At 36.2% G+C, this 57,671-nt stretch carries 53 protein-coding genes, 1 pseudogene and 1 riboswitch (1 of these 55 running past the window's edge); of the genes and pseudogenes, 43 read left to right on the top strand and 11 right to left on the bottom strand.

Features of this window, described 5'->3' with window-relative positions; genetic code table 11:
* Both JOC76_RS22925 and JOC76_RS22920 read left to right on the top strand, forming a co-directional pair.
* Positions 1-1,036: the 3' portion of an efflux RND transporter periplasmic adaptor subunit gene (locus tag JOC76_RS22925; RefSeq protein WP_205181096.1), read on the top strand. It extends 233 nt beyond the left edge of the window; the window shows 1,036 of its 1,269 coding nt (coding positions 234-1,269); its start codon lies beyond the left edge, outside the window; the stop codon is at positions 1,034-1,036.
* Between the two features lie 154 nt (positions 1,037-1,190).
* Positions 1,191-2,207, top strand: a complete 1,017-nt coding sequence (locus tag JOC76_RS22920) for an SDR family oxidoreductase (protein ID WP_205181095.1) — start codon at positions 1,191-1,193, stop codon at positions 2,205-2,207.
* 325 nt (positions 2,208-2,532) lie between these two features.
* On the opposite strand, the gene JOC76_RS22915 is transcribed toward JOC76_RS22920, so the two are convergent.
* Positions 2,533-3,804: an FAD-binding protein gene (locus JOC76_RS22915; RefSeq protein WP_205181094.1), complete on the bottom strand. Its 1,272-nt coding sequence runs from the start codon at positions 3,802-3,804 to the stop codon at positions 2,533-2,535.
* 205 nt (positions 3,805-4,009) lie between these two features.
* On the opposite strand from JOC76_RS22915, the gene JOC76_RS22910 reads away from it, so the two are divergent.
* The 5 genes from JOC76_RS22910 to JOC76_RS22895 all read left to right on the top strand — a co-directional run bounded on the left by JOC76_RS22910 (position 4,010) and on the right by JOC76_RS22895 (position 9,243).
* Positions 4,010-4,639, top strand: coding sequence for a MarC family protein (locus JOC76_RS22910; RefSeq protein WP_205181093.1), 630 nt, complete (start codon positions 4,010-4,012; stop codon positions 4,637-4,639).
* A gap of 340 nt (positions 4,640-4,979) precedes the next feature.
* Positions 4,980-6,671 carry an alpha-glucosidase gene (locus JOC76_RS22905; protein WP_205181092.1) on the top strand — a complete coding sequence of 564 codons (1,692 nt, stop codon included), beginning with the start codon at positions 4,980-4,982 and terminating at the stop codon, positions 6,669-6,671.
* 200 nt (positions 6,672-6,871) lie between these two features.
* A complete protein-coding gene (locus JOC76_RS22900) occupies positions 6,872-7,069 on the top strand; it encodes a hypothetical protein (RefSeq protein WP_205181091.1) in 198 nt (65 codons plus the stop codon).
* Between the two features lie 89 nt (positions 7,070-7,158).
* Positions 7,159-7,290, top strand: a complete 132-nt coding sequence (locus JOC76_RS30590) for a hypothetical protein (protein ID WP_275591403.1) — start codon at positions 7,159-7,161, stop codon at positions 7,288-7,290.
* A gap of 174 nt (positions 7,291-7,464) precedes the next feature.
* Positions 7,465-9,243, top strand: coding sequence for a DNA/RNA non-specific endonuclease (locus JOC76_RS22895; protein WP_205181090.1), 1,779 nt, complete (start codon positions 7,465-7,467; stop codon positions 9,241-9,243).
* Between the two features lie 338 nt (positions 9,244-9,581).
* On the opposite strand, the gene JOC76_RS22890 is transcribed toward JOC76_RS22895, so the two are convergent.
* Positions 9,582-9,965 (bottom strand): MazG nucleotide pyrophosphohydrolase domain-containing protein, encoded by a 384-nt coding sequence (locus JOC76_RS22890; protein WP_205181089.1) that lies wholly within the window; start codon positions 9,963-9,965, stop codon positions 9,582-9,584.
* Positions 9,966-10,283: 318 nt separating this feature from the next.
* A riboswitch (cyclic di-GMP riboswitch) is annotated at positions 10,284-10,371 on the top strand.
* A 75-nt stretch (positions 10,372-10,446) separates the two neighbouring features.
* On the opposite strand from JOC76_RS22890, the gene JOC76_RS22885 reads away from it, so the two are divergent.
* From JOC76_RS22885 to JOC76_RS22870, 4 genes are all read left to right on the top strand, one after another.
* Positions 10,447-14,058 (top strand): EAL domain-containing protein, encoded by a 3,612-nt coding sequence (locus tag JOC76_RS22885; RefSeq protein WP_205181088.1) that lies wholly within the window; start codon positions 10,447-10,449, stop codon positions 14,056-14,058.
* Positions 14,059-14,689: 631 nt separating this feature from the next.
* The gene (locus JOC76_RS22880) at positions 14,690-15,709 is read left to right on the top strand and encodes a DUF4145 domain-containing protein (protein WP_205181087.1); all 1,020 of its coding nucleotides are present in this window, start codon (positions 14,690-14,692) and stop codon (positions 15,707-15,709) included.
* Between the two features lie 29 nt (positions 15,710-15,738).
* The gene (locus JOC76_RS22875; RefSeq protein ID WP_239557914.1) at positions 15,739-16,059 is read left to right on the top strand and encodes a ribonuclease E inhibitor RraB; all 321 of its coding nucleotides are present in this window, start codon (positions 15,739-15,741) and stop codon (positions 16,057-16,059) included.
* Positions 16,060-16,472: 413 nt separating this feature from the next.
* A complete protein-coding gene (locus JOC76_RS22870) occupies positions 16,473-17,216 on the top strand; it encodes a YybI family spore inner coat protein (protein WP_239557921.1) in 744 nt (247 codons plus the stop codon).
* A gap of 198 nt (positions 17,217-17,414) precedes the next feature.
* Here JOC76_RS22870 and JOC76_RS22865 read toward each other — a convergent pair whose 3' ends face one another.
* Positions 17,415-18,308 (bottom strand): DMT family transporter, encoded by an 894-nt coding sequence (locus tag JOC76_RS22865; RefSeq protein ID WP_205181084.1) that lies wholly within the window; start codon positions 18,306-18,308, stop codon positions 17,415-17,417.
* A 291-nt stretch (positions 18,309-18,599) separates the two neighbouring features.
* Here JOC76_RS22865 and JOC76_RS22860 point away from each other — a divergent pair, with 291 nt between their 5' ends.
* Positions 18,600-19,469 carry a LysR family transcriptional regulator gene (locus JOC76_RS22860; RefSeq protein WP_205181083.1) on the top strand — a complete coding sequence of 290 codons (870 nt, stop codon included), beginning with the start codon at positions 18,600-18,602 and terminating at the stop codon, positions 19,467-19,469.
* 108 nt (positions 19,470-19,577) lie between these two features.
* On the opposite strand, the gene JOC76_RS22855 is transcribed toward JOC76_RS22860, so the two are convergent.
* Positions 19,578-20,429 carry a hypothetical protein gene (locus tag JOC76_RS22855; RefSeq protein WP_239557913.1) on the bottom strand — a complete coding sequence of 284 codons (852 nt, stop codon included), beginning with the start codon at positions 20,427-20,429 and terminating at the stop codon, positions 19,578-19,580.
* A gap of 320 nt (positions 20,430-20,749) precedes the next feature.
* On the opposite strand from JOC76_RS22855, the gene JOC76_RS22850 reads away from it, so the two are divergent.
* The gene (locus JOC76_RS22850) at positions 20,750-21,379 is read left to right on the top strand and encodes a class I SAM-dependent methyltransferase (protein ID WP_205181082.1); all 630 of its coding nucleotides are present in this window, start codon (positions 20,750-20,752) and stop codon (positions 21,377-21,379) included.
* A gap of 542 nt (positions 21,380-21,921) precedes the next feature.
* Here JOC76_RS22850 and JOC76_RS22845 read toward each other — a convergent pair.
* Entirely contained in the window at positions 21,922-22,401 is a 480-nt protein-coding gene (locus JOC76_RS22845; RefSeq protein WP_205181081.1) for a hypothetical protein, read from the bottom strand.
* Between the two features lie 327 nt (positions 22,402-22,728).
* On the opposite strand from JOC76_RS22845, the gene JOC76_RS22840 reads away from it, so the two are divergent.
* The 4 genes from JOC76_RS22840 (at position 22,729) to JOC76_RS22825 (ending at position 26,318) form a co-directional block, all read left to right on the top strand.
* A complete protein-coding gene (locus tag JOC76_RS22840) occupies positions 22,729-23,565 on the top strand; it encodes a basic amino acid ABC transporter substrate-binding protein (RefSeq protein WP_205181080.1) in 837 nt (278 codons plus the stop codon).
* Positions 23,566-23,740: 175 nt separating this feature from the next.
* Positions 23,741-24,418, top strand: a complete 678-nt coding sequence (locus JOC76_RS22835; protein WP_239557912.1) for an amino acid ABC transporter permease — start codon at positions 23,741-23,743, stop codon at positions 24,416-24,418.
* Positions 24,405-25,130 (top strand): amino acid ABC transporter ATP-binding protein, encoded by a 726-nt coding sequence (locus JOC76_RS22830; protein WP_205181079.1) that lies wholly within the window; start codon positions 24,405-24,407, stop codon positions 25,128-25,130. Before JOC76_RS22835 ends, JOC76_RS22830 begins: the two co-directional genes overlap by 14 nt.
* Positions 25,131-25,577: 447 nt before the next feature.
* A complete protein-coding gene (locus JOC76_RS22825) occupies positions 25,578-26,318 on the top strand; it encodes a YybI family spore inner coat protein (RefSeq protein WP_372441995.1) in 741 nt (246 codons plus the stop codon).
* A gap of 181 nt (positions 26,319-26,499) precedes the next feature.
* Here JOC76_RS22825 and JOC76_RS22820 read toward each other — a convergent pair whose 3' ends face one another.
* Entirely contained in the window at positions 26,500-27,351 is an 852-nt protein-coding gene (locus JOC76_RS22820; protein WP_239557911.1) for a hypothetical protein, read from the bottom strand.
* A 686-nt stretch (positions 27,352-28,037) separates the two neighbouring features.
* On the opposite strand from JOC76_RS22820, the gene JOC76_RS22815 reads away from it, so the two are divergent.
* The gene (locus JOC76_RS22815; protein WP_275591402.1) at positions 28,038-28,640 is read left to right on the top strand and encodes a thermonuclease family protein; all 603 of its coding nucleotides are present in this window, start codon (positions 28,038-28,040) and stop codon (positions 28,638-28,640) included.
* 102 nt (positions 28,641-28,742) lie between these two features.
* The gene (locus JOC76_RS30585) at positions 28,743-29,903 is read left to right on the top strand and encodes an SEC-C metal-binding domain-containing protein (RefSeq protein ID WP_205181076.1); all 1,161 of its coding nucleotides are present in this window, start codon (positions 28,743-28,745) and stop codon (positions 29,901-29,903) included.
* 464 nt (positions 29,904-30,367) lie between these two features.
* Here JOC76_RS30585 and JOC76_RS22805 read toward each other — a convergent pair whose 3' ends face one another.
* Positions 30,368-31,150 carry an SGNH/GDSL hydrolase family protein gene (locus tag JOC76_RS22805; RefSeq protein ID WP_205181075.1) on the bottom strand — a complete coding sequence of 261 codons (783 nt, stop codon included), beginning with the start codon at positions 31,148-31,150 and terminating at the stop codon, positions 30,368-30,370.
* Between the two features lie 904 nt (positions 31,151-32,054).
* Here JOC76_RS22805 and JOC76_RS22800 point away from each other — a divergent pair.
* The 9 genes and pseudogenes from JOC76_RS22800 (at position 32,055) to JOC76_RS30195 (ending at position 41,319) form a co-directional block, all read left to right on the top strand.
* On the top strand, positions 32,055-32,504 hold the full coding sequence (locus JOC76_RS22800; RefSeq protein WP_205181074.1) for a ribonuclease H family protein: 450 nt from the start codon (positions 32,055-32,057) through the stop codon (positions 32,502-32,504).
* 27 nt (positions 32,505-32,531) lie between these two features.
* Positions 32,532-32,768: a hypothetical protein gene (locus JOC76_RS22795; protein ID WP_205181073.1), complete on the top strand. Its 237-nt coding sequence runs from the start codon at positions 32,532-32,534 to the stop codon at positions 32,766-32,768.
* Between the two features lie 139 nt (positions 32,769-32,907).
* The gene (locus JOC76_RS22790) at positions 32,908-33,429 is read left to right on the top strand and encodes a hypothetical protein (RefSeq protein ID WP_205181072.1); all 522 of its coding nucleotides are present in this window, start codon (positions 32,908-32,910) and stop codon (positions 33,427-33,429) included.
* 61 nt (positions 33,430-33,490) lie between these two features.
* Positions 33,491-33,816: pseudogene (locus tag JOC76_RS30205) on the top strand (nucleoside triphosphate pyrophosphohydrolase).
* Positions 33,817-34,116: 300 nt separating this feature from the next.
* A complete protein-coding gene (locus tag JOC76_RS22785; protein ID WP_205181071.1) occupies positions 34,117-36,699 on the top strand; it encodes an MrcB family domain-containing protein in 2,583 nt (860 codons plus the stop codon).
* Positions 36,671-39,148 (top strand): restriction endonuclease-like protein, encoded by a 2,478-nt coding sequence (locus JOC76_RS22780; protein WP_205181070.1) that lies wholly within the window; start codon positions 36,671-36,673, stop codon positions 39,146-39,148. The genes JOC76_RS22785 and JOC76_RS22780 overlap by 29 nt, the downstream gene beginning before the upstream one ends.
* 214 nt (positions 39,149-39,362) lie before the next feature.
* Positions 39,363-39,899 (top strand): sugar O-acetyltransferase, encoded by a 537-nt coding sequence (locus JOC76_RS22775; protein WP_205181069.1) that lies wholly within the window; start codon positions 39,363-39,365, stop codon positions 39,897-39,899.
* A gap of 541 nt (positions 39,900-40,440) precedes the next feature.
* Positions 40,441-40,911, top strand: coding sequence for an alpha/beta fold hydrolase (locus tag JOC76_RS30200; RefSeq protein WP_239557909.1), 471 nt, complete (start codon positions 40,441-40,443; stop codon positions 40,909-40,911).
* Entirely contained in the window at positions 40,912-41,319 is a 408-nt protein-coding gene (locus JOC76_RS30195) for an alpha/beta fold hydrolase (RefSeq protein WP_239557908.1), read from the top strand.
* Positions 41,320-41,557: 238 nt separating this feature from the next.
* Here the strand turns inward: JOC76_RS30195 and JOC76_RS22765 are convergent, their stop codons facing one another.
* Entirely contained in the window at positions 41,558-42,373 is an 816-nt protein-coding gene (locus tag JOC76_RS22765) for an alpha/beta fold hydrolase (protein WP_205181068.1), read from the bottom strand.
* A 225-nt stretch (positions 42,374-42,598) separates the two neighbouring features.
* Between JOC76_RS22765 and JOC76_RS22760 the strand changes: the two genes are divergently transcribed.
* The 3 genes from JOC76_RS22760 to JOC76_RS22750 all read left to right on the top strand — a co-directional run bounded on the left by JOC76_RS22760 (position 42,599) and on the right by JOC76_RS22750 (position 45,150).
* A complete protein-coding gene (locus JOC76_RS22760; RefSeq protein ID WP_205181067.1) occupies positions 42,599-43,786 on the top strand; it encodes an acyltransferase family protein in 1,188 nt (395 codons plus the stop codon).
* Positions 43,786-44,637, top strand: a complete 852-nt coding sequence (locus JOC76_RS22755; protein ID WP_205181066.1) for an MBL fold metallo-hydrolase — start codon at positions 43,786-43,788, stop codon at positions 44,635-44,637. The genes JOC76_RS22760 and JOC76_RS22755 overlap by 1 nt, the downstream gene beginning before the upstream one ends.
* Positions 44,638-44,718: 81 nt before the next feature.
* A complete protein-coding gene (locus JOC76_RS22750; protein ID WP_205181065.1) occupies positions 44,719-45,150 on the top strand; it encodes a VOC family protein in 432 nt (143 codons plus the stop codon).
* A 467-nt stretch (positions 45,151-45,617) separates the two neighbouring features.
* Here the strand turns inward: JOC76_RS22750 and JOC76_RS22745 are convergent, their stop codons facing one another.
* Positions 45,618-46,031 carry a VOC family protein gene (locus tag JOC76_RS22745; RefSeq protein ID WP_205181064.1) on the bottom strand — a complete coding sequence of 138 codons (414 nt, stop codon included), beginning with the start codon at positions 46,029-46,031 and terminating at the stop codon, positions 45,618-45,620.
* A gap of 256 nt (positions 46,032-46,287) precedes the next feature.
* On the opposite strand from JOC76_RS22745, the gene JOC76_RS22740 reads away from it, so the two are divergent.
* The 3 genes from JOC76_RS22740 to JOC76_RS22730 all read left to right on the top strand — a co-directional run bounded on the left by JOC76_RS22740 (position 46,288) and on the right by JOC76_RS22730 (position 48,678).
* Entirely contained in the window at positions 46,288-46,704 is a 417-nt protein-coding gene (locus JOC76_RS22740) for a VOC family protein (RefSeq protein WP_205181063.1), read from the top strand.
* Between the two features lie 251 nt (positions 46,705-46,955).
* Complete coding sequence (locus JOC76_RS22735) at positions 46,956-47,522, top strand: dihydrofolate reductase family protein (RefSeq protein ID WP_205181062.1); 567 nt, start codon at positions 46,956-46,958, stop codon at positions 47,520-47,522.
* 622 nt (positions 47,523-48,144) lie between these two features.
* Positions 48,145-48,678 carry a hypothetical protein gene (locus JOC76_RS22730; RefSeq protein WP_205181061.1) on the top strand — a complete coding sequence of 178 codons (534 nt, stop codon included), beginning with the start codon at positions 48,145-48,147 and terminating at the stop codon, positions 48,676-48,678.
* 380 nt (positions 48,679-49,058) lie between these two features.
* Here JOC76_RS22730 and JOC76_RS22725 read toward each other — a convergent pair whose 3' ends face one another.
* A complete protein-coding gene (locus tag JOC76_RS22725; RefSeq protein ID WP_205181060.1) occupies positions 49,059-49,433 on the bottom strand; it encodes a hypothetical protein in 375 nt (124 codons plus the stop codon).
* A gap of 590 nt (positions 49,434-50,023) precedes the next feature.
* On the opposite strand from JOC76_RS22725, the gene JOC76_RS22720 reads away from it, so the two are divergent.
* From JOC76_RS22720 to JOC76_RS22705, 4 genes are all read left to right on the top strand, one after another.
* Positions 50,024-50,341, top strand: a complete 318-nt coding sequence (locus tag JOC76_RS22720) for an ArsR/SmtB family transcription factor (protein ID WP_205181059.1) — start codon at positions 50,024-50,026, stop codon at positions 50,339-50,341.
* Positions 50,331-50,777 (top strand): SRPBCC family protein, encoded by a 447-nt coding sequence (locus JOC76_RS22715; protein WP_205181058.1) that lies wholly within the window; start codon positions 50,331-50,333, stop codon positions 50,775-50,777. The genes JOC76_RS22720 and JOC76_RS22715 overlap by 11 nt, the downstream gene beginning before the upstream one ends.
* Positions 50,778-50,809: 32 nt before the next feature.
* Entirely contained in the window at positions 50,810-51,199 is a 390-nt protein-coding gene (locus tag JOC76_RS22710; RefSeq protein ID WP_205181057.1) for an SRPBCC family protein, read from the top strand.
* 329 nt (positions 51,200-51,528) lie between these two features.
* Positions 51,529-51,819: a hypothetical protein gene (locus JOC76_RS22705; RefSeq protein WP_205181056.1), complete on the top strand. Its 291-nt coding sequence runs from the start codon at positions 51,529-51,531 to the stop codon at positions 51,817-51,819.
* 427 nt (positions 51,820-52,246) lie between these two features.
* On the opposite strand, the gene JOC76_RS22700 is transcribed toward JOC76_RS22705, so the two are convergent.
* Positions 52,247-52,636 carry a nuclear transport factor 2 family protein gene (locus JOC76_RS22700; protein ID WP_205181055.1) on the bottom strand — a complete coding sequence of 130 codons (390 nt, stop codon included), beginning with the start codon at positions 52,634-52,636 and terminating at the stop codon, positions 52,247-52,249.
* 165 nt (positions 52,637-52,801) lie between these two features.
* On the opposite strand from JOC76_RS22700, the gene JOC76_RS22695 reads away from it, so the two are divergent.
* The 5 genes from JOC76_RS22695 to JOC76_RS22675 all read left to right on the top strand — a co-directional run bounded on the left by JOC76_RS22695 (position 52,802) and on the right by JOC76_RS22675 (position 56,645).
* A complete protein-coding gene (locus JOC76_RS22695) occupies positions 52,802-53,662 on the top strand; it encodes a LysR family transcriptional regulator (protein WP_205181054.1) in 861 nt (286 codons plus the stop codon).
* Positions 53,663-53,863: 201 nt separating this feature from the next.
* Positions 53,864-54,166: an ArsR/SmtB family transcription factor gene (locus tag JOC76_RS22690; RefSeq protein ID WP_205181128.1), complete on the top strand. Its 303-nt coding sequence runs from the start codon at positions 53,864-53,866 to the stop codon at positions 54,164-54,166.
* Positions 54,167-54,356: 190 nt separating this feature from the next.
* Entirely contained in the window at positions 54,357-55,370 is a 1,014-nt protein-coding gene (locus tag JOC76_RS22685; protein WP_205181053.1) for a zinc-dependent alcohol dehydrogenase family protein, read from the top strand.
* Positions 55,371-55,924: 554 nt separating this feature from the next.
* Positions 55,925-56,089 (top strand): hypothetical protein, encoded by a 165-nt coding sequence (locus JOC76_RS22680; RefSeq protein ID WP_205181052.1) that lies wholly within the window; start codon positions 55,925-55,927, stop codon positions 56,087-56,089.
* Positions 56,090-56,261: 172 nt separating this feature from the next.
* Positions 56,262-56,645, top strand: coding sequence for a YkvA family protein (locus JOC76_RS22675; RefSeq protein ID WP_205181051.1), 384 nt, complete (start codon positions 56,262-56,264; stop codon positions 56,643-56,645).
* Positions 56,646-57,671: the final 1,026 nt, after the last annotated feature.

The raw sequence follows: 57,671 nt of genomic DNA, 5'->3' as shown, positions 1-57,671 counted from the left end.
AACGATTTATGTAAATGCCTCAAAAGGATCTATACAAGAGATTTTTGTAAAGGAAGGGGAAACGGTTTCTAAAGGACAACAGCTCTTTTCGTACGAAGGCTCAGCATTAAAGGCAGAACTAGGACAAGCAGAAATAAATAAACAATTAGCAGAAACGAGTGCTAAACAACTGCAAGAGCAAATCACTTCGTTAGAACAGGATTTACTGGAAGCTGAATCTACTACTACACCAGGTACAAGCGACGCCACCAATACCACCGTTACAACAAATCTAACTGGTGTGGGTGATTCGGATAGTATAGATGATAAATCAATTCTGTCACTTAAAGCTGAACTAAATACAGCAAAAGCTGACTCCCGTGCGGCAGAATTAAAGGTCGAAAAATATACGTTGGAGGCAGAAAAGCTTCAAGCCGAGCTCGATTCCTTAATTGTCTCTAGCAACACTGCAGGTGTGATAGTTAACCTGAATAAGAATTTAGGGCAAGGTTTCCAAGCAAAAGAAAATCAGCAATTAGCCATCATGGAAATCGTTTCTAATGATCCGTTTGAAATTGAAGGAAAGCTAACAGAAGCAGAAAAAGCTAAAATTACACCAGGCCAACCGATTACAGTAACTTCTAATGTAGTTGCCAATAAGATTTGGAACGGGAAAATAACGGAGGTAAGTGATTATCCTACCTATAAAGCACCAGTTAATAAGGATAAAGATTCACAACAAGAACCGGTTCCATCCTATTCTTTTAAAGCAAGTCTTGATTCCCAAAAAGGTCTATATCCTGGCTACTCTACCACACTAGACGTTGTTCTGCAGTCTAAACAATTGCAAGCAGTTCCTGAAACGAGCATCATTACGATTGGAAAATCGAGCTACGTATTTGTACAAAAGAAAGGTATTCTACATAAACAAAAGGTAGAGACGGGTCAAAAAAGAGGTCATTGGGTTGCGATTCTTAAAGGGTTAAAAGGTGAAGAAAAAGTAGGAGTAAATCCATCCTGGATTGTTCACCTTGGTACATTAATGAACCTAAATTAAGCAATAATTAGGAAAAGTCGGATGCGGGAAGACAATTGGGGTTCTAGATCATCAGGTAATCATATATAACTTTTCATTTTTAAAGGATTTTCGCTATTTTGCAAGAAATAGTTTAATTGTATGAAAGCGTTAGGAAAATAGCGGAGGTGGAACCATGAAAGCGTTATTTATCGGTGGGACAGGAACGATTAGTTCTGCTATCACGAAGCAATTGGTAACAATGGGATGTGAGCTTTACCTTCTTAATCGGGGGAATCGAAAGGATCGTTTGCCAGAAGGGGTAAACTTACTTCAAGCAGATATTAATGATGAAGAGCAAGTTTCCAGACTGATTGAAGATTTAACGTTTGATGTTGTGGCTGATTTCATCGCGTTTGTACCTGCACAACTAGAAAGAGATTATCGCTTATTTAAGGGGAAAACGAAACAATTTATCTTTATTAGCTCGGCTTCTGCCTACCAAACTCCTTTGTCCGACTATCGAATTACAGAAGGAACGCCCTTATCAAATCCATATTGGGAGTATTCGAGAAATAAGATTGCCTGTGAAGAGTATTTGCTGAAACTTTACCGAGAGGAAGGCTTTCCGATTACGATTGTAAGACCAAGTCATACCTATGATGAACGTTCGATTCCGCTTGGAGTACATGGAAGCAATGGTTCCTGGCAGGTAGCAAAACGCATGCTAGAGAATAAGCCGGTTATTATTCATGGTGATGGTACATCATTATGGACAATGACACACAATAGTGATTTTGCCAAAGGCTTTATTGGCTTAATGGGCAATATTCATGCAATCGGTGAGGCTGTTCAAATCACTTCAGATGAAAGTCTTACCTGGAATCAAATTTACCAGGCCATCGCGGACGCACTCGCAGTCAAACTCAATGCGATCCATGTGTCATCAGAATTTTTGGACGCTTGCAGTAAGGAAGATTACAGGGGTGGATTATTGGGGGATAAGGCCAATTCCGTCGTTTTCGACAATTCTAAACTAAAAAGACTTGTTCCCGATTTTGTTGCGACGACTCGATTTGACCAAGGAATTAAGCAAACGGTTGAATACATATTAGCTCATCCTGAACTACAAAAAACGGATGAGGAATTTGACCATTGGTGTGACAGGGTTATTGACGGATTAAATACGGCACTAAAGATGGTTAAGGAATAGCTCCGTGAACCGCCAAGAATTGGCTTTTCCAACTAAAATCACATTTGAACATGCGCATGGATTTAGCCTTCGGATGATGAAAGCCGTTTTGAACGGGCACGGCAACGAGCTCATTGACCTTGCCAAAACGAACTTTTTACGCTGATCGCCAAAATGATGGATCGTATAGATGAAGGCCTCTTGCATTCACTCGCAAGAGGCCTTCATATTCAAACGATTTTTTTCGATAATTTTCCTAACAGTATTTAGGGATAGTGGTTCATATTGGGTGACCGAAGTTGCTTTCTAAACGAAGCAAACTATCACTCTATTTTGCTTAGAGGCTTCACTCTGTCTCATTAAATATATAGTGATTCAAATAGGCATTCCGAAACTTGCCATTTGCATCATACTTCATAAGCAGCTGCTGAAAGGCAGGCATCTTCTCATAAAGTGACTGTATTTTGGCAGGGGAGGTAGTAAACAGTTTTCCCCAATGTGGCTTAGCCTGAAAAGGTTCTAGCTGGGCTTCAATGAGCGGAAGCACCTTCTGTACATCCGCCCATTTATCCTGCCACGTAAAGTGTATGGCAACGGAATCCTGCTTATAGGATGGGCTTAACCAAAGCTCGTCCTCGGCAATGGTCCGCACCTCGCATATTAATAAATGTGGCGCGATTTGTTCACGGATTTCACTAACCGCAGAAAGAGCGGCATAGGCATGCTCGCGGGCCATAATATATTCACTTTGCAGCTCTTGTCCTTTACTTGGGGTAAAATCCATTCGGAAGTGTGGCATGCGATCCAGCCAATCCCCTGGCACCCCTAGCTGGGCTGTACAATTTTCTGCTCCAACCCCAGGGACGGGATGGAGATTTTCTTTGGCGGCTTTTGCTCCATAAAAATCTTCTCCAAACGAAAACGTCTGATCATCCGGTACTTTGCTCTTCAGCCACACCTGGTTAAACCGCTCATCCTGCCAATCCGTAAACAAGCTAACGCTATACGCATTAGAAAAAATGGAATCAAAATCATGTTCTAGTTGTGCTAACGGAAGGTTCTCGTATACATCCTGCCTCATTTGATGACTTGGATGAACATCTAGTGTTAGCTTTGTGACGACACCTAATCCACCAAGTCCTACTACAGCACCATGTAATTCTTCATCGGATTTTTCTTTTGAAAAAGTGACAATACTTCCATCCGCAGTGACCACTTCCATCGCACGGACCGCTGCAGCTAAATTTTGATTACGATTTCCTGAACCATGTGTGGCCGTTGCAATAGCCCCAGCAACCGAAATGTGAGGAAGGGATGCAAGGTTATGTAAAGCTAAGCCATGTTGCTGAAGCACAGACCCCAGTTCACCATAGTTGATTCCTGCTTCCACGATCACCGTTTGTTTTTCTCGATCTATGGATATTACCCTGTTGAGCTTTTGCAAGGATACCATATTTTCCTCAGAATCTGCGATACTATTAAACGAGTGACGCGATCCGATCACACGCAGCTTTTTTAAACTTGAAACCAATTGTTGAACTTCTTCAACCGATTCAGGTTCATGCCAGTTAGTTGTACTATATTGATAATTACCTGCCCAATTTCTTTTCTTCTCCATGAGTCCCACTCCATTTTTACTTTTTTGCTTATCTCTTACTATACATGAAATGAAAGAGTTTTCAATTATTATAGTTTCTACGCTTTTCTTGCACTATGAAGTGAATTGTTTAGTGTTTTCCTTGTTCAATTGTTTCGTTTTCACAATGTAGGTTATATATAAGGATGAATTTAAAAATGCTTAAAGTGAGATAGGAGGGAACTTTTTGGTTAGTCTACTTCTTAAAATGACGGTATCGTTTTTCGCTGTGATGAATCCAATAGGGAATATTCCTATTTTTATTTCTCTTACCAACGGATATTCTCAACAGCAAAAGAAACATACGGCAAGGAAAGCGGCAATCGTTTCCTTGTGTATTCTTACTGTATTTCTGGTGCTTGGCAACTTCATATTTTCTATATTCGGTATTACTATCCATGCGTTTCGAGTTGCTGGAGGAATTCTTATTTTTGGAATTGCTTTTAATCTTTTGCATGCAAAGACTTCAAATGCACAGACACCGCATTCTGCAGAAAAAAAGGAAGCAGAAGAAAAGGAGGATATATCGATTACTCCTCTGGCACTGCCTATTATGGCTGGCCCTGGTACGATTGCAACTGTTATGGCACACACAGGTTCAGGTTCCTTTAACATCTCCAATCTAATCCTTGTGTTTATTGGATTTGCGCTAGTATTAGCACTTTCTTATGTGCTATTTTACTATTCAACTCCTGTTATTAACAAACTTGGACAAGGTGGTTTAAATGTTGTAACAAGAATAATGGGTTTGATCCTTGCTGTTATTTCTATCCAGATGATTGCAGAAGGTATAAAAGGTCTTTTCCCTCATTTGTAATACAAGTTCTTTAAATTCTTGGTTTCCAACTGTAAGTCGATTACTAGTTGAAATTCGGCTTTTTTTCATTTTCGTGGTGTCATTACTTAAGGTTAATGAACCTGATTTACGAGACTTTTTTATTTATCCGTTCGCGGATAGCGTGCGGACTCAAAAAAATTCTTAATAAAACATTTTGACCGATGATTTTAACCACCAATCTATTCATAGGTTTTGACATAAAAAAGTAGGGTAGTAAAAAATAGAGTATCAATAAAGTTGACAGGCTGAAGTCTTTTGAAGAATGTATTAATTTAAAAATGTTAGAACTTTTGATTTTGGCAAGGGGGAATCTCAAACGATGAAAAAGAAATGGTGGAAGGAAAGTGTAGTGTACCAAATCTATCCGTTGAGTTTTAAGGATTCTAACGGCGACGGTATTGGCGATCTACAGGGGATTATTTCAAAACTTGATTATTTAAAGGACTTAGGTATCGATGTAATTTGGATTTGCCCAATTTATCAGTCGCCCAATCACGATAACGGCTACGACATCAGTGATTACCGGGCCATTATGAAGCAATTCGGTACGATGGAGGATTTTGATGAACTGCTTGCACAAGCTCATGAACGGGGGCTTAAAATTATTATGGATTTGGTAATTAACCATACATCGGACGAGCATCCATGGTTTATTGAATCTCGTTCTTCTCTTGATAATCCTAAACGGGATTATTATATCTGGAGAAAAGGGAAAAACGGCGGGCCGCCAAATAATTGGGAATCCTATTTTAGCGGATCGGTTTGGGAATATGATGAAACGACAGAAGAGTACTATCTGCACCTGTATACGAAAAATCAGCCAGACCTAAATTGGGAAAATGAAAATGTCATCCGGGATGTGGAGGAGATGGTACGCTGGTGGCTGGATAAGGGTGTTGACGGATTCCGTATGGATGCCATTGCTCACATAGTCAAAGCTGAAAATCTTCCAGATGCTCCTAATCCAAACAACCTCCCCTATGTGAGGGCCTACTCATTATTTTCCAACCTAGAAAAGGTACATACGCTGCTTCGAGATCTGAATGATAAAGTATTGTATAAGTATGACATCATGACTGTGGGCGAAACCTCCGGGCTCGGCCCTGAGCAGGCGTTAAACTATATTGGTAACGAACGGCATGAACTGAATATGGTGTTCCAATTCGAGCATATGCTGCTGGATTCTGCAACAGGAGGAACCGGTAAATGGGAGCTGACGCCCTGGAATTTGCTCGATTTAAAAAACATTATGAGTAAATGGCAGACAGTCCTTCACGAAAAAGGGTGGAATGCCAATTATCTTTGTAATCATGACCAGCCTCGCTCAGTTTCCCGCTTTGGTAATGATGGTAAATATAGAAAAGAATCTGCGAAAATGTTAGCGACCTTCCTATTGACCTTAGAAGGAACGCCATATATCTATCAAGGAGAGGAAATTGGGATGACAAATCCTCAATTCCAATCGATTCATGAGTATCGGGATATTGAGACGCTTAACTATTACCAACAGGCTGTTGAGTCTGGAACTCCAATTGATACGATTATGGAGGCGATTTGGAAAAAAAGCCGGGATAATTCGCGTACTCCCATGCAGTGGGATGATTCCCATGCCGCAGGATTTACGACGGGGACGCCTTGGATAAAGGTAAATGCTAATTATCAGGAAGTCAATGTCCAAGAAGCGCTGAAGGATGAAAATTCGATCTATCATTATTACCGAAAGCTCATTGATTTGAGGAAAAAGCATGAGGGGTTAGTGTACGGAGAATATAAGCTTTTGTTGCCTCTTGACCCGGATCTCTACGTCTATACACGCAAATATGAAGAAGAAGAGTTTTTGATCATCATGAATTTCTTTGATCGAACGCCTGTATTTAGATTGCCCGAAGAATTGAGCAGTCTTTCAGCGGAGCTGTTACTTTCAAATTACCATGTGGAGAAAGAGGATTTGCACGAAATAACCTTCCGTGCTTATGAAGCACGGGTATATAAATTAAAGAGCAGGGAATAAAATTTCTCGAGATATGAAGGGTAAAAACAGGAAAATCCATGAGAATAAATGGAAACGAAAATATCTCTATAAAAGAAACTTAAGTTAAAGGGAAAGCAGACATTTATAATGATACAAATTTATAAGGGGGGTCTTTTTTGTTTGATTCAATCGTTCATTGGGTAATTAAAAAGTAATTACTTTAATGAGGGGCTGATAATTTGAATAAGTATGATTTATTTAACCAAATTGTCCTGAACAATGGCAATGTACGATTATCTCCCATTTCATCTAAAGAAGAAGCAGAAGAAATCATTTTTCTGGCGCATCAATTAGAACATGAAGGAAAAATATCATTAGTAGAATTCTGTATGGAAAAAGATCCAATAGCCGTTTCATTAAAAACTAATTATAAATGATAAACCGGAAGCCTAATTAGGCTTCTGGTTATTTTTAGTGGATGTATTTCAAATATCCTCTTGAAAGTATTTGAATAGAACATTTGTTCGTGTATAATAAGGGTATAAAGAAACGAGGAGATAAACGCGAATGGCTTTCGAGGCGTTATGAAGAGACAGTTCACCATTGTAATGCCGAAGATGGAGCGGGATTATTGGAAGTATTAGGAGCAGCAGCCTAAGCCGTTTATGGTAGTGATTTGAAAACCAAAACAACATGAAGACATAAAACAGAGACTAAAGGTTACCTCCGTTTCTAATGCAGTAAGCAGGTTAACGTTAAATGGCAACACTGAAAAACTCTCTTTGAAAGTGAATATTCACAAGGATTTTTATAATATTTTAGGAGGCAAAATATGTCTATTCAATTTAATGATTTTCAAAGATTTAATCAGAACCTTGTATCTATTCAGCAAGAACAACTAGCACTAAAGCGTTACATTGAACGTTCAAACGAGCGAGAACGAATGGATGATAACCAAAATAACAAGAATCCATCGGAAATTGATACACCAGAGAGAATTTCTGCTCGAAAGAAAATAATAAACCCTCGTGATGGACTAGCTTTTGAAAGGATATTTGGGGAGAATGATTTATTTCCAATTTCTTATTTTGAAGCAGGGCTTAAAGCAGCGAAGCCAGTCTGTAGAATTGAGGTACGTGATAGAATTGGTCGAATTCTTGGATACGGCACTGGTTTTCTTGTTTCTTCCAATCTATTACTAACAAATAATCATGTATTAGAAAACGAGGATTCTGCGCTTTTTAGTGTTGCACAATTTAACTATGAAATGGATCTTGATCAAAGGGAACGTCCGATTAAAAGCTTCCGCTTTAAACCTAATATTCTATTTATTACAGACCAGAAGTTAGATTTTACTTTAGTAGCTATTGAAGAGATCTCAGCAGATGGTTCGAAATCCAGTGATTTTGGATTCTTACCATTACTTCCTCAAAAAGGGAAGGTTTTACTTGGTGAATATGTATCCATTATTCAACATCCATCAGGCGCTCCAAAAGCTGTAGCCTTTAGAGAAAATAAAATTATTGATATATTTGATGATTATATTCATTACTCAACAGATACGCAGCCGGGATCTTCCGGTTCCCCCGTTTTTAACGATCAATGGATAGTTGTTGGCCTGCATCATGCAGGTGTTCCGGATCCGAATGATACTACTAATTACATATCCAATGAGTCTATCAGAATTAGTAGTATTTTAAAATTTGTTATGGAGCAGAGTGAAATTTTAAGTGATGAAAAGAAAGCGTTAATTGATGGCATTGTTCATAACAGGGAAGAAATTGATACAAAAAATGAAGAATCGCATGATGAAATTTCGACTGGTTATGATACTAAATTTCTTGGAAACAACTATGAAGTTCCTCATCCAACATTTCGTTCCGACCTTAAAGGAGACATAGTTACACAGAAGAACGGTGACACTGTGTTAAACTATACACATTTTTCAATCGTTATGAGTAAGTCTAGGCGTCTAGCCTACTATACTGTAGTTAACATTGATGGAAACAAGCTAGTGAACATTGGTCGTGAAAATAAATGGACGTTTGATCCACGTATTGAAGAAAAATATCAGTGCGGGCCAGAACTTTACGAGAATAATGATATTGATAGAGGTCATCTTGTACGCAGAAGAGATCCTGTTTGGGGAGATAATGCCAATGAGGCAAATAAGGATACATTTCACTATACGAATTCTTCTCCACAACATAAGGATTTAAATCAGAAGACATGGTTGGATTTAGAAGATTATATCTTAGAAAATGCTGATAAATTTAATTTGAAAGTTACCGTGTTTACAGGACCAGTATTTCGGGGTGACGATATAATCTATCGAAACGTTAAAATACCTGCAGAATTTTGGAAAGTTGCTGTTCTTGTTCAGGCAAATGGGGAACTATCTGCGACTGCCTATTTGCAAACTCAAAAAAATTTAATCGATAATTTGGAATTTGCTTATGGAGAATTTAAAACATACCAAGTAAAAGTTTCAACTATTGAAAACTTAACTGGCCTTGACTTTGGAAACCTAAGGAATCACGATCCATTGGAACGAATTGAAACTACTGCAGCAGGTCGCGTTATTAATAACTCTAAAGATATACTTTTGTAAATAATGTTTAATCATAAACTAACAGAGGGAGTATGATACTTCCTCTGTCTCTGCTTATTTAAATGATATAAGAAGTGAGCTTTTTCAATTGATAAATGAAGTTAAATCAAAAATACAGTATTTCAACTAATACTGTTTAGAAGTGTATCCGTAAATCATTAGCTCATCCTGAAATACAAAGATTGGATGAGGAATTTGACTATTAGTGTGACAGGGTGGTTGACGAATTAAATACGGCAATAAAGATAATAAATGAATAAATCCTTTAAAGGGATGTTTTTTCAAATATTAGGGATAGACCTAAACATACTTTACTTGAGGTTTATCCCTTTTTTATTTTATTTTCTAGACAAACTTACATCCCTATTTTTGCGGTTTTTGACCTCATCCATCTTTTTGTAAAAGCTTTCTTCCAAATCAATTTCAAAGTAATTGGCAAATTTAATAATATAGGCTAAGCAATCCGCAAATTCCTTTCCTAAATCTTCCTTTGCATTTTCCTTCGCTAAATCAAAAGCTTTACTTTCATTCATTCCTTTTAAAATATGACTATTGGTAGAATTAAATGCTTTTCTAAGTTCTTCTGCGACTTCAGCTACCTCAGTTGTTAGGAGCATATAGTTGTTCAATAGGGAAGCTCGTGATTTCTCATAACTTTCATTATTAATTTCCCAATTCATTTCCTCATGATATTTTTTTAAAAACTTCTGCATTTCCTTCATTGTGGCACCTCTGTCGTAAATGATAATTTTAAATGAATATTAGGTATAGGTAACAAAGAGTTCAAGATTTATTATAAATGAAAGGTGCGAAAAATTCCCAAACAAATACATTTTGTTGAAGAAGAGTCGTTTCAAAGGTTTCATAGAGATATGGAAGGGTAATAATACCTGAGAATTTAACCTATTGGTGGGAATGGCATGTAAAGAATTTTGTAAATTTGAATATAGTATAAATTTTCCAATATCCCTCATTAATAGTTTATTTTATAATCAATTATAGTATAATAGTTTCAGAAAATCCTGCAAAAGTACAACAAAGTTAGTTAAAGGCAAACTTACTGTAAGGTGAGGGCGCAAAGAACGGATTTAAGGTTATAACCATAACTATGATTGCCGGGTTACCGAATAATGATAAAATCTCATCGGCTATTCTAAAGGGAATAGTCTTATTTTTTTAATATATAAAGATTGGGGTATTCAAATGAATGTTAGATCTATTGCTTCCCTATCCGAAGAAAATACAATACATACAATATTCGATAGCCCGGAGCTAACGATTTGGTATAAAGACGTACAAGAAGATACTTTATGGATTTCTAAAGGTATTGCTTCTATATATGGGTATACACAAGATTATATTATGAAGAATCCAACAATATTGTTAGAGTCGGTTTACCCGGAAGACAAATGGATCATTGAAAATGCACTATGTAAGCAATTATTAGGGGATTCAACAGATGTAGAATATCGGATCATTCGTTCTGATGGTGAAGTTCGATGGGTGCAAGAACTTTCTCATTCAATCTTAGATGAAGCAGGAAAGGTTATCGCCATAAGCGGTTCTGTACGTGACATTACCTTACAAAAGAGAAATACTCTGAAATTACAAAAACAGCTTAAAATGAAGGAAGACCAAGAACATAGAGATATAAATGATCAACGATATAAATCGCTCTTTGAACATAATACCAATTGTGTATACTCGTTTGATTTAGATGGTAATTTTACTAGCTGTAATAGTGTTTGTGAAGAAGCAACGGGGTATCGTAAGGAAGAATTATTAAAGCCAATGAATTTTAAGGAAATGATTGTCCCTGAAAAACTAGTAGAAGTATTAAATCATTTTGCACGATGCATAAAAGGAGAGGCACAAAATTTTAGAACCTCTATATTAGATAGGAAGGGTTCGATTATTCATTTAAATGTGACAGTGGTACCTATTTTCGTAAATGAAGGAGTTAATGGTGTTTTTGGGATAGCCCAGAACATTACTAAACAAGTGGAAATAGAAAAAGCAAATGAACATATGGCATATCATGATTATTTAACAGGTTTGCCAAATCGCAATAAATTAAATGCAAGTCTAACAAGCGAACTGGTCAGTGCAGCAAAAAGAGAACAAAAAATGGCTGTTTTATTTATGGATCTTGACCGGTTTAAAGTGGTCAATGATACCCTCGGTCACAATACAGGTGACGAATTGCTCAAAGAGGTAGCCCAACGTCTTAGCTTATCTTTAAATGATAAAGACATCGTTTTTAGGCAAGGTGGAGATGAATTTATTATTATTCTGAAAAATGCTGATCGAGATGTGGCTGCAAAGGTGAGCAGGAGAATGATGGATGTTGTGGCTGCTCCAATTAGGATTCAAAATTATGATATCTATACTTCTCCGAGCATTGGAATCAGTATTTTCCCAGAAGATGGTAAGACGGTGGAAACCTTAATTAAGCGTGCTGATTTTGCTATGTACCAAGCTAAAAAGGAAGGGAAAAATAATTTTAAGTTTTATTCATCATATAATCAGGCTTATAATATCAATCCCTTGAAATTGGAAATGGATCTTCATAAAGCGGTTGAACAAGGGGAGTTACTCCTTCACTATCAGCCAAAAGTGAGTTTGAAAACAGGAAAAATTGTAGGTGTAGAAGCCTTAATCCGCTGGAACCATCCAGAATGGGGCCAGGTATCACCTGGAACCTTTATTCCAATTGCAGAAGAAACAGGACTAATTATTCCTATTGGTGAATGGGCTTTATATACTGCTTGTAAGCAAAATAAAGAGTGGCAGCAAAAAGGATTTCACACCACGATTTCTGTCAATCTATCAGCCAAGCAATTTACTCTTTCTAATTTAGATGAAACAGTTGCCAGGATCCTAAATGAGACAAGGCTAGAACCTCGATATTTGGAATTAGAAATTACCGAAAGCATAACAGCTAATATAGAACGTACCATTACAACCCTACAAAAGCTTAAAAGGATTGGAGTTCGCATTAGTATTGATGATTTTGGGACTGGCTTTAGTTCTTTAAATGATTTACAAAAATTTCCTTTGGATACTTTGAAGATTGATCAGTCCTTTGTACGGAGACTGCAAAATAATCCGAATGATGAAACGATTATTAAAACCATTATTTCCATGGCCCATAATTTGAATTTAAATGTGGTTGCAGAGGGAATTGAAACAAAGGAGCAACTTGTGTTTTTACAGGAACATCTTTGTGATGAAGGACAAGGATATCTATTTACGAAACCACTTTTAGAAAACGAATTAGAAAATTCGATAATGGACATTCAAAACGTTGTCAAGGAATATGGAATCTCGCAGGATGTTAATGAACGCATGTGGTCTGAAGAATTGGTACGCATCGCAAGAAAAGAATTAAATGAAACGATTCGATTACAGCAGGGTATGACATTTAAATTTAAAAACATAGACGGGAAATTTATTCACACCTTGTGTGATGGTGAACTATTGTATCGCTTAGGCCTTATTCCGAGTCTTGTAGTAGGAAAACAGTTGAAGGATTTTCTTCCGGAAGAGATGGCAGTGAAAAAGCAAGTATACTACCAGAGAGCGTGGAATGGTGAAGAAAATGTAAATTATGAAGATGAGCTTAATGGAATTTCGTATCTAGCAGCGTTAAGCCCAATTAAACGTGGTGGCGAAGTGGTGGAAGTAATTGGCTCATGTATCGATATTACCGATCGAAAGAAGGCTGAAAAAGCTTTGCTGGAAAGTGAAACGAAATACCGCCTAATTGCTGAAAACATGACCGATTTAATTATTTTATTCGATTTAAATCGGAAAGGTATCTATGCATCCCCATCACACGAAAACGTACTTGGTTATTCATCTGAATATTTTGAAGGAAATAGTACATTAGATCTTATTCATCCTGAGGATGTGGACATTACCATGCGTCAATTCGCAGAGGTGATCAGGACTAAATTACCTGTTAAAGCTGAGTTTAGGCTGTTACATGCAAATGGTGAATGGAAATTATTTGATTGTACAGGAACACCAGTCATGGGTGAAAATGACCAAGTGGAACATATTATGGTTGTATCAAAAGATATTACAGAGAAAAGAAAAGCGGAAGAAATGCTAAGGAATGCTGAGAAATTGTCGTTAGTTGGGGAGTTGGCCGCAGGAGTTGCACATGAGATCAGAAATCCTCTAACATCTATAAAAGGGTTTATCCAGTTATTCCGGGAAGGTTTCGTAAAACCTGAATACTTTAACGTCATCCTGGCCGAGTTTAATAGGGTTGAGGAGATAATAAAAGAATTTCTTACACTAGCCAAACCACAAGAAATCCAACCTAAACTAGTAAATATCCCTTTATTGTTAAAAGAAATTGAAACATTACTAGAATCAGAAACACTCCTTAATGATGTTAACTTTTCGATTGAAATAGAACAGGACCTCCCATTGGTTATGTGTGATGCCAATCAAATGAAACAAGTATTAATCAACCTATGCAAGAATAGTTTTGAAGCAACAGATATAAAGGATAATGGTTTCATAGGAATCAAAGCTTTTATCAATCAGGATCATCTCATCATTCAGATAAGGGATAATGGTGTCGGAATTAGCGAAGAACGATTAAAAAGACTAGGAGAGCCTTTCTATAGCAACAAAGAAAAAGGAACGGGTTTAGGGTTGATGACCTGCTTCAGGATTATCAAACAACATAAGGGAACACTGACATTTGATAGCAAAGAAAATCAAGGTACAACAGTTGAGATTAGGCTACCATTGGGTCTAGTTGAGAATAATTACTCAAATAGTACACAAAACGGATGACTATTTGAACCTCCTTAGAAATCAAGAATCAGAGGACTAAAGATTCAGTAGGCTGATCAATACCAAAATAAACAATCTAGTAAAAAGAAGGAATTATATTATGGTGTAATTATCCAATAAAGAGGGTTAATTATGTCAGAGAATATTCTTTTTTCAATTTTTCCATTTGTGACTATCTTATTTTATATTGCTCCTGTTGTGTTTATAATTTGGTTTTTAATAAAGTTCCTAAAAATACAGCAGGAAAAGAACAATATCCTAAAATCTATTTCTGAAAAGCTAGATAATCTAAAAAATTAAAAACGGGGTAAATGTTTAACATAAATAATGTGAAGTAATAGTTGGATAGTAGTCTAAAGACATCTGCAAGATATTAAGGCAGATGTCTTTTTTATTTGAAAAAGCATGTAATTTAAAATTTCAAATTAATTAAATGGAAGTCTATAGAGGTTTTTATTTTTTTAAATAATATCTGTATAATCAATGTTTGTAAGTGGTTTTTGTATGGATGGGGGAAATCGTAAGATAAACTATAAGAACTAGATAGATTATTACAAATACTACAAAATTATGATAGTATCATTTTATATATAAAATCATTAGTAGATACGTTTATATACGGAGGTAAGAGATGAATAACTGTCTATTTGATTTCGTTAGAGAATTTTCCGATGAATTAGCCGATCTTGCACATCGAATTGAAGCCCAATTATTCAATCAACCCCAGTCAGCATTGATCCAGGCTCGTTTATATTGTGAGAAACTTGTTAAGAAAATTAGCGATACAGAGAGCTTGGAGGCTATCTATCCTTTAAAGCCTGCAGAACGAATACATAAATTATATCGTCAAGACATTATTCCGGAAGAGATTTATTTGAAGCTGGAGTGGATCCGGAAGATGGGGAATAAAGCAGCACATGATTTAAAAGAAATAGAGTTAAAGGATATTTTGGAAGCTCACAAGTTATTATTTGAAATCAGTGTATGGTATATGGAAGTGTATGTTAGCCATCAATTTACAGCTCCGAAGTATCAGCTTCCTGTTAACGTCCATCAAGAAACCAATTCATTGGAACTAAATGACTTGGATGCATTACTTAAGCCTTACTTTGATCAGACCTTGCAAAAAGTCGATGAGATGAGGGAAGTGTTTGAACGACAATTAGAAGCAATAAAAGCCGACAAAGAAAACATTTCTGATATCAATGCAGAAACTGGAAGTCCACAACAGCAGGAAGATAAATATGCAGATGATAAAGAGAGTATGGTATTAGGTTCTGGAGAAAGGTTACCCCTCAGCAAGGAAAAAGAAAATATAGTAAGTATATTTAAAAAGTATAACTTTAATAAAAACTATGAAACCACTAAAGCAATAGAGTTAGAGCATTTAAACAGTAAAGAACTTGTTTATTTGATTAATAACAAAAAAACAAGCATTGTTTTAAATCCAAAGACTATTGAAATGAATGATGATTTAAAAAGTACAGGAAAAAAATTTAGTAGTACGGCATTAAAACAATTTCCAAAGGCAATAAATAAGGGGAAAACTCCTATAAACTATGGGTATTTATATAATTTTGGAACAGATGATGAATTAGAAACATTTTTACAAAATTTAAATGATGTTCATCTGGTGAAAATAAAACATTAAAAGGATGAAATATCATGGAGGGAAAACGAATGAAATTTCCAAATGATGCTGATGGAGATGCCTTGCAAAGTCTCTATAAAGATGGAGTGAATTTTAAAAAACCACAATCAGTCGAATTTTTTGTGGCCGTCCCTGATCAAACAACAGGTGAAAAATTATCGCAGGTACTAAAAGGAGAAGGGTTCAATTGTTTTTTAGAGCAAGACGACGAAACAGACGAGTGGGCATGCTGTTGCTCAAAAAGAATGCTTTTGAATTATAATGAATTAATTAACATCCAGAAGAAATTAGACAACATAAGTAAACCACTGGGTGGTTATTCTGATGGTTGGGGCGTTTTTGTCGATTAATGGATTTCGATATCGAAACAGTAAATTGTTATCCTGGAGGTTTATGTAATATTAAGGAGAAAAAACCTTTTGGTGAAGTTCTAGATTGGGTTGCTGAGGCAGCCCTATTTGTGTGACCTTTAATCCTTTGGTTTTCTTGTTTGGGTTGGACGGACCTAGGAATGCGCCTATGAATTTGTACATAAATCTATATGGAGAATAATAAAACAGGTGGGATGCATATGGACACCAATGATTTCCATAAAGAGCTCCATCACTATTACACAAAAATACGTGAAACGAATCATCCCTATTATTGGTATTGTTTGGCTAATACGCAGGCCAGAGCCGGATTAACAACTGAAGCCATGCAAACAATTGATATGGCATTGTCTTTTCCCAATCCTTATCCTTCAAAGCACAAACTTTTAGAAATGCGGGCAGGAATACAATCAGCTGATTCAAGACAAATACATCCCAATCGTCCAACCATAGTAACCGTCAAGAGGGGAGATATTGATGGGGACGGGATACAGGATAATGTCTTTCTAACTGCCAATAAAACCCCTGATAGTCCATTTTGGAAAGACATTACATTGGTTGTCCAAAATGGCAAGACCCATCACTATGACCACATTCATTTTAAAAATAACTCTGGCTACAATCCCACTCTTTTTCTAGGTAATTTTACGAGTAAAAAGGGCGATGATATTTTAATAGTCATTGACACCGGTGGAAGCGGCGGCACAATTTATGCGTATATCTATTCTTATATGAACGGTCAATTGAGGCAGATTTTTGATTCGGATGCATTCAATGATTCTTATAAGTACTATGTGACATTTGAAAATCAATATAGAGTAAAGGTAATCAGTCATTATCTAAAAGAAAAGTATATTCTTGATCTTACTTATAAGGGGAAGGAATATTTATCGGAGATTTATAACCCCCAAGGTATTTTAAATGCTCCCATTAATGGGTGGGTGAATCCTTTGTCTGGATTATATCCAATTGATTTTAACAGAGATAATCTATATGAACTTCAAGCCTATCAACGGATTGCTGGCAGGTACAATGCGGACAGTCTGGGAACTGTACTGACTGTATTGAAATGGAACGGTCAGGATTTTGCTCCTGAAAGGCAAACAGTGGCCATTTTTGGCGGGGGACTGGAATAATGGGCCATATAAAAGGAAGTAAATTACTAAGGATCCATTGGTATCTGCCGATTATTTAGAAGACTTTTCTATTTTTCCTAAAATGATTATTTTGCGAGTGAATATAACTTTTTAAAAGTCTCAAGTAATATTTTTGTTAAAAAGGATATATAACATAAATTAAGAGCAGTGGAGAAAAATATCCCACTGCTCTTATCACTATTTCGATAAAATCTTTGTGCTCTGTTTGGATAATCTAATAAGTTTTGTTTCACTAACAAATGTTGAACCCAACAGGAGTGCACCACCCAGTATTTGATTACTAGTCATTTGTTCATGGAGAATAATAGCGGAAATCAATATAGCTACAAATGGGTCTACATAACTTAGCATAGCTATACTTTGTCCTTTTAATCCTTCCATACCAGAGAAAAATAACCAAAACCCAATTCCTGTATTGATAATCCCTAAAATGAAAATAAAAGGAATGGAAGAGCTTGATACTTCAAAGATAACAAAGCCTTTAGTAAAGAAAACATATGGCAATAGAAGTAAAGTAGTTGTTCCAAGCTGTATGATGGTCAACTCTAACTTTCCCATATCTTTAATAAATTTATTTAGAAGCAATAACGCAGCATAAAATGCAGCTGCGATTAATCCAAAGGAAAGTCCCAGAAGGTCATCTGAGCTGGATGCTCTGACGCCTTCTCCTATAATCATAAACATCCCTATGATCGCTACACCAATACAAACCATTTTCTTGATGGATAATTGTTCCCGAAGTACAAAGGGAGAAAGAATCATCACAAATACAGGTGCAAAGTAATAACCTAGTGTTGCATTGGCAATTGTCGTATGGTCATACGATTGATAAAGAAAAATCCAATTTCCTCCCAATGCAATACTTGAAAGAATCAAAAATAAAGCATTGGATTTAACTAGCTTCCATGATATTTTTTTCTTAATGATGAAGAATATGAACAGTAAAAATAAGCATCCTATGAAACTGCTTAGTAAAGCTCTTTCGCTCGAAGATAGATCAATGTTTCGAACAACTATACCAATTGTACCGAAAATAATCATTGATAATATAAACTGAATTTTAGATGTCATCGTCTACTCCTACGAATCTGCTTATATTTCGCAGATTCTTAATCTGTTTTTAATTCTTTTTATGAATTTCGATCACTTTCGGAATGTGCTTTTAGACCGTTTCTTATAGATGAGAATTGTAGCTGTCTGGTGCTTTGTTCATAATATCACTCACAAAAAACATCGTTAAACACCTTTTCCTTTCCTAACTTGAATAATGAATAGCAATAATATATCATACTCACATACATAACAAAAACGGATGTTTAGCATGATATGTATGACAAAACCAGATGGAAAGAGGAAAGAGATATGAATATCCAAAAATATATGGCGTTTGTCAAAGCAGTGGAATTGGGTAGTTTTACAAAAGCTGCCGAAACATTGGACTATTCACAGTCTGGGATTAGCCGTATGATTAACGATTTAGAAAAGGAATGGGGGGGGTCCCTTTTAGAAAGAGGACGTACGGGTATCAATTTAACCTCGGATGGTTATAAGTTACTGCCCCAATTAAAGCGAATTTGCAATGAGTATGAAATCTTAATGAAGCAAATCGAAGACTTACACAATATGGAATCTGGGATGATTCGGATTGGGACATTTTCCAGCGTAGCATCACATTGGCTCCCTAACATTATTAAAATTTTTAAGAAGGATTATCCAAAGATAGATTTTGAATTTCTGCTAGGTGATTATACAGAAATTGAGAGCTGGATACTAAATGGGCGTGTTGACTTCGGATTTTTGCGGCTATCTCCAAAAGCAGACCTTGAAACCATCTTTTTGGAACAAGACCGTTTGCTGGTAGTGCTTCCACAAAATCATCCCCTTGCTAATTGCGAAAAGTTTCCCATCAACGGCTTACTGAACAGTCCGTTTATGCTGTTGGAGAAGGGGGCAAAAGCAGAAATCTCCGAAATTTTTGAGAGACACCAAATTTCGCCCAATGTTAATTTTACAACATGGGATGACTATGCCATTATGTCTATGGTGGAAAATGGGCTAGGAATCAGTATATTACCTGAATTGATATTACAGCGTATTCCTCACAAAATTATAGCGAAAGAGCTTGAGGTTCCTGCTTTTAGAAATATTGGTGTTGCTATGAGAGAACAAAAATCACTTTCACTTGCGTCTAAGAAATTTTTAGAATATTTATCATATAGGAACAGAGAGTGAATGATTGTTGACTAATAAATTCAACCATAGTACAAAAGGAAGCATCAATTGCTAGAAAGCATTTGATATTTTTGAATTTTAAATCTATATGTAGTTCTGCCAAAAAATTTATACATTCAACCAATCCCACTCAATTCTTTCACCATTATACTCAAAACCAATTGGTTTATATTGAATCTGTCCTGTTGCATGCTTTTCGTTAAGCATCTCGTCATAATACTGAAAAAATTTCTCTTTCAAGATTCCATAGTAGTAACCAATCGGGTTTTTTACTACATTTGTCAACTTCAGTTTTCTAATTAGCTGCTTAAAGGATTGGATGGCAAGATTAACAATAAGATCAGTTTCTTGATCTAATTCATAGCCATAGGCAGTGATTTGGGCCATATGCCAATATTCTTCAATCACTTTTGCATCGGGAAAGAAGCATTTAACGATCTCAACGAAAGGCTGTGGAACACGATTGCTTACATAAGTGTAATCCAATTTAGACGGTTCTTCTTTACGTTTTTTTATCTTTTGATCTTTTTCAGTTTTTAAAAGATTAATAGTTTCTTTAGGGCGGGTCATGCTTTCTTGTTTGGGTGGTTCAGTAGAAGGAAAACGATTAAATACATAGAGATTGCTGGATTGAGAACCGTTGCTCCTTTCAGTTTCATAGACAGAGAAAAGCCCCAATTTTTTGCCTTTAAGAATCATCCGTTTAAAAGTCGAACGGGAAAGGATGTTTTCTCTAGATTGTTGATTAATCGCTTTTAAAATGGTTCCAATTTTGGCATTACAAACACCAGGGATTTTGGCAGAGAACCGCACTAAGCCTTTTAATCCTATGATTTCACCTTTGGAAAAATCCTTCTTGTGATCGAGCAACCACATTTCCATATGGCGGTTAAACTCCTTTAAACTTTCGAATTGCGAAAACGGCTTAAATCCCTCAATATTGCCAGATCTTAAATTCATACGATTAGCCACCTTATCACATAATCTAGGCCAGCTAACGTGGCATCCCACACTTCTGGCATTTCTAAGATAGCGGTTTTGGCTAAAGAATTCGAATTTCAAAATTTTGAATTTGGAGCCACTTTTTGCATCAAAAACCCATTTTTGGGCACCAAATTCGAAATTTGGAGCCGTTTTTTTGCAATTTGGCTTATTTTTATATCAATTTTATTAGTTGAATAAATTCAGATGTTTTATTTAAAGAATTGGCTATAATTTAATTATACATAAGCAGCAGATTTTAAAGGTAGCGAGTCAATATTTATAAAGGAGATTGAGCTATGACAGAATTTTGGGAATCAAGTTTTATAGAAAATCAAATGATGTGGGGATTTGAACCATCAGACTCCGCCATTTTGACAAAGGACTTTTTCCTTGAAAAGAAAGTTAAGGATCTATTGATTCCTGGTATTGGATATGGTAGGAATGCAAAGGTGTTTATTGACAACGGAATGAATGTAACGGGTATTGAAATCTCCAAAACAGCGATTGATTTGGCAAGGCAAAATGGTCTTGAGATGAATATTTTTCATGGTTCAGTAACGGACATGCCTTTTGATCATAAACTTTATGACGGAATATTTTGTTATGCCCTTATTCACTTATTGAATAGTCACGATAGAGAAAAGTTTATTCAAGATTGTTATAATCAGTTAAAGCCAAACGGGTATATGATTTTTACTACTATTTCGAAGGAAGCCCCCATGTTCGGAAAGGGTAAACAACTGGGTAAAGACTATTTCGAGATTATGGAAGGGGTAAAAATGTTTTTTTATGATGCTGACTCGATCAAACAGGAATTTGGAAACTATGGACTGGTAGAGTTTTCGGAAATTGTTGAGCCACATAAGAATATGGAAAATAAGCCTCCATTTAAATTTATCATGGTAAAATGTCAAAAAGAATCATAGAGCTTTTACATAACCTGAAAGATAAACACCTTCACGTAAAAAAGCTATAAAATCAATTAAATTGCAAAAGACGCCTTCCAAAATCACATTTGGAAGGCGTTTTTGATGTTTGCATAAAAAAATGCCTTCAAATGAGAAAATAAGAAGCTCGCTGTAGCCCAAATGGATAAATTCCAATTAATTAACTATAATAATATTATGTAAACCTAGTTAGCGTTTGATTTTTATTAAATGGTAGAGGATTCCATTCATTATTGTAGAAGTAATTCAGAGGAGATGTTTGTTTTGTGTATTTGATTAATGGAGAGACAATACTTTGAGAAAAGTAGGTAATATGAGGTGGTACAATCAAGCGATTCTTGTATCAATGAAAATCAAACACCCAAAAAATATAAACTAATGGATGCGAATAATAAACCATTTTTGAGTGATACACCCGGAACTTTTGGCGGTCATTGAAAAATAAAGACATATTAAAAGGACATAATCCAACCGAATTATGTCCTCATTAAAAACTGAGGGTTTATTAAATCGAACTTCAGTCATTCTTTTCGAATGATCTTCTTATGAATGGGTAATAAAAAACCGAAAGCGATCAGAAAAACAATAATGGAAATGTACCAATTCCATCCTTTGTATTTCAAATACCCAACATAGACCATCCCAAATTCGATTAAAAGCGCAATGATAGTGAAACAAAATGTTAATTTCCATTTATTATTAGTAGTAAGGTAATTTAAATAAAGGATTGCAAGTGAGCTTGGTATAAACGTATAACTAAGAAGATCTCCAATTCCAGCTTTTTTGGGGTCTCCAATATCAAAAAGGTCGAGTTCCCTGGCAATTAGACCATCACTAAACCATGTACCAAATCCTACAACCGCAAATGTAATATAGATTTCTCTCCAAGAGATATTTTTTTTCGGGATTATTAAGGCAATTAGTGCAAATAGTAAACTTGCTGTAACAGGAAACCATAATCCCTTTGCTCCTAAGTCCAAGTTCTCTAAAAATTGCTGCATTTGATTTTTTCCCCTTTAAGTTTATATGGTTATTTTTAACTATTGGTAAGGGTTATATACTGTGTGGAGGCATTCTATCTTACATGTTGAATCAAACGGGAGTATAGCCCATGCAAAAGTCAGGCTTGGAAAAATAATTCCGGCCTGTTTTTTCTAACAAACCAGAATATATGAAATCGTTACCAATACCCTCCTTAAAGAATGACTCTTCCATTCAGACTTATCCTATTTCGGAATATTTAACAAATTTATAATTATAATACTATTAGGACTTTTTGAGATGACAACATTGAATATTAAAAATATTAAATGGATGGGGGTTTTATTTTGTTCACTAAAAAAATGTATGGATCACTTTTACTAGCAGGGGTACTCACCACAGGTGTGCTGGCAGGCTGCGACAGCAGTTCAAGTACTGATAATGCAACGAAGGACACAACCGCAACACAAACTATTAAAGTTGCCGCTGATACTACTTTTCCACCTTTTGAATCTGAAAAAGATGGAAAGGTCCAAGGGTTTGACATTGATATGATTAATGCCATTGCAAAGAAAGAAAATCTTAAAGTTGAACTTTCTACCATGCAATTCACTGGACTTATTCCTGCCCTTCAAGCTAAATCAGTCGATGTAGCTGTTGCTGGGATCACCATTAAGAAAAGCCGTTTAACAGCTGTAGACTTTTCAAATGCTTACTACAAATCCGGGATTTCCGTACTTACGAAAAAGAGTTCATCTGCCAAAAGTCTAACCGACCTTAAGACTAAGCTTGTAGCAACGAAAAAAGGAACATCTTCAGTTGACTTGTTAAAGTCCAAAGGAATTCCAGAGAAAAATATTAAGCAATTTGACAATATTAATGATGCCTATAGTGCACTGGCAAGCGGTGGTGCGGATGCTGTTGTCTTCGATACCCCTGTTAACCAGGATTATGCGAATACTCACTCAGATGTTCATGCCATTCAATCTATTCCAACTGGAGAGTATTACGGAATAGCTGTAGTAAAAAACAATCCGGATCTATTGAAAAAAATAAATGATGGATTAAAGGCAATTAAAGATGATGGTCAATATGCAAAGCTATTTGATAAATACTTTGGTGGAGATAAAAGTGGAGTTGTAAACGAGGAACTCGCTCCAGATAAGGCTGCATTAGACGAGTAAACAGATACATCTAACATACTACTATTTATGGGGCGTAGCTCTCGATTGCTACGCCTATCTGTCTAGGAAAACATGTTATTCTAGCAAAATATTTGCTAATCCAACCTAGTTTTGCATGGGTCATGTAGACCCGCCATCAGGTGAGTTCTCTCTATTATTAAGGGGGTATATACCTTTGAATTCTTGGAGTATTATGGAACACGCCTTCCCGCAATTAATGCATGGCTTGTGGCGAACCGTTGAATTTTCAGTGATCGCTATTATATTTGCCAGTATTATTGGACTTATAGCCGCATTATGCAAGCTTTCTCGTTTTAAAGTGTTACGGGGCATCAGCTGGGTATATGTTGAGGTATTCCGCGGTACCCCGCTTTTAGTACAGCTTCTTTTTATAGCATTAGGGTTGCCAACGATAATTCCATTAAACCAATGGTTTGGCTCGGACGTTTATCCCTACATTGCTGCTGCTATTGGCCTAGCCTTAAACGAAGGGGCCTATATTACAGAAATTATCCGCGCTGGAATCTTGGGCGTGGACCGCGGACAAAGCGAAGCCGCCCACAGTATTGGTATGACTCGTACTCAAGCGATGATTCATATCATTTTGCCGCAGGCCTTTAAACGAATGATTCCGCCACTGGTCAATCAATTTGCCCAAACAATCAAGGATACATCCTTGTTAGCCCCAATTGCCATTGTTGAACTTCTTTACACAGGTCAAATTATCATCGCAGAAAACTTCGCAGGATTTCAAATTTACGGCGAAGTAGCTCTTTTATATCTTGTCGTCATTTTCTCCCTTACACGTTTTGCCGGCTATCTAGAGAGGAGGCTGCAAATTGATAAGCGTTGAACAGTTGAAAAAGTCCTTTGGGCCTATTGAAGTATTAAAAGATGTTTCAGTTGAAATCCAGCCGCAAGAAGTGGTGGTTGTCATCGGTCCATCTGGCAGTGGAAAAAGTACTTTTCTCCGCTGCTTAAATGGCTTGGAAATAGCAACGGGTGGAAAAATTACCATCTCCGGTACGGAAATAACCCATTCAAGAGTAAATATACACAAAGTCTGTCAAAAGGTCGGGATGGTTTTTCAACGTTTTAACTTGTTTCATCATTTAACGGTACTAGAAAATATTACGGTCGGCCCGCGGAAAGTTTTAAAAATGTCGAAAGAAGAAAGTGAAAAGTTTGCCCGTCAGCTTCTTGAAAAGGTAGGATTGGCACACAAAGAAAATAGTTTTCCTGATGAGTTATCCGGAGGTCAACAGCAACGTGTTGCCATTGCTCGTGCTCTTGCGATGAAGCCGGAAGTGATGTTGTTTGATGAGCCTACTTCCGCATTGGATCCTGAAATGGTTGGCGAAGTCTTAAAGGTCATGCAGGACCTGGCAAAAGAAGGCATGACGATGGTGGTTGTCACACACGAAATGGGTTTTGCCAAAGAAGTTGGAGACCGAGTGTTATTCATGGACGAAGGCAGCATTATGGAAGAAGGAAAACCTGAAGAATTGTTTAAATCGCCTAAGAATGAGCGAACTAGAAGTTTTCTTGGGAAGATCTTACATTAAAAAGAAAAAAGATGATCGGCTATTTTCAGAAAAGAATTGCACTCATCTTTTTCCTCCAAACATTTCTGCCATTGTTTATTTAATATGAAGGAGAAAAAACCTTTTGGTGAAGTTCTAGATTGGGTTGCGGAGGCAGCCCTATTTGTGTGCCCTTTAATCCTTTGGATTTCTTGTTTGGGTTGAACGGACCTAGGAATGCGCCTATGAATTCGTACATAAATCTATATGGAGAATAATAAAACAGGTGGGATGCATATGGACACAAATGATTTCCATAAAGAGCTCCATCACTATTACACAAAAATACGTGAAACGAATCATCCCTATTATTGGTACTGTTTGGCTAATACGCAGGCCAGAGCCGGATTAACAACGGAAGCCATGCAAACAATTGATATGGCATTGTCTTTTCACAATCCTTATCCTTCAAAGCACAAACTTTTAGAAATGCGGGCAGGAATGCAATCAGCTGATTCAAGACAAATACATCCCAATCGTCCAACCATCGTAACCGTCAAGAGGGGAGATATTGACGGAGACGGGATACAGGATAATGTCTTTCTAACTGCCTATAAAACCCCTAATAGTCCATTTTGGATAGACATTACATTGGTTGTCCAAAATGGCAGGACCCATCACTATGATCACATTCATTTTAAAAATAACTCTGGCTACAATCCCACTCTTTTTCTAGGTAATTTTACTGGTAAAAAGGGTGATGATATTTTAATAGTCATGGACACCGGAGGAAGCGGCGGCACAATTTATGCGTATAACTATTCTTATATGAACGGTCAATTAAGGCAGATTTTTGATTCGGATGCTTTCTATGATTCCTTTAAGTACGATGTAACATATGAAAATCAATATAGAGCAAAGGTCATCAGCTATCATCTAAGAGAAAAGTATATTCTTGACATTACATACAAGGGGAAGGAATATCTATCGGAGATTTATAACCCCCAAGGTATTTTAAAGACTCCCATTAATGGGTGGGTGAATCCTTTGTCTGGTTTATATCCCATTGATTTTAACAGAGATCATCTATTTGAACTCCAAGCCTATCAAAGGATTGCCGGCAGGTACAATGCGGACAGTCTGGGAACTGTACTGACTCTATTGAAATGGAACGGTCAGGAATTTGGTCCTGAAAGGCAAACAGTGGCCATTTTTGACGGCGAACTGTGATAGCCGGACATATAAAAGAAAGAGTGCTTAAAAAAGTCATTCTTGAACTCCACTGCTTCCTTTGGTGTTTCTTATACATCTCCTATACATGAAAAGATGAAGTGATTAAAGAAAGGGGGAGGCTTTATTGTACCCCAATGATCCTTACCAGCCTTCCTATCCATATTTCACAGGCAAAAATTTATAAATTCAACCAATCCCACTCAAATCTTTCCCCATTATACTCAAAACCAATCGGTTTAGATTGAATCAGTCCTGCTGCGCGCTTTTCGTAAAGCATCTCCTCATAATACTGAAAAAATTTCTCTTTTAAGATTCCATAGTAGTAAGCAATCGGTTTTTTTACAGCATTTGTCAACTTCAGTTTTCGAATTAACTGCTTAAAGGATTGGATGGCAAGGTTAACGATTAAATCTTTTTCATGGTCTAGTTCATAGCCATAGGCAAGGATTTGGGCCATATGCCAATATTCTTCGATCACCTTTGCATCTGGAAAGAAGCATTTAACGATTTCAACGAAAGGCTGTGGAACACGATTGCTCACATACGTGTAATCTAATTTAGACGGATCCTCTATACGTTTTTTTATCTTTTTATCTCTTTCAGTTTTTAAAAGATTAATAGTTTTATTACGGTGGCTCATGCTAGGTTGTTTGGGTGGTTCACTTGGAGGAAAACGATTAAATACATAAAGATTGCTGGATTGGGAACCGTTGCTCCTTTCAGTTTCATAGACAGAGAAAAGCCCCAATTTTTTGCCTTTAAGAATCATCCGTTTAAAAGTCGAACGGGAGAGGATGTTTTCTTTAGATTGTTGATTAATCGCTTTTAAAATGGTTCCAATTTTGGCATTACAAACACCAGGGATTTTGGCAGAGAACCGCTCTAAGCCTTTTAATCCTATTAATTCACCTTTTGAAAAATCTTTCTTGTGATCGAGCAGCCACATTTCCATATGGCGGTTAAACTCCTTTAAACTTTCGAATTGCGAAAACGGCTCAAATCCCTCAATATTGCCAGATTTTAAATTCATACTTTTTAGCCACCTTATCACTTAATCTAGGCCAGCTAACGTGGCAATCCCACACTTCTGGCATTTCTAAGATAGCGGTTTTGGCTAAGGAATTCGAATTTCAAAAATTCGAATTTGGAGCCATTTTTTGCTTAAAAACCCCTTTTTTGGACATCAAATTCTAATTTTGAATCCGTTTTTTTGCAAATTGGCGTATTTTTGTATCAAATTTATTTTAAAGATTGGAGCTGTTATTATTCATTGTTGATATTCGTGTATGTATGAGATTCATAGGCGGAGAATTTCCGGCTATTTTTTATAGAGGAAGCACAAGAAGCAGATATAAGCGGAGATATTCCGCTTAACCGCTCCAAATAAGACAAAATTCAAAGATTTGGATAATATAAACGGAAAAACTTCCTTTATTTTTAAGGAATTAGGGTTATTTAGCAATTTAAACGGAATTTTACCGTTTATTTTTCATACACAATGAAATCAACATTTAGCTATAACAGTTAGATTAATAGGGGGACCTATATTTAGATTACAGGAGTTTAAAAAGGGAAGTGAGGTTGTACGAATTTTTTTATAAAATGTTCACATCATCATGAAAAAAATAATGTCCGTTTTCTTCATCGAACCATATATAAACATTGAAGATGGCCAGATGATAAATGCTGAAGCTTGTAGTGAGGGAGGTATTGTCTTTGCTAAAAAAAATAACAGGTGTCTCATTAGTAACAGCCACAACGCTTCTAGCATTAACTCCTCAGCAAGAAGAAATAAAACCAAGGGTTAGCCTACAGCAGAGTGAGCTGATATGGAATTCATCACGTAAGACTGAAGCGATGGATTCCCCAGATGTCCAAGTCCCCGTCACATTAGTGAATACCATTGACGGCGATACAATTAAAGTAAGAGTCAATGGGAAATTGGAAACGGTTCGTTATTTATTAATAGATACATCAGAATCGAAAAAGCCAGACATGTGTGTCCAGCCTTATGCAAGGGAAGCATACGCAAGGAATAATGAGCTAGTGAAAGGCGGCACCATAACGATAGAATGGGAGAATGGAAGGACCAGGGATTCGTATGGGAGACTATTAGCATATGTTTTTGTAGATGGAAAATCTGTTCAAGAAACACTGCTTAAAGAAGGATTCGCACGCGTGGGTTTTATAATAGAACCACCCTATAAATATTTGGATTTATTTAGAGAGGATGAAAGGATAGCAAAAAGGAGGAAACTAAACATTTGGAGTCGACCGGGATTTGTAACAAAATGGGGATTTAATGGGTGTGTTCAATAGATTATGAATTAACATAGCATATTCTGTTTACTTTATTGTTTTGCCCATTTAAGTATGGATATAATGGGGTTTAAGCAAATGCGGTAGGAAAGGACTTATAGGATGACATTTTTGGAAAAAATAAAACCACACTTAATAAGCAATGATTTTTTAATTCAAGAAACGGTACTTAATGCACTGCACGATTTTCCTAATGTTCCGGAAGAATGGACAGTAGAACTTTTGAAAGAAGCGTTTAACAATAAAGAAAAGCAAACCTCCATTCTCATCTTTGTAGAAAATCAGACAATCAATGAAGAATCAATCAAAATTCTGATCGGAAATATCCCGAAGATGGATCAGTCCAAGGTCCATTTAGCATTGAATTTGGTAGCACGTATTGACCCGAAACTTGCGCTAAAAAATAGGGAGCCACTGAAAAAATTTATTCGAGAGGAAATGTGGCCGTTATATGAACTAGTAGTAAACGGGACGGAAGAAGAAGTTTATACAGAATATGGGGAAACGTTAAATGATCTTGAGCGTGCTGCATCTTACCAACAGGATCTATACATAAAGGCGAAAAAACTGGCAGCATGTATTGTGCATAACGGCTGGATTACTGAAGAGGAAATTGATTTAGTTCTTAAGGAGGAATTAAAAGAGCAATGGTTTTCATTTAATGGGATTCTGACAATTTATATGATCGGATTATTAAGGCTGGAAAAGTATATCCCATTGCTGACAAGTTTGTTAATCCGTGATGATGATATTCTGTTAGAAGAAGTCGCAACGGCATTAATTGGTTTTCAATCGGATGAGGTTGTGAAACAGGCAGTACCTTACTTACGACAATCGGAATCGATCATATTTGCTGCTTCCATTGTGGAAAATATTAAATCAGATCTCGCGATTCAGGTTTTAAGAGAAGCCTATCATGAGGCAGAAAAACTCGATGATCAAGATATACTGATTGAAGCCCTCTGTCACCAGTTATCCATAAAGGCAGTACCCGAAATAAGTGATCATATGAAAAAAGAGTATTCCTCTGGCCTTGTGGATATTGAACAAACGGTTTATGGTTACTATTCAATTTTAGGTCAGCAGCACCCTGACATTGAGTTGTGGAAACAAGCCGTTATGGAGAGTGAGCTGCATTTTAGAAATGCTAGCAATCAAAAGAATCTGCAACAAAGTGTTACTGTCCGAAAAGAAAATAAAGTAGGCCGAAATGACCCATGTCCATGTGGAAGTGGGAAAAAATATAAAAAGTGTTGCGGTTGATAATGGATTTATTAATTTAAAATCGATAATTAAGAACGGCTGATATCTTTATATTCAGCCGTTTTTTATTAAAATAACCAGCTTGTCGTTAATTGCTAAATGATGAAGAACTCTATTCTAGATTGAGATAGAAGTACCGGAACTAATGATTGGGAATTCACTGAGCAGTTTGGATTTCTGGTGAAAATATGGACTTATCGTTTCTTTTCTTATCAGAGATGGAGAACCTATTTTATCTCACTTTGCAGAAATACTTTTTGAAAAAGGAGATTATTTCTTTATCATTGGAGAAAACACGAAAATAAACAAATTTAATAAGAAATTCTTATAGCTCCTTAATGGGGAGTTTTATTGGCTTTAATCAACAATCCTCTTACGAGAGAGTCGGCTTGGGGTAAACATGTCCAAAGAAAGACCGCCCACAGAAATGAGGAACGGTCTTATCATGCTAAGTATTTGAACCTTTAGTCACTTCTTTCATCACTACTGCTTTCGTCACAGCTTTCATCATCACCTTTAAGGTGAAGCTTTTTCTGATGATTCTTCAGAAATGCTAATTCGTGCAAGCGAGCAATCTCCAAATGACCTGCGTCAGTAGGATGTGGATCTTGTGTCGTGCAGAAATGTGTCCATGTACAAACCTTCGATTGTGTGGTATCAGTGAATGGTCCAAGAAAATCATCATGAACATCAACCACTTTATAATCAAATTTAAAACGGTTTGCTTTCATCACTTGGTTAATACCCCGAATAAAGGGCTCAGCAAGGGAAAATCTTGGGTTATTAGCTGGGACAGGATTGTAAACAGTCATTACCAAAATTTTAGCGTGGGATAGAATCCTTTTTCGGATATCTTCCATGATTAGTGGCCAGTTGAGGGCGAAAGTTGCAACGGCATCTGACAAACAGGCAGGAATGGCAGGGGGGAGCTGAGCAAGGCATTCCAATAAATCGTTAGCACCAATACTGATGGTAATTAAATCTGCTTTTTTTACTGCTTCTCTAAACAGGTTGGTTTGCAGCCGTTGAAGTAAATTAGTGCTAGTGTCACCAGGAACGGCAAGATTGGTTAAATTCACACATGGGAAAATCGCCGACAGGAAATCCCGAAAGTAATATACGTATCCGTATCCGTGGTGTCCAGTATCATTGACTGTAAATGAAGCACCCTCTCCAAAGGCAATGGAATTTCCAAGAGCTGTATATCGAAAGCAAGGGTGGTGATGGGGTTCGTGTGAATCAGACACATAATAACCTCCTCTCAATGAAATTAATAATATACTATTATTCTAAGTAAGAATAAGAAACGGCAACTGTCCAACTGTTTCATTCATTTATTTTGCTTGAGGGTCTGTCTCTACTACAGTGAAGACACTTTTTTACTCAGAGTTATCTTTATTTGAAGAAATGTTTATGGATTTAAAAATTAATTTCAGTATCAAAATATAAAAATAACTCTCTTAAACTCTGACTTATCGGAAGAAATATTAAGAAAGATTCTTTGGTATCGATCCAGAAATCATGAAGCTGGAGGAGGGAATGGTTGGGGGACATGGAATATTTTAAGAAACGGAACTATGGTCCGAAAATTAATACTTTTCACTAGAGACAGGGGTAGCTCTTTTTGTAAAATCCTTAGTGCAGATGGTATAGTAACAATTTGTAGCTGCCATGAACACGGGCAGCGTGATTCTTGCATTTCTTTTTTTTAACAAGAATGTACAAATAAGAAAATCTATAAAAGAGAAGCAATAGGCGACTAACAAATGCAAATGAAGAAAGATAAGAAACGGAAACGGTAAGTATGTTACCTTTTATAAAAATTAACCCTATTAGCTATAGTTAGTAGGGTTAATTAATGTCATTAAAAAGGAATTTTACTGAAAATGTCGAATATCAAAATAGGTCATTTGTATTAGGAATAGGCTTTTATATATGAGTAAATATTTATTAAACTCCTGCATATAGACTATTTAAGGACCAAAGGGTAGGTCATATTATTTCCCAAATTAACCGAAATAAAAAATATTTAAATTTATAGATGATAGAGGTGGTTCCAAATATAAATCATTTTCTTCATTAGATGAGCCAAAGGAAGCATATGTAAAAGGACAGGAATATAGCCCAACAACCAAAGTAAAAAAGGAAGATGTGAAAACTGGAAGCCAGCAATCTTTTAATCTTTTTGAAAATACAACATATATCGAAGAAAGTATATGTGTAGATGCAGCTTGTAGTGGAAATCCAGGGGTAATGGAATATAAAGGTGTTTATACAAATACAGGAGAAGTTCTATTTCATTTTGGTCCTATACTTGGAAAGAATAATATCGGGGAATTTTTAGCAATAGTCCATGGTTTAGGATTTCTAATAAAGCATGGAAAGAACTTCCCAATCTATTCTGATTCATTAACTGCTATTAAATGGGTGAAGGTAAAGAGAGCAAATACTTCCTTGCATAGAAATAAAGAGACAAAAAGAGTTTGGGAATTAATCGAAAGAGCTGAAAAATGGCTCTTGGAAAATGATTATAATACTAAAATTATCAAATGGGAAACAGATCGATGGGGTGAAGTAAAGGCTGATTTTGGAAGGAAATAATTTGTAAAGCGGAGGAGGCTGAAGGTAATGGAATTTAAAGCATATTTAGAGCAGAAACATATGTTAAAAAAAGGTGAAATAAAACTAAAGGGGAATTCTGTAAATCAATATATAAATAGGCTAGAAAACATGCGTCGAAATGGAATATACAACGAAGAACTACAAATTACCCCCATTTTGGAACAAAAAATACAAGAATGTTATAAGGATTGGAATACATATGTGAAAACAATAGAACATTATTTATCTTCAAAAAAATATTAACCATGCGGGATTAGGTGTGTTTAAACAACTATAAACTATTTTTTAAAAATCAATAAAATGGAAAACTCCGCTATCCACTTTCGAGTATGATGTTCGTCGTTTTCAACAAGTAGAGAACGTTGAGAAATATGTTCAGAATGTGGAAGAAGGCGAGTTGTCAGAAGCGTTTTGGAATAATATTTTAGTTACCCGTCTAAATACTTCTGTTGCAAGCAGCCCATATTTCAACCTCTTCTTTATGGCTCAAATAAAAAATGGAGATAAAGGATTTCTATCCAAAGTGGTCGAAGTTAAACATCTTATTGAGGAAAGAGGGGATATCCATCATATCTTTCCAAAAAAGTATTTACAGAGAAATGGAATTTCAAACCGTGGACACTATAATCAAATAGCCAATTATGTATACACACAACAAGAAATAAATATAGCTATCAAAGATCAATCCCCAAAAGAATATATGCTAAGGATGATGGAGCAATGTTGTACTAAACAAATAAAATTAGGTGAGATTGATGACTTGAATATATTAAAAGCAAATCTAAAAGAAAATTCTGTTCCTCTTGAAATCTTTGAAATGGAATACGATCAATATAATGAATTTCTAGAACTAAGAAGAAGACAAATGGCACAAAAAATTAAAGAATTTTACTTTTCTTTATAATAAATCTTCGAAAAGTTCTATAATTGTCTTTATCAGTATTTATTGATTTGGGTTACTTAATATGACTATTCATAATAGATTAGTCCGCGACAGTATACCAGAAGTAATTGAAAGCACAGGGAAATAATTTTCTATAAGAGTTCTTAATGATGATGAATATATAAAAGAATTAAAAAATAAGTGCTTAGAAGAACTAACTGAAAATGTAAATGCTAAAAATGATGATGATGCAATTGAAGAGCTGGCCGATCTATTAGAAATAATTCGTACGTTTGCTGAGGCTCATGGATCATCTTTTCCTGCAGTTGAAAAAGTACGACAAATGAAAGCAGAAAAAAGAGGTGGGTTTAAGGAGAAAATTTTTTAATTGAGGTTGAGGATAATTAAGGTACAGTTATTTACATAGAAACTCTAACTTATTTAATAGATAAGATTTAAGGTGCAGTCACTATCTTTATGCTTTTCTTCTTTTGAGATGAAAACCGTGGTTTGTTATTTGACAACAAAATCACTTGGTTGGTAAATTTTATGGTGAGGATTAGTTATAAAATGCAAACTAAGAAGAGCTAACAAAGCTCTTTTTAGTTTGTTCTTCAATAAAAGGATCGTTACAGAAAATGTTATTTAATATATAATCGGCAAAATAAACTAAATGGTTTATTTAATGAACATCCGGAGTGATTTCGATTGTTAGAGAATATCGTTATTGAACTATCAAAAAGATTAAGTAACGTTAAAACATTAAGTACGAAAAAAGAAAATAAAATTTCAAAGGTCGACCAGAAGGGGATTTATGTTGAAACCGAATCATCAAGAAGTAAATTCCAAAATGGGGAAAAACAAGAACCATTTGAGTTTATTTCATTTGATTTTATTCTTGAAGGCTGGCAGGAATTTATTAGTGTTAGGAAAGCCACTGCAAATGATTTTAATAAGACCAGAGGTAGAACTTCTTTTTTAATGGCTTTCTTCACAAACCTACCTTTTGTAGAAGCTTCTATTAGTGGAAAGACCAAATCTATTTCCTTAAGAGAATTTCAAACAGACGAGTTACCAAGTGACCAGTATCATAAAGTAAAAGAGTTCTTAAATGAAGTAGTAGAAGGTACGTTCGATCCAACACAATTAAGTAAACATATTGAAGGCAACCTATACCGAGTAAAGACTCGTAGCAGGCAGGATGTACGGTTGCTTGGATTTATTAATGAATTTAATGAAGTGAATCAATTCCAATTAGATGAATATATTAATGGCGAAAATAAGGATTTATACATAAAACGAATTCTTTTAAATCTTGGATATTTTAGGATTGCACTGATTTGTTTAGATCTTCTACAGAATTTTTCAAAGAGAGAAAAGAAGACTGCTCTTGAAGAATTAGGAATGCTGATAGTTCGTAATTCAAGAGGAGACAATCTCATGGTGGAATCTGTTGCAAAAGAAAGAACGAATAATCTCTTTATGTGGCTAGAAAACACCCAAATGATTGACCATGAATGGCTGCCAACCGAAGATTTCTTCGAAACATATAGCACAAAGGAGCACGTAATAATGAGTGATACAAGAAGTAGTCTTTTGAAAGTAATGGAAGAGTACCTTGATGCCAAACGGGAAGGATTCGGTGGCCACCCACTGGGAGCTTTTGTTCGAAATGACATTCCTTTAGAGTTCTATCGTTTAGATTTTATCGATTCGGCAGAATACGTAGTAACCGGGTCTGTGGGTCAAGGAAATTGGGCAGCTGTCCCCTGGATTGCCATAATGAATAGGAAAATAACGGTATCTACTCAGCGTGGGTATTATATTGTCTATCTATTTAGTGAGGATATGAAAACTGTTTACCTTACACTTGCCCAAGGAGTCACGGAAACCTCAAAGGACGAGATGCAACGAATAAAGGAAGAGATCCGTGAATCAATACCAGCATCAAGTAAAGTGAGAAAGGATGACGACTTCAGTTTAGGTATCAGTTCTAAAGCTCGACAATATGCTCAGTCTACTGCTGCGTATATTGCATACCATTTTGACAACATACCAAATGAAAGTACATTAGTTACGGATCTTCAGGAAATGGTTAGGATTTATGAGGATTATATTGCGCAAAGAAATGGCTACGAGACTACAGAATGTATTCATAAAGAACAGTACATAATTCGTGAAACTGGAACTACCAATTTAAATGATAAAGAGTTAATTGAACATATCTTCTCCTATATTAGAAGTAAAGGCTTCTATTACACAAGAGAAGAGATAATTAACTTATTCCTTTCAATTAAAACGAAGCCTTTTGTGATTCTCTCCGGTATTTCTGGAACAGGCAAAACAAAAATGGTTCAATGGTTTGCTGAAAGCATAGGGGCAACCGAAGAAAATGGACAATTTGCTTTGATCCCAATTCGACCAGATTGGAATGATGGGTCCGATTTACTCGGCTATGTGGACATTAAAGGAGATTTTAAAGAAGGACCGCTGACCAAGATAATCAAGAGAGCGAAAAATAACCCTAATTTTCCTTATTTTGTACTCTTAGATGAAATGAATTTAGCACGGGTAGAGTATTATTTTAGCGATATTTTAAGTGTGATGGAAAGCCGCAAATGGAAAGATGGGAAAATTGTTTCATCGACTTTGTTATCTGAGGAAACAGCTGGTGAAGATTTTAAGTTGCCGAATAATCTATATATCATCGGGACCGTAAATATGGATGAAACCACTCATCCATTTAGTAAAAAGGTATTGGACAGGGCGAACACGATTGAGTTCAACCGGGTCGAGCTTGCAAATCTCGCTTTTTTAACTGAATTAGAGGAAATCGAGCCAGCTATTATTGGGCAGGAATCCATTGCATCTATCTACCTTCATCTTAAGGATGTTTATCAAAAGCATACCACTTTAATAGAACGAGTGACGGAAGAGTTAGTTAAAATGAATGAAGCCCTTCAATTGATTAATGCGAACGTGGGTTACCGGGTACGCGATGAAATTTGTTTTTATATGGCATATAACTCTGAAAGCCAATTAATGGACTATGATCATGCACTTGACCATTGTATATTACAAAAGATTTTACCGAGAATTGCCGGGAGCGATTCGCGAGTTGATCACTTGTTGAAGGAATTGTATCGAATATTTACAAATAGACAGTTTGAAGAAGATATGGATTTAGCTGTAGCGAAACTTGAAGGTGTAAAATATCCTCATAGTGCAGCAAAGGTCGTTGAAATGCTTAGGAGGTTAGAAGATGGCTTCACTTCCTTCTGGATCTCGTGAAGATGTTGAATTAATTCAAATTGAAACAGACGAATTATCTCTGATTCTAAAAGGAAAACCCTATCATAATCGGTACGAAGGATTAAAGCAGTACCGTAGCATGGACTATCATGATGTAATGGAATTTTCTGTACAAGGCGACACCATACAAGAAATCAAGGTGTACGATATTAATCAACAGCAACTAGTAGAGCCTTCGAGGTTACGGCCCATTTTTTTTGAAAATGGAGTTTATCAACTCATCGTTTTACCGAAGAACGGTCAAGAATTGACCTTTTATCATGAACATCCGCTATTGAGACAATCGGTTTCACTTGTTAAGATTGGCCAACAGTCTATGCTGATGGGGAATCTTCAGTTTCAAAATGAAGTTGGGTTTACGACCTTTGAAATCCGAGCTAGCAACAAAACGTTATTAGAAGTAACGTTAGAGATATTTCCTTCTAAGCTCGATTATAAAAATGACTACAATAAGTTATTAGAAGATGTAAATGATGAGATTTACAATTTGGCTTATCATTTCATTCGTAAAACGTATTTAGGAGCAAAACTCAAACTGGAAGGGAAGCCTTCGAGAACAGAGTTTTATCGTTTAATTAACCATCATTTTCTCCAATTTTTACAAGCGATTTCACGAATTGAAAAACAGCCTCATCATAAACTGGAAAAAACGTATGAAAAGGCAAGAGGGGATCAGCTAAGGAAGTTAGATTCAACCAGTAGAAATTATTTACGTAAGCGATCGAGTGGATTTGCTGAGGTAGAAAAAGGAATCCCTTTTGGAAGTAAGCGTCTTATGCCGATAGAAGGTTTACGAATAAAGAAAGACTTAACCTTCGACACGATTGAAAACCGGTATATAAAGTGGACGATGGTAAGACTCGTACATAAGCTAGAGGATTTACTTGAGAGCGCTATAAATTGGAATAAACGTTCCTTAGTGGATCCAGATCCTGACCTGGTTGAAGGGATAAACACAATGATCAACCAACTTCAGGGAAGGTTGAAAAATTCTTTTTGGATGAAAATTGGGAATTTGGACCGGTCAGTGATGAGTTTGGTTTTGCAAATGGGCACGGGCTATAGGGATGCATTTCAAATTTACTTAATCGTTTCAAAGGGATTGGTTCTGGAAGGAAAAATTTATCAGATGTCCGTTAAGGATGTAGCGACTTTATATGAATATTGGACCTTTCTTAAGCTTGGACAAATCCTCGGTCGAAAGTATAAGCTCTTAAGCCAGGACATAGTCCAAGTCAATCGTGAGGGATTGTTTGTTAATCTCGAAGTTAATAAAACGGCAAAACGTGTTTATCAACATCCCATTACGAATGAAGAAATTGTCTTGACCTATCAGAAATATGAAGGCGGGTTACCTACTCTTCCTCAGAAGCCGGATACCATGCTAAGCATCGAGAAGAGAGGAAGAGATTACACCTTTAATTATATATTTGATGCCAAATACCGAATCGATTATGCCCAAGCTGACAGCTATTATCAAAAACGCTACAAAACACCAGGCCCTATAGAAGACGATATCAACACAATGCATCGTTACCGTGATTCGATTGTTGCGTCAGCGGTTGACGGTCCTTATGAAAGGACAGCCTTTGGGGCATATGTTTTGTTTCCGTGGTATGATGAAATAACCTATCACGGCCATCATTTTTACGAAAGTATAAATAAAGTAAACATTGGCGGGCTGCCATTCTTACCAAATGCCACATCCTTAGTGCAACGATTTGTGGAGAGATTGATCGACAAAAGTCCAGAGGAAATCCAGCAGGAAGGGATTCTGCCACGCGGTACATTAGCTAAATGGAAATCTAGTCTCGATGAAAAGGTTTTTGTAGGGCTTGTTTCAAATGCGGAAGATTATGATCATTTTATTAAACAAGGCTTTTATTCCATTCCTGTTGAGAAATTGAAAAAGGGTTGGCAGGAAGCCAAGTATGTTGCCTTATATGTTAAAAGTGGAGTATGTGCGGAATATGGAGTATTGGTATATGGGAAAATTCAAGAGGTTCAGCCAGAAAGAGTTAGTGGAATAGATGTTATCAACTTCAAGGTCGGATATTGGATCAACCTTAATCCTATCATTAAGCCTGTGCATTATGGAATCTCCAGTTATATTCTCACAACATTCAATACCTTAAAAGAAGCAATGGAGCTTCCTGAATTGTTTATGAAATCAAAGGAAGAAATGCTGATTTGGAGAATGTTGCGGAGGGTGTCCGATCGAATTAAGTTAAATTTAGATGAAACAGACTTAGCTAAGGCATCCAGAGTAATGGAATATAGAATTAAGAATATTAGAATTATAATGAACAAACATGAACGACAAATTGAATTTGTTAAAAACGGAGTAAAAAAGGATGTTTCCATTGAGGATTTTGAGAGGAATCCTACTGGGGTTTTTAGAGTGTTAATGGGGATATTATCCTTTTGAGTTCGAATGGAAAAGAAGATAGAATCCCTCTATGAGAGGGACCTATCTTCTTTTTTAAAATTTTACTTATATATCCTTATGGTTAAATGACACTTTGTTTAGTTAATGAGTTATGTTGGAATAACTGGAAACCCTTTTTTCAATTGATGTAACGTGGCAGGTTACTTTAAATAAATGTGGTATTTTATTAATAACTGAAGAAAGGGGATTAAATATGGAGAATAAAGAGAAAATTTATTACGAACGAGGCACCGAAGAATTAAGAACAAAGAATATCCGTGCCCATAAACTTGTTCAAGAATTCAACAATTGTCCAGTCGAAGATTCAAAAAGGAAAGAGGAAATTATTAAGGAATTGTTTGGAAGTGTTGGAGCAAATCCAAGTATTGAGCATAATTTCCATTGTGACTTAGGATACAACATTCATGTTGGTGATCATTTCTATGCTGGATATAACTGTACGATTTTAGATATGGCAGAAGTAAGGATTGGTGACAACTGTATGATTGGTCCTAATGTTGGACTATATACAGCTGGTCATTCAATTGAACCTAAAGATAGGAATAAGAGTGGTTATGCTATTCCAATAAAGATAGGAAATGATGTCTGGATTGGTGGTAGCTGTGTTATTTTACCTGGAATCACCGTTGGGGATAACTCAATTATTGCTGCTGGTTCTGTTGTTACAAAAAATGTACCTACTAATTCAATAGTCGCGGGAAATCCTGCAAAGATACTGAAAAATATATAAATTTCTTTTGCTACAAGAAAGATTATATATTGCGTTTAACTGTGCGGTCCTTTAAAGGATCGCTTTTTTTGTTCAACTAACGGAGCTTCGTTTAAAGTTGATGACCGCTGCACACTGCTTGTAGTCAACCTAATTGAAAAGGCATGTGTGGTTAAAAAGGATCATAGTTATCTATAAAGTTGAATTATAAGTGGCACAATTTACGCTATGAAAATCTTAAAGTAAGAAAGCCTCTATAGAGTTTCAGATACCTTGAAATATATATCCATAAAATTGGTAAAATAGTAAAATATTCATATTGCGTAATCACAACAGACCTTGGGTGTAATGGTAGCCCTGAAAATAGTTTGAGAAATAAATGTATTCTTTAAGGAGGCTTTGTTCGCTAGTTACTTCTTCCTAATAAATCGGATTTTCAAATTCCAACATCAAGAATTAGTTCTGTTGAAAAAATTTTATTGGGTACATAGAGCAGTATATTTTAATTCAAGCAGAAAATCCAACAAATCCTGTTCTATTATTTCTTCATGGTGGACCATCAATGCCCTTGCCTGGGGTTTCAAACAGAGGAATAGATTATACGATGGCAACCAATACCAAAAAACTTGTTAAAAATTTTGTATTAGTATTTTGGGATCAGAGAGGGACAGGAAAATCATATAATAGTAAGATTAAGCAAGAAACCATGACAATCAATCAGTTTATCTCTGATTCAACTGAATTAATTGATTATTTAAGAGATCGATTCTCCCAACAAAAGATTTTTCTGGCAGGGCATACATGGGGAAGTCTTCTTGGTTTATCGTTGGTTCACCTTTATCCTGAAGTATTCCATTCCTATATTGGAATTTCGCAGATCGTTAGTTGGGCAAAAAATGATGAGCTTGCTTTGAATTGGGCAAAGAAAGAAGTGGCTAAAAGGAAGAATAAGAAAGCTTTAGATGAATTAAATGCAATCGGTCAACCCCCTTTTATTGAAAGCACCAAACAGTGGACTATACTAAGAAAATAGATGTTAAGATATAACTCAATGGTCTATTCTGACGATCAAATCAAACATCCAGGATTGTTAAAATCTTCAAAAGCATTTATTCAATCTAAAGATTATTCCATGATCGATGTCTATAATACCTTTGTTAAAGGATTTAAACTCGTTTATCACTTAGATTTCATAAAAGAAATTGCCACCGTTAACTATAAAGAACAATTACTCAAAGTCTCCATACCTGTTAGTTTTATTCATGGAACAAAGGATGTACATGTGTTTGGAGAGCTTGTAGAGGATTATTACAAGGTCCTCGAGGCTGACAAAGGAAAACGATTCATTTGGTTGGATAAATCATCCCATGCCTTTCATCCTGAAGACACCAAAATAATTGAACAACATATCATTGAAGAACTTAAACACTACAAAAAATAAACCAGATATAATAATGTATAAAGCGGAGTTTTTATAAGACTAAGACATCAATTGAAGGGAACTATTTGAGGAAATAGTAGAGTGCAAAAAAGCTGTCTAAGCCAACAGCTTTTTTTATCTGACACAACACTTCATTAAATTTTTCATGTTCTTCAAACGGAGGACAATGGCCGGAGTTCTCAAACCAAACGAATTCCTTAACAGGTGCATGAATATGATGAAAATACTCTTCCACCAGTTAAGAAGGGGTGTTGAAATCAAATCTTCCAGCGCAAAAATAAATTGGAATGGAATACTGGATGATATTTCTAAAATCTGTTTTGGCTACTTCTTTCCACATCATGGTTAATGATGCCTTATTCCTTTTCATAAACCTAAACCAATCAGACACGAGATACTCCGTATTATGCCGAAATTCACCAAAAAATAATTGAGTGCTGGTCATCGAATAGAGAGAGCCCTTATACTTATCAAGTAGTTTGCGTTGAGAAAATAAATAATTCAAGGAATCAGGTTCAAATGTGAGAGTATGTAATTGTTCAAGTGCTTTTTTATCTCTCTTTTTTTCTGCCTGTTCTTTGACAAAATCAAGGGAAATGCTTTCGCCTTCAGTCATACAGATAATTTGACCAACGCCAATATACGCATAAAGATAGTTATGATATTCCTGAGCTAACAAGGAGCCAAGAATACTTCCCCAGGAATGACCTACCAAGTAAAGCTTTTCCTTCTCAAATCTTTTTAGAAGATATTGAATAAGCTCTTTAGCATCATTCAAGTAGTTCTTAAGTGTAAGTTCACCAGATTCGGATATTCCTGAACCTCTTTGATCCCAATTCACAACGATAAAATCCTTCTCTAATTGCCTCTGAAATCGCCTTGCAAAACCAATTTGTGCAGTCCCAGGTCCTCCATGGAGAAAAAGCACAATGGGCTGATTTTTGTCATCGGTGCGAATTAAGATCGATTGCTGAATCCCTCCTAACATAAGCGGTTCAAGTGAATACAAACTATTTGGTAAATTAGTTGAAACCGGTGTTTTTCTTTTGAACATAACATCACCCCTCTATTAATATTTTAACAGAATTTGACAATAAATAGGTCCTTTCGTACATAAAAATGTAAGTTAATATGGGTGTAAAGGCATAATTAAATTAGTTAACTATTAAAAACAACATGGTAACGAAACACCATAAATGGTAATATATTCTTAAAGTCGACTGAATCCCTATTAAATCTTAATAAAAATAACAAATAGTAATCAAAAGGGGGGGATTTGATGGCGAATCGAAGATATGACATTGATTGGCTGCGGAATTTGGGTATCTTATTATTGTTCCCATTCCATTCGGCAAGGATTTTCGACCATTGGGATCCATTTTATGTGAAGAGTCATGTTTTAAGCTGGGGGTTAAGCTGGTTTATCGCTTCTACTAGCTACTGGTTTATGCCATTATTATTTTGGCTTGCAGGTTCCTCTATCTGGTATGCCTTGCAGCATAGATCCTATCAACAGTATATGAAGGATCGGATATCGAGATTGCTGATTCCATTTATTTTTGGGTTGTTATTGATTGTTCCACCGCAAGGGTACTTTTCATTATGGCAACATAGGGGAGATTCACCGGGCAATTATTTTACCTTCTTGAAAAACTATCTTTTAGATTTTAGTGATTTATCAGGATACTTTGGTTCATTCACACCTGCCCATTTGTGGTTCATTCTTTATTTATTTGTTTTATCGCTTATTGCGCTGCCGTTATTTATTTATCTAAAAAATAAAAATGGCACATCCAGGTTTGAAAAATTCCATTTGATTTTTAGCAAACCCTATGTTTATATTTTGTTTTTTATCATTTTAGCGGCGACCCAGTCTTTGCCTGCACCAGGAGGACAAAATCCATTTTATTATTTAGCTTTTTTAATCATGGGATTTGTCACAGCTAGCCATCCTAATTACCAAAAAATGTTTAAAACCTACCGTTTCCATGCATTCATACTCATCCTAATCCTCGTACCTGTTTGGGAAATCATTTTATTTCATTCTCTGGATTCAACCAGTTTTTCACCGGTAGATATTTTCAATACCTTTTTAAGGTCACTAAATACTTGGTTAACTTTAATTGTGATCCTTGGGTATGGAAATAAGTTTTTGAATTTCTCCCATAAGCTCGTCCCGTATATGAATGAGGCATCTTTTCCGATTTATATCATTCACCAAAGTATCCTGGTTGTAGTAGGGTATTTTATATTAAAATTCAATATCGGTGTTTGGCAGGAATATTTATTGATTATGGCGATAACCTTTATGATTTCAGTCATAATCTATGAATTTATCATCAAGCGGACTCCGTTCACACGTTGGATATTTGGGGTGAAAATCAAAACTCCTATCTCCAAAAAAGCTGCTAAAAAAATTAATAACGATAGTTTACCATTGATGGATGAAGAACGAAGGGGAGTATAATGCAAACAATAAACAAAATTGGAAATTCATTTTGGTATATGACACCTGTTTCGGAGACCGATCGACCGATTTTAGGAATGGTGGTTGGAAAAGAAAAAACATTAATGATTGATGCAGGTAATTCGGAAGCACATGCTAAATTGTTTTTGAAAATGCTGGAAGAGAAGAATATCGCCAGACCGGATTTGGTTGTGTTAACACATTGGCATTGGGATCATATTTTTGGACTTTCTTCCTTAACGGAAGCGGTGGCCATTTCTTCAAAAGCAACAATGAATGAAATGCAAAAACTAATACCTTTATCTTGGACGGATGAGGCTTTAGATGAGCGGGTGAAGGAAGGTACAGAAATCGAATTTTGTGCGAGCTGCATAAAAAAGGAGTTTGGGGCTAATAGGGATTTTCATATCACTCTACCAACAGTTGTATTTGAAAACGAACTCGAAATAGACCTTGGCGGAGTATCTTGTTTGTTAATGCATGTGGGCGGGGACCATGCCTCAGATTCTGTGGTTATCTATATTAAAGAAGAAGAATTATTATTTTTAGGGGATTGCATCTATCCGGAAATTTTTGCTCCCAAAAGGTCCTACACAACAAAACGAACAAAGGAACTAGCATCCATTCTCGAACAGTTTGATGCTCAGACTTATGTTCTTTCCCATTGGAAGCCAATATCCAAGGATGAGTTTAACAGGGAAATGCAATTATTAAAGGCAGTGGCCAATTATACAGAAAAATGTAATGGGAATGCAGACCAAATAAAATGGGAATATGCACGAGAAATAGACCGGGAGTTAAATGAAGAGGAATTGGAAACAATTGAGTATTTTGTGAATGGATATGTATGACGGAGTAGGTAAAAAGGATTGATATGAAAAAAAGGATTTATTTCAACTGCTAGATTCATTGTTATTAAAAGAGGTGTAGCTATGAAAAAGGTTTGGTCAAAAGACTTACCTGTTGCTCAATTTCGAGTGGCAAGACCTACAAATCAATTAGACAAGGTAGTAGAGTTTTATCGTGATGGGGTGGGCTTAAAGGTCATTGGATCGTTTGAAGGACACGATGGGTATGACGGGATCATGCTGGGGTTACCGGATGCAAGTTACCATTTGGAGTTTACCCAGCATGTCGAGGGCAGCCCGTGCCCGGCACCAACTAAAGATAATTTGCTCGTGTTCTATTTTCCGGATAAAGAGGCAAGAGATAGGATTGTCCAAAGATTGAATCGAATGGGTTATAAAGAAGTCGCACCTGAAAATCCCTATTGGAATAAGGCAGGAGTAACTATTGAGGATCCGGATGGGTGGAGAATCGTCCTGCAAAATTCTTATACTTTAAATTATAACAAAGAAGATTAGAAGTAATCTGTCAAACAAATGGTGCAGGGGTGTTGATAATGTACAGTTATTAATGAAACCTTTTTCTGGAAAAATCAAAGCATATAACAATGGGGCTTTTTCTCCTAATTGGAAACGAAGGGGTACGAAGATGAGAAAAGCAATAAAATGGAGTATCTTAATCATTGGAGCTTTGTTTGGGGCAGTAGCGTGGAACTCAAATGAAAAAAAGAACAATAATTGATTCATTCATAAACTTTAAAAGACTTCACAACTAAATCAACTAAAATAGAAAAACTATTACGAATATGGAATAATAATTCAAATGATTGTTAACGAAATGCACAATAAAAGATTGTAAACCATTACATTTAAAAAGGTAGCATTTCTAATTGAACGTTCGGCTGCTCAAAAAAAGCAGCCGTTATAGTGTTGAACGGCTGAAGTTATCCAAAGAAGCGAACGATGTGGACTTTATCGGAATAGAACTAGGCTTCTATGGACTCATGCTCACACAGGAGCATCCAGGACGTTCCAAACCTGTCTCTCAGCTGAGCAAAACGCAAAGCGAAAAAGGTTTCTTCCATAGGCATAAAGATTTCTCCTTCTTCAGAAAGCAAGGTATAAAGCCTCTCCGCCTCTTCTGCACTGTTAACCCTGAGTGTCAGATAGACACTTCGCATAGGCTCAGCGTTGGGGATGTCGGCTCCCCTTAGCACTGTGTCCCCAATCTCGATGGTAGCATGTAGAATGTCGTTTTCCCGACCTTTTGGAACGTTCGTCGGATCTGGTAGTTGTTTGAAAGCCATTATCGATGTTATTCTGCCTCCGAGATGCTTTTCATAGAACCGAAAAGCCTGTTCACAAACTCCTCGATAATTGACGTAGATATCGAGCTTCATAGAATCATCTCTCCTTTTTCATTTTGATTGTTGGTCTTGAAAGATATCTTATTATTCAGTATAAACTATGTACATATGAAAGCTATACAATCATGGTTTTTATGAAGTCGACATGTTGGTAAACAGCGGCTCCTTTTTCTTTTTCCACTAACATAGCAGGAGTTGCAAAAGAATTTTTTTCCAAACAGGAAGGAAAGATGATCATAAACATTGAATTTATTTGGGGTGGGTAATCTTTATATCAGGAGGTTTTTGTATGTCCAGGGAATTATGGCTGAACCTGCCAGTGCGAGAACCAGAACGGGCAAAGGCGTTTTATACGGAGCTCGGTTTTCGGTTGAATGAGCGGTATGCGAGTCAAGACGGCTCCTTCAGCTTGATAGTCGGTGACAATCAGGTTGTTTTGATGCTCTTCCCTGAATCCGTATTTCGCGGTTTTACTGGTAATGCGGTTGCGGATTCGTGGCAAGGTACTGAAGTGTTATTCTCTTTGGGGGCGAACTCCAGGGAGGAAGTTGATGAGCTCGCCTTGAAAGTCGAACGTGCTGGCGGCACTGTATACAACAAGCCTGGCGAAAAAGAGGGCTGGATGTACGGCTGCGGATTTACGGATCCGGACGGTCATCGGTGGAACGCTTTGTATATGGATATGAGCAAAATGCCGAAAGGCTAAAAACCTGATTCTCCATTTCGTGACAAGTATTTAAAAAGAAAGTAAAGCCCCTTCTACTTCAACTAAAGGGCAGATGTATACAGTATCAGCAAAAAAACATTGATGTGATGCATCCTATATCTTTGTTTATAGGTATTTATAGATAAGCGTTTAAGGACTTGACTTGGATCCTCTATGGGTACGGTTTGTCTTGAAAGGCCTTGGCCAAAAAAATCGAACAAAATAAATTCGAAATCGGAGGAGAAACGGATATGAGAAAACTCGTATTATTCATGCATGTGTCGCTGGACGGGTATGCGTCGGATTCGAACGGAGGACTGGGTTGGATTCCGTACAACGAGGAATTAGAGAAATACGCCGAGGAGGTCGTAGCCGAAGTCGGAGCCCCCGTTTACGGACGGACGACGTATCGCATGATGGAGAGCTACTGGCCCACGATGTTGGACAATCCGGATGTGCCGAGGCACGAAAAGGAGCATGCCAAATGGCTGCAGGATGTGAAGAAGATAGTCATTTCCGGCACGATGGACAAGGTGGAATGGAACAATACGATGCTGATCAAGGACAATATCGCAGAGGAAATCAAGGCACTCAAAGAGCAGCCCGGCAAAAATCTCGTTATCTTCGGCAGCCCGGGAGCGGCGAAGACGCTGCTGAAGCTCGGCCTGATCGACGAATTCCTGCTTACAATTTGTCCAGTCGTCCTGGGAGGAGGAAAATCGGTATTCGACGGCGGCGAGAAAATCAGGCTCAAGCTGCTGTCCAGCCGAACGCTCAAGTCGGGCATTATCGCGGCCCGCTATGAGTTGGAGAAATAGCCGTACAAGGTGTTCCGCTAACGGAGAACGATAGCTTAATAAACCGCCCTTTACGGGCGGTTATAGTTTTGCCTGAAAATCATCATTGAGAATTAACATAGCCAAAAAAATAAAGTTTGAGGTGACTGTTCAATATGGGCAGTCGCGTTTTTTATTTTAATAGGATAGATTGTGAAGAATTACACTTAAAGTTATTAGAATTGATGGATATGCCAGGGTGTGGAATCCACTTATCGCCATCACCATGCTTTGTCTTCTCCAACCACTTCAAATCACGTTCTAAATCTTCTTCACCGTAATTGTTAAAGACCCAACAAGAAACAGCTGCAAGACATGAACAAAAGAAACGAGGGTTTTTCTATAGGCTTTTCCACAAATAGGTGAACCACTATAACCATGAACATAGATATTCATGGTTATTTTTTTCGCCTATTTTATGGAGAAATCTGACTAAAGTTAATGCAACCTCACTGGTCTTAATCGAAGATTTATTACTATTCAACTTAGACGAAAGGACTATAGTGATAGAAGTAGAGAGAGAGACAGGCTATTTTCTTAGGACAATCTACCGTGTGCTACATATAAATAAATTACATTTATCAAATAAAGGGGAATTATTCATATGAGTAAAGATTTCACTAAGGAGCTTTTAGGTAAAGTAATCCAAGTTGATCGGAATGGCCCAGAATCCAGTATTGGAAAGTTATTGCATGTGGGTGACGATTATATTGCCATTCTTACAAATGAGGGTGTTGTTTACTACAACAGCCATCATAATAAAAGTTTTACTGAGAATGTAAAAGGTGATAGGAAGATCAACGCTGAAGTTCCGAAAGGATTCAAAAAATCGTGTAATCTTAAAGAATTGATTAAATCCTCCCAATATGAATGGTTACAAATTAACCGTGGTCCTGAAACTGTAGAGGGGGTACTCGCTAGTCTAGAAGATGATTTTGTTGTTTTAGTGAATTGTGGAGAGATGATTCGTGTTGCCCTTTTCCACATTAAAAATGTCCGTTTCAGTTATATGGATAAATCCGTAAATAATCAATCAAGTTCTAGTTCAATTAGCGATGAGTCTAGTTCTAGTTCATCAAGCGATGAATCTTCAAGTTCAAGTGATGAGTCTAGTTTTAGGCCATCGCATCTAAGTTAATTATCAATCACTGGAATGTCTAGAAAAACAACCTGCTAGACCACTCTTAACAGAGTGGTTTTTTTAATTTCTAATTATCTATCTACATAACGGACCCTGAGATTGGAATATGGATAATTTCAAAAATTAAAGTTATTCAGTTAACGGGGCTTTAGTTGAAGAGGCGATAATCTCGCACATCCTTTTGCGAAAGTTTCGGGCAATTTTATAAAAGTATATCCCTCTTCCTATTAAAGCTAGATAGGATTGTGAAAGATTACACTTAAACTAACAGGAGGATAGTTGAACAAATGTTCATTTAAAGTTAGGCTTCAAAACAGCTATTTTTAAACAAAAGAAAGCACCAATTTCATTGCTTTCTTCGAGAAAAGATTTATTGTTTATATTGGTTCTGTTGGAATAAAAGAAATGGGGCGGAGAGAAGCTACGATATCGCTATTCGGTTTCAGTTTCAGGTGGATCTGCACTTTTGCGTCATTAGCCGCGAGTTCACTCGTTATACCGTTGAAGGTGTTTGGAATATCGGACCCTGGATTCAGGTTATCGAAGGTCACTTGCCCCTTTGCCGAATCGATGAGCGTGTTCCAACGAGTTACTATGGGGCGGACTGGGTCGGTTGGTAAATACCGATTGAGTGCTGCACGGAGCGGTTTTGTAGACGATACGAGGGTTGACGTTTGCGTAACACCATCAACACTGTAGGTCAGTGCACCTGTGCTGGGAGTAAATGAGATAAGCGTGGCAAATAGATTCATATTTGTACTCCTTTAAAATAAGATTCAATTTATCATATGCTTGTACAACAAATTAGTTTGGATATTTGTATAAGTAGGAATGAGATTTAACAGGTATCTTAAAACGAATCACAAAAAATAATTAATGACTGATTTTAAGTATAAATTGTGAAATATTTCACTTAAAGTAAGAGGCTTGAGTTTAACAAAGAGTCGTAACTGCGGCTCTTTTAAAATAACTTCATCAATAATAAAACATAAATAATTCAAAAATAGAGGAAAAAGCTTAAGACCTTGCCCCCTTCGGGCAATCGCGCTAGGGCATTTGCTTAAACAATACGCAGGCTTTTGCCTGCTTTATAGCCTGCAAGGCTATTCGTTCAAATATTATGAATCGAAATGAAAAGGGATTTTAAATCAAGAGATTGTCAATATTTTTCCTTAAACTAACTGGTTTAGTGAACTAAGGAATAAAAAATACTCCTTAATGGCAAAAACTAAAAATAGGCTCAATTAATTAAAAACTGAAAAAACTGTAATTGTTAATTAATGTAATTTAGCACACACTTAATTAAGTTGACGCTTAATTAAGTGTGTGCTAAATTAGTTTTATGATTGAAAAAATAATTCATTCTATATCAGAACCAAATAGGCGAGAAATACTTTATTTATTACGAAATGGTGAGCTTACTTCCAGTGGAATTGCCCTACATTTTCATATTTCTGCACCTGCAATTTCACAGCATTTAAAAGTATTGGAAAGCTCGGGATTAGTTGTAGTTCGAAAAGAAGGTACAAAGCGATTTTATCGTATTAGAAGGGAAGGTTTTAAAGAACTAAAGGAATACTTAGACAGTTTTTGGGATGACAGCCTTATGCGTTTAAAAGAAGCAGCTGAAGCTGAAGAAAGGAGGAAGAATGAATATTAATCAAGAAAGTTTAACGAAACAAATTTTTATTGATTGTAGTCCCCAAACGTTATTCTCTTTTTTTACTGATCCTGAAAAAATGGTTCGTTGGATTGGGAGAAACGTTTTATTGGACCCAAGTGTCGGAGGAAAATATAGAATCGACATTAATGGGCTAGACATCGCAATTGGTGAATTCAAGGAAATTAAACCATTTGAAAAAATTGTATGGACATGGGGATGGGATGATTCAAACATTATGCCCCCAGGTTCTAGTACCGTTGAATTTACTTTAACTCCACAAAATAACGGTACTCTCCTTGAGTTACACCATTATAACCTACCAGCTGAAAAAGTTACATCCAACAGCAACGGATGGGCTCATTATATGGAACGTCTTCAAATGCTCGCAGAAGGAAAAGATCCAGGTTTAGATCCTTGGTCAATTAAAAAATAAAAATTTCAAGAAAACACAGGAGGGATGATTGTATGTCTACAACTATTCATCATGAAATTATTTTTAAAGCAAGTCAGAAACAGGTATATGATGCACTTATGGATGCTAATCAATTCAGTACAGTTACTGGTGGAGCACCAACTGAAATTAAGGCTGAGGCTGGTGGGGCATTCTCCTTATTTGGTGGCATGATCACAGGTAGAAATATTGAGCTTATACCTAATGAAAGAATAGTACAAGCCTGGCGAGCTGGTAATTGGGCTGAGGGAGTTTATTCTATTGCCAAGTTCGAATTAAAAAAACAAGGTGAAGAAACATTAGTAATTTTTGATCATGTTGGTTTTCCAGAAGGACAAGGCGAACATCTTGCTGAAGGCTGGAAAGACAACTATTGGGTACCAATTGAAAAATATTTATCATAGATTAAAAAAAGCGATCCGAAGTGGGGCTGTTGACAAATAGCTAATCAATACAAAAAGAAGACGAATTCCTACTACATATATGATTCGTCTTCTTTATTATTTTCTATATCTTGTGCTATCAACTGTAACTTTTAAGTTTGTCAACAGCCCCGAAGTGTGATCGTTTTTTTACATAGTACGTACAAGGGACCTATAATTTAATATGGAGTATTTATAGGAATTGTGAATTATTGAACTTAAATTAACGGGTAGCTTGAGTTAAAGATGTTATTGTGACACATTAATAATTAAATTTAATAATAAATTTTTACCTAATGGAGACAAAGGATATGAAATTAAATAACCGTTTTTTTAAGAACAGAGTAAAGCCTATTTTTATTACTCAATTTATATTGATTATCCCAATGATAGTATTTATATATTTATCTTTTACGACATATCCCGTAAATTTTTTCTACTCTGGTTTTATAGGAATTATTCTTGCAATATCTATTATTTTAAATGGAATAGAACAATATATTTTAAAAAAGAAAGGAAGGTCAATTTCTTTCTTTATCTTATCAGTATTAATAATTTTAGTAGCAGTGCAAAGTTTTTATTTTGCAACCTTAAAGAGATAGTCCGATTTTCTTTTTTAAATAGGATTGTGAAACATTATACTTAAATTAACTGGGTGCTATAGTTGAAGAATTCAAATATGTTATTGGTCGAATTTAATGAGAGTTTTGCAAAGTTTTAGTAGACAAAAAAAGTGATGTATTAGTATCATCACTTTTTTGTCATTTAGTAAAAGTAAGTTATTTAAAGCTACTGTCCTTAAATGTCGATTCTTTTCCAGTTTATGGGTTACGTTCCTTACGAGCAGCACGGTACGAACCTCAAAGTTGTCGAATCCAATTAATTGAAATCTAACATCATTTTTTTATGCTTTCGAAATATAATTTAAAACTGCATCAACAGAATTGCTGGCATCTTTCTATGTAAGTTCCGAAACTTAAGCCACTAGACTCAAAGATCTGTTTTATTTATTTGATACACTTCAATATTCTATTTTGCAAAATATTGTTCCATACCAGCCACGTCAGAAAGGTAAGTATCTATTTTAGTAATAAGTTCAGATTCAATGGTTAGCACCGTCGCTAATTCTTCTTCTAGGACACGACCATCGTCTGAGACAGCTGAATTGTGTAGTGATAAGGTCAGCCCAAATTGACCCACAAGTATTCCATGAAGTTGTGTACACACTTTTCCATCTACAATTGACTTGACTCTATTGATAACAGCATCTATTCCTTCAGCCGTCCCCGAAATTGCTCCGTTGCCTGGTAGGGTCCATTTAACCGATGGATGTAATAACTTTCGAATTCCTTCCCAATTGTGAGCATTGTACGCAGCCAGAAATTGTTCTCCAATTTCAATGTTTGAATGATTAAGCATATTTTACCTCCTAAAAAATTCCTTGATAACTTGATAGGGCAGATGAGCCAAAATGTTCCCTTTTGGTTTGCCTACGAAAATTGTACACTCCGACAATCATCATGTAAAATGAATATAAATGATATATAGATTCGTTTTTAATGATAATAATGTGAGGGGTCAGAAATGGACATCAATGAGTTACGAATTTTCCTGGCTGTTGCAAGTGAGGGTAGTATTACAAAAGCCGCTCAAATACTCGGCTATGTACAGTCAAACGTTACTGCAAGGGTGCAGCAATTAGAAGCGGAGTTGAATACGCAACTTTTTTATCGCCAACGAGGGATGTTATTAACGCCTGCAGGTGAGAAGTTATTGAGTTATGCCGAACAAATTATCCATTTACTTGAAGATGCACATAAAGCTCTAAATGATTCAACAGAACCCATTGGTCGTCTCATGCTTGGAGCCACTCATACCGCCTCTGCAATGTTTCTTCCTTCCATACTAGCTAATTACTTTAAACTTTATCCAAAAGTAGAGTTATCGTTAATGACCGATTATTCAGCTGAATTGGTGGAAAAGATTCGTCATTTTCAACTTCATGGTGCATTAGTAAAATCGGAACTGAATGATGAAAGCATCGTGCAGGAGCTTGTATTTGAAGAACAACTCGTATTAATCAGTGCTCCAGAGATGAAAAATATTGAAGAAGTATGTCATCAACCTTTTCTCATGAATACAAAAGGTTGTCCACATCGAGACCAACTTGAAACTTGGTTGAAAACAATAGGGATTGGTAAAATTCGATATTTAGAATTCAATCATCCCGATGCTATTATTCAAGGTGTGATTTCTGGACTTGGAGCCTCTTTAGTGCCAAAGTCTTCGATTCTATCACTCGAAATAAAAGGGTTAGTACGTTCTTTCGAAATTCCAGAACAATACAGCACCGCCAAAACCTTTTTCATTCGACACAAGGATAGTCTAATGACAAGCGCACTTTCAAAATTTATTGAGATGTTAAAACAAAGTTCTCAACATTAACGGCTCCTTATAAAGGGAGAATCCTTATTGAACTACCGGGTGCAAGAGTTGAAGATCCAGCTGCCATATTATTGGTGGCTTTTTTGCTTGTTCAACTAAAGGATGCAGGTTAGTATAATAAGGAATAAGTTTACAAAAAGAATCTAATTATTAATTTTAGTTAGATTGACAAATCGAACATTGTCGATTTATAATGTGTACATGGATAAAATAAATGTTTTTAAATCACTGACAAATGAGGCTCGTCTTCAAATTTTAGAATGGCTTAAAGACCCAGTTGCCCACTTTGGACCGCAAGATGGAATTGATTTGGTGGAAGTTGGGGTATGTGTTAGTCAAATAACAGACAAGTTAAATATGACACAATCTACAGCCTCTCAATACCTATCAATGTTACAAAAAGCGGGTTTAATAAGGGCAACACGAATAGGTAAGTGGACTTATTACAAAAGGGATGAGGAAGCCATAAAAAATCTAGGTAAATTTATTCAAACAGAACTATAACGATGACCAAACTCCGATAAGGATTTGGTTGTTATTATTATCCATCATATCGACAATTAGTGATTTGTCGATTGGTTTTATCCTCGATATATCGACGATTCCCGATTTATAAATTTGAATGACAGTGATTTAAAGATAAATATCCTTGTTAACAAATAAAAATTCTTTTAAGAATAGGAGATTGGAACTTATGAAAGCATGGCAAAGACATGGCGTTGGTATAGAAAACTTAAAATTGGTGGATTTACCTACACCGGAGCCTGGACCGAAACAACTTCTTGTTCGTGTAAAGGCTGTTTCACTTAACTTCCGTGACAAAGCAATTGTTGATGGGGTTTATTTGCCTGAATTAATGACACAACCATTCGTACCTGTATCTGATGCTTCTGGAGAAGTAGTAAAAGTAGGTTCAGAGGTAACAAAATTTAAAAAAGGTGACCGTGTAACTTCTCATATGTTTACTAAATGGATTGATGGGATCCCAAAAAAAGATGAAGGTGCTCATGCCTTAGGAGGACCAAAAAATGGTGGGTTAGCAGAATATATGTTGCTTGATGAGGACGCAACTGTAATGACACCAGCTACCTTGACTGATGAGGAAGCTTCGACACTTCCAGTTGCTGCACTTACTGTTTGGTTTTCACTAGTTGAATATGGAAAAATTAAAGCAGGAGATACTGTGCTTGTACAGGGAACTGGAGGAGTATCCGTATACGCTGTTCAAATTGCCTCGGCACTAGGAGCAAGAGTAATTGCGACAAGTAGCAGCAATGAAAAACTAGAAAGAGTAAAAGCCCTTGGTGCAAAAGATGTTATAAATTATGCGGAGACTCCAGATTGGGAAAAAGAAGTATTAAGAATTACAGAAGGAAAAGGTGTACAGCATATTCTGGAGGTAGTTGGTGGTCAAAGTATTAACCGTTCAATAGAAGCTCTTGCTCTTCAAGGTCATATTTATATTATTGGTTTCTTGGAAAGTATGATGGCAGAATTAAATGTATTCTCATTATTATCAAAACAAGCTCATGTTCAAGGGATTAATGTAGGACATCGTAGAGCTTTTGATGAAATGATGAGAGCTTTTGATGAACTTAAAATTAAACCTGTCATTGATACTGTCTATTCTTTTGATGAAGCCCTTGATACTTACAAACATCTATATAAAGGTGCATTCGGTAAGATTGTTATAAAAGTTTCTGAATAAAGAAAGGTATCAACACTTAAATACAAAAGTCCTTGGTGAATTTTATCTGAGGGCTTTTGAGTTTATCGAAAAAAGCTTGATTACTAGAATGTGAAGTATTGTACTTAAATTAACAGGTGCTTGAGTTTTACAAAGAGTCATAACAGCGACTCTTTTTCTTGTTTCACTAACTGGCAGGTGTGCGGCCGAGTCTAGGTCGTATCATATAACGGTGGGATTCCCGTCGAGTAAGAACTAGCCATTCGCTCGTAACGAGTCTTGGAGGACCAAAGGTAACTTTAGTCTCCAAGCGTAGACAGTTAGGTGGCGGGCCGAAAGCCAATTGGTTGAAGGGATTGAGCTCCATAATGTTAGTAAAACGAGAGGGCTGATGTTTTACCTGCAACAGAAAGCTACATTTTATCCATCGTTTAAGGCAAGATGGATAAAACCTCTCTGGAGTCAGAGACCTTGGCACGTTACACATTGATTTGATACGGCAAGTCGGGAGACCCTATTGGACTTTTCTTAATGGAAGAGTATGGTGTACAAGCGATAACAAGCAAGGAAGCCAAATGCTGAATAGGGAGTCGGATAGCAGCGTAGTACCAATGAAGTTGGGTAATGCCGATGGAGGAAAGGCTAGCTACCAGTTATCAACTTTAATGGGGACACATTTACTACACTCTGAGGTAGGAATAATGATGGAAACAAAACTATTAAGGATAGCAGAAATGTGAATGGTAACTAGGAGGAGCCGTGTGCATTAATAGTGCAAGCACGGTTCTGTGAGGGGGTGGAGTATAATCTACCGAAAGGTAGAAAGTCTCCATTCTACTCGACTAGTGCATTAACAATCCATCTTATTTTGTTATAATGTAAATAAAATATTAACTACTATTAGGAGATAAAATGTTTACGAAAATTAAGGCTTGGGCAAGGAATTTAAAAAAACAGATATTTATGCTCTACTTAGCATATAAAGATGAAAGAGTGCCTTCGTATGCTAAAGTATTTACCGCTTGTGTGGTCGCATATGCGTTCAGTCCTATTGACTTAATTCCAGATTTCATACCTATTCTAGGCTATTTAGATGATGTAATTATTCTTCCGTTAGGAATAATGTTTGCATTGAAGATGATACCGAAAGATGTATTATCTGACTGTGAAGTTAAGGCAGAAGAAATGATGAAAAACGGTAAGCCGAAGAATTGGATAGTTGGTTCACTAATAGTTTTGATTTGGAGTTTAATTATCTTATGGCTTATTTTAAAGGCTTATCAGTTATTCAACTAATGGGTGTAAGAGTTAAAGATTGGGATGGCAGCGGCTATCCCCTTTTTTAATGCACTAACGGGCAGGATAGTGGAATAAGGAATTGTTTATTAACTTCGCAATTGACACAAATTTGCGACGTAAAATGAGATTCAGTAAAAAAACAAAGTTAAATAGTAATAAACTATGCGTACTACGAATAAAGGCACGATTGCAGATCCATACTGAGGTGAAGACGGGGGAGTTTGAGGGAGTGGCTTTCGAGGATGATACTGAGGTTACAATCCATGAATAATTGTTAAAACAGATTCAAGTTTATCATAATGTTCGATTTTTTGAGTCTTGAGATAGGTTATTTCATATTGATTATTTTTAAAGCACACAGACAAGATTGGGGTTTGATCTTCTTTTTTGAAAGTTGAATAAATCTCAGTATTATGAAAATATCTCATGGTCTCTAACAAAATTTTCGTATGGGCTAAAGACATAATCTTACAGCCTCCTTTCCTTTAAAGGGAGGAGACTAATAAAAGTCGGAAAATTCCCATTAATTTTATTGTATTTTTATTATAACATGGAAAAATTTTCTTTTCTGTAGGTAAATAGAAACGTTTATTTCGTAATACGAAGATATTGTGAAAGTTTGTACTTAAATGTAGTGTAGTGCTTTGTTAAGTGAATACGTTTTGAAGTTATATTCAAATATTGCCGAATCCTCTACTGTTAGTAAGTACAGGAAATTTGTCACTTTACTTGGAGCCTCTGCGGGTATGATTATAAGCCATGAAGCCAGGTGTATTAAGGATTCTGGCTCAGCTATAATAGGCTATCATGCCCGCCTCTCCAAATAAAGTGCACGTCACTACAAGAACGAATTATTACGCTGAAACTTTAAATCTTATACATGAAAAGCTTTATTTTATCCATTTATCTTTGTAAAGGACTACAGAAACTACCATGAAAATTAACTTCTGTAAGGACCGAAAAATGGCAACACTTAAATAGACGCAGCTCATTCAACTTTTTTAAAAGGGTAGGAGCGTCTGA

It is taken from the genome of Neobacillus cucumis, from assembly GCF_016908975.1.
Taxonomy (GTDB): domain Bacteria; phylum Bacillota; class Bacilli; order Bacillales; family Cytobacillaceae; genus Neobacillus; species Neobacillus cucumis.
Note: the sequence above shows the minus strand (reverse complement) of the source record. Positions and strands in the feature narration are given on the sequence as shown.

Bases quoted from the DNA above. Each gene is read 5' to 3' on its own strand.
- JOC76_RS22920 (WP_205181095.1), top strand. From the start codon at position 1,191: ATGAAAGCGTTATTTATCGGTGGGACAGGAACGATTAGTTCTGCTATC.
- JOC76_RS22915 (WP_205181094.1), bottom strand. From the start codon at position 3,804: ATGGAGAAGAAAAGAAATTGGGCAGGTAATTATCAATATAGTACAACT.
- JOC76_RS22905 (WP_205181092.1), top strand. From the start codon at position 4,980: ATGAAAAAGAAATGGTGGAAGGAAAGTGTAGTGTACCAAATCTATCCG.
- JOC76_RS22895 (WP_205181090.1), top strand. From the start codon at position 7,465: ATGTCTATTCAATTTAATGATTTTCAAAGATTTAATCAGAACCTTGTA.
- JOC76_RS22890 (WP_205181089.1), bottom strand. From the start codon at position 9,965: ATGAAGGAAATGCAGAAGTTTTTAAAAAAATATCATGAGGAAATGAAT.
- JOC76_RS22885 (WP_205181088.1), top strand. From the start codon at position 10,447: ATGAATGTTAGATCTATTGCTTCCCTATCCGAAGAAAATACAATACAT.
- JOC76_RS22880 (WP_205181087.1), top strand. From the start codon at position 14,690: ATGAATAACTGTCTATTTGATTTCGTTAGAGAATTTTCCGATGAATTA.
- JOC76_RS22875 (WP_239557914.1), top strand. From the start codon at position 15,739: ATGAAATTTCCAAATGATGCTGATGGAGATGCCTTGCAAAGTCTCTAT.
- JOC76_RS22870 (WP_239557921.1), top strand. From the start codon at position 16,473: ATGCGGGCAGGAATACAATCAGCTGATTCAAGACAAATACATCCCAAT.
- JOC76_RS22865 (WP_205181084.1), bottom strand. From the start codon at position 18,308: ATGACATCTAAAATTCAGTTTATATTATCAATGATTATTTTCGGTACA.
- JOC76_RS22860 (WP_205181083.1), top strand. From the start codon at position 18,600: ATGAATATCCAAAAATATATGGCGTTTGTCAAAGCAGTGGAATTGGGT.
- JOC76_RS22855 (WP_239557913.1), bottom strand. From the start codon at position 20,429: ATGAATTTAAGATCTGGCAATATTGAGGGATTTAAGCCGTTTTCGCAA.
- JOC76_RS22850 (WP_205181082.1), top strand. From the start codon at position 20,750: ATGACAGAATTTTGGGAATCAAGTTTTATAGAAAATCAAATGATGTGG.
- JOC76_RS22845 (WP_205181081.1), bottom strand. From the start codon at position 22,401: ATGCAGCAATTTTTAGAGAACTTGGACTTAGGAGCAAAGGGATTATGG.
- JOC76_RS22825 (WP_372441995.1), top strand. From the start codon at position 25,578: ATGCGGGCAGGAATGCAATCAGCTGATTCAAGACAAATACATCCCAAT.
- JOC76_RS22820 (WP_239557911.1), bottom strand. From the start codon at position 27,351: ATGAATTTAAAATCTGGCAATATTGAGGGATTTGAGCCGTTTTCGCAA.
- JOC76_RS30585 (WP_205181076.1), top strand. From the start codon at position 28,743: ATGACATTTTTGGAAAAAATAAAACCACACTTAATAAGCAATGATTTT.
- JOC76_RS22795 (WP_205181073.1), top strand. From the start codon at position 32,532: ATGGAATTTAAAGCATATTTAGAGCAGAAACATATGTTAAAAAAAGGT.
- JOC76_RS22780 (WP_205181070.1), top strand. From the start codon at position 36,671: ATGGCTTCACTTCCTTCTGGATCTCGTGAAGATGTTGAATTAATTCAA.
- JOC76_RS22775 (WP_205181069.1), top strand. From the start codon at position 39,363: ATGGAGAATAAAGAGAAAATTTATTACGAACGAGGCACCGAAGAATTA.
- JOC76_RS30200 (WP_239557909.1), top strand. From the start codon at position 40,441: ATGCCCTTGCCTGGGGTTTCAAACAGAGGAATAGATTATACGATGGCA.
- JOC76_RS30195 (WP_239557908.1), top strand. From the start codon at position 40,912: ATGTTAAGATATAACTCAATGGTCTATTCTGACGATCAAATCAAACAT.
- JOC76_RS22765 (WP_205181068.1), bottom strand. From the start codon at position 42,373: ATGTTCAAAAGAAAAACACCGGTTTCAACTAATTTACCAAATAGTTTG.
- JOC76_RS22760 (WP_205181067.1), top strand. From the start codon at position 42,599: ATGGCGAATCGAAGATATGACATTGATTGGCTGCGGAATTTGGGTATC.
- JOC76_RS22755 (WP_205181066.1), top strand. From the start codon at position 43,786: ATGCAAACAATAAACAAAATTGGAAATTCATTTTGGTATATGACACCT.
- JOC76_RS22750 (WP_205181065.1), top strand. From the start codon at position 44,719: ATGAAAAAGGTTTGGTCAAAAGACTTACCTGTTGCTCAATTTCGAGTG.
- JOC76_RS22745 (WP_205181064.1), bottom strand. From the start codon at position 46,031: ATGAAGCTCGATATCTACGTCAATTATCGAGGAGTTTGTGAACAGGCT.
- JOC76_RS22740 (WP_205181063.1), top strand. From the start codon at position 46,288: ATGTCCAGGGAATTATGGCTGAACCTGCCAGTGCGAGAACCAGAACGG.
- JOC76_RS22735 (WP_205181062.1), top strand. From the start codon at position 46,956: ATGAGAAAACTCGTATTATTCATGCATGTGTCGCTGGACGGGTATGCG.
- JOC76_RS22730 (WP_205181061.1), top strand. From the start codon at position 48,145: ATGAGTAAAGATTTCACTAAGGAGCTTTTAGGTAAAGTAATCCAAGTT.
- JOC76_RS22725 (WP_205181060.1), bottom strand. From the start codon at position 49,433: ATGAATCTATTTGCCACGCTTATCTCATTTACTCCCAGCACAGGTGCA.
- JOC76_RS22720 (WP_205181059.1), top strand. From the start codon at position 50,024: ATGATTGAAAAAATAATTCATTCTATATCAGAACCAAATAGGCGAGAA.
- JOC76_RS22715 (WP_205181058.1), top strand. From the start codon at position 50,331: ATGAATATTAATCAAGAAAGTTTAACGAAACAAATTTTTATTGATTGT.
- JOC76_RS22710 (WP_205181057.1), top strand. From the start codon at position 50,810: ATGTCTACAACTATTCATCATGAAATTATTTTTAAAGCAAGTCAGAAA.
- JOC76_RS22705 (WP_205181056.1), top strand. From the start codon at position 51,529: ATGAAATTAAATAACCGTTTTTTTAAGAACAGAGTAAAGCCTATTTTT.
- JOC76_RS22700 (WP_205181055.1), bottom strand. From the start codon at position 52,636: ATGCTTAATCATTCAAACATTGAAATTGGAGAACAATTTCTGGCTGCG.
- JOC76_RS22695 (WP_205181054.1), top strand. From the start codon at position 52,802: ATGGACATCAATGAGTTACGAATTTTCCTGGCTGTTGCAAGTGAGGGT.
- JOC76_RS22690 (WP_205181128.1), top strand. From the start codon at position 53,864: ATGGATAAAATAAATGTTTTTAAATCACTGACAAATGAGGCTCGTCTT.
- JOC76_RS22685 (WP_205181053.1), top strand. From the start codon at position 54,357: ATGAAAGCATGGCAAAGACATGGCGTTGGTATAGAAAACTTAAAATTG.
- JOC76_RS22680 (WP_205181052.1), top strand. From the start codon at position 55,925: ATGCTGAATAGGGAGTCGGATAGCAGCGTAGTACCAATGAAGTTGGGT.
- JOC76_RS22675 (WP_205181051.1), top strand. From the start codon at position 56,262: ATGTTTACGAAAATTAAGGCTTGGGCAAGGAATTTAAAAAAACAGATA.